Source organism: Acinetobacter sp. AOR43_HL (genome assembly GCF_027854635.1).
Classification (GTDB): domain Bacteria; phylum Pseudomonadota; class Gammaproteobacteria; order Pseudomonadales; family Moraxellaceae; genus Acinetobacter; species Acinetobacter pittii.
In genome coordinates this window covers 1-48673 of record NZ_JAKTHX010000026.1, presented here as the reverse complement: position 1 = coordinate 48673, position 48673 = coordinate 1, and the positions used below count along the sequence as shown (strand labels likewise).

44 protein-coding genes and 1 other RNA gene are annotated in these 48673 nt (G+C 40.1%); 18 read left to right on the top strand and 27 right to left on the bottom strand.

Going from position 1 to position 48673, the window contains the following annotated elements; translation table 11 throughout:
* Window positions 1-75 precede the first annotated feature (75 nt).
* Window positions 76-1284, top strand: a complete 1209-nt coding sequence (locus MKL33_RS10205) for an IS256-like element ISAba26 family transposase (RefSeq protein ID WP_000343018.1) — start codon at window positions 76-78, stop codon at window positions 1282-1284.
* Window positions 1285-1404: 120 nt separating this feature from the next.
* Here MKL33_RS10205 and MKL33_RS10200 read toward each other — a convergent pair whose 3' ends face one another.
* The 6 genes from MKL33_RS10200 to MKL33_RS10175 all read right to left on the bottom strand — a co-directional run bounded on the left by MKL33_RS10200 (window position 1405) and on the right by MKL33_RS10175 (window position 9003).
* Window positions 1405-2571 carry a tyrosine-type recombinase/integrase gene (locus MKL33_RS10200; RefSeq protein WP_270906907.1) on the bottom strand — a complete coding sequence of 389 codons (1167 nt, stop codon included), beginning with the start codon at window positions 2569-2571 and terminating at the stop codon, window positions 1405-1407.
* A 175-nt stretch (window positions 2572-2746) separates the two neighbouring features.
* Window positions 2747-3106, bottom strand: a transfer-messenger RNA (tmRNA) gene (ssrA, locus tag MKL33_RS10195).
* Between the two features lie 161 nt (window positions 3107-3267).
* Window positions 3268-5253 carry a gamma-glutamyltransferase gene (gene ggt, locus MKL33_RS10190; RefSeq protein WP_270906906.1) on the bottom strand — a complete coding sequence of 662 codons (1986 nt, stop codon included), beginning with the start codon at window positions 5251-5253 and terminating at the stop codon, window positions 3268-3270.
* A gap of 303 nt (window positions 5254-5556) precedes the next feature.
* Complete coding sequence (locus MKL33_RS10185; protein ID WP_270906905.1) at window positions 5557-7080, bottom strand: DHA2 family efflux MFS transporter permease subunit; 1524 nt, start codon at window positions 7078-7080, stop codon at window positions 5557-5559.
* A 6-nt stretch (window positions 7081-7086) separates the two neighbouring features.
* The gene (locus MKL33_RS10180; protein ID WP_005070833.1) at window positions 7087-8238 is read right to left on the bottom strand and encodes an EmrA/EmrK family multidrug efflux transporter periplasmic adaptor subunit; all 1152 of its coding nucleotides are present in this window, start codon (window positions 8236-8238) and stop codon (window positions 7087-7089) included.
* A 267-nt stretch (window positions 8239-8505) separates the two neighbouring features.
* On the bottom strand, window positions 8506-9003 hold the full coding sequence (locus tag MKL33_RS10175) for a thioesterase family protein (protein ID WP_002121786.1): 498 nt from the start codon (window positions 9001-9003) through the stop codon (window positions 8506-8508).
* Between the two features lie 142 nt (window positions 9004-9145).
* Here MKL33_RS10175 and hemB point away from each other — a divergent pair, with 142 nt between their 5' ends.
* The gene (gene hemB, locus MKL33_RS10170; RefSeq protein WP_004748084.1) at window positions 9146-10159 is read left to right on the top strand and encodes a porphobilinogen synthase; all 1014 of its coding nucleotides are present in this window, start codon (window positions 9146-9148) and stop codon (window positions 10157-10159) included.
* 25 nt (window positions 10160-10184) lie between these two features.
* Window positions 10185-11300 (top strand): NAD(P)/FAD-dependent oxidoreductase, encoded by a 1116-nt coding sequence (locus MKL33_RS10165; protein WP_119686023.1) that lies wholly within the window; start codon window positions 10185-10187, stop codon window positions 11298-11300.
* Here MKL33_RS10165 and MKL33_RS10160 read toward each other — a convergent pair.
* Together MKL33_RS10160 and MKL33_RS10155 are read right to left on the bottom strand one after the other, a co-directional pair.
* Window positions 11292-12197: a TIGR01777 family oxidoreductase gene (locus MKL33_RS10160; protein ID WP_270906904.1), complete on the bottom strand. Its 906-nt coding sequence runs from the start codon at window positions 12195-12197 to the stop codon at window positions 11292-11294. The genes MKL33_RS10165 and MKL33_RS10160 overlap by 9 nt on opposite strands.
* Window positions 12198-12280: 83 nt before the next feature.
* The gene (locus tag MKL33_RS10155; protein WP_017386708.1) at window positions 12281-12733 is read right to left on the bottom strand and encodes an ABZJ_00895 family protein; all 453 of its coding nucleotides are present in this window, start codon (window positions 12731-12733) and stop codon (window positions 12281-12283) included.
* Between the two features lie 380 nt (window positions 12734-13113).
* On the opposite strand from MKL33_RS10155, the gene MKL33_RS10150 reads away from it, so the two are divergent.
* Window positions 13114-13491 (top strand): VOC family protein, encoded by a 378-nt coding sequence (locus MKL33_RS10150; protein ID WP_270906903.1) that lies wholly within the window; start codon window positions 13114-13116, stop codon window positions 13489-13491.
* Window positions 13492-13567: 76 nt separating this feature from the next.
* Here the strand turns inward: MKL33_RS10150 and MKL33_RS10145 are convergent, their stop codons facing one another.
* Window positions 13568-14014, bottom strand: coding sequence for an OsmC family protein (locus MKL33_RS10145; RefSeq protein WP_270906908.1), 447 nt, complete (start codon window positions 14012-14014; stop codon window positions 13568-13570).
* A gap of 191 nt (window positions 14015-14205) precedes the next feature.
* Here MKL33_RS10145 and MKL33_RS10140 point away from each other — a divergent pair, with 191 nt between their 5' ends.
* Both MKL33_RS10140 and MKL33_RS10135 read left to right on the top strand, forming a co-directional pair.
* Entirely contained in the window at window positions 14206-15474 is a 1269-nt protein-coding gene (locus tag MKL33_RS10140; RefSeq protein WP_270906902.1) for an exonuclease SbcCD subunit D, read from the top strand.
* 9 nt (window positions 15475-15483) lie between these two features.
* Window positions 15484-19080: an AAA family ATPase gene (locus MKL33_RS10135; RefSeq protein ID WP_270906901.1), complete on the top strand. Its 3597-nt coding sequence runs from the start codon at window positions 15484-15486 to the stop codon at window positions 19078-19080.
* 200 nt (window positions 19081-19280) lie between these two features.
* Here the strand turns inward: MKL33_RS10135 and MKL33_RS10130 are convergent, their stop codons facing one another.
* Window positions 19281-19973: a YggS family pyridoxal phosphate-dependent enzyme gene (locus MKL33_RS10130; RefSeq protein ID WP_032057669.1), complete on the bottom strand. Its 693-nt coding sequence runs from the start codon at window positions 19971-19973 to the stop codon at window positions 19281-19283.
* 126 nt (window positions 19974-20099) lie between these two features.
* Here MKL33_RS10130 and MKL33_RS10125 point away from each other — a divergent pair, with 126 nt between their 5' ends.
* The gene (locus MKL33_RS10125; RefSeq protein WP_002121749.1) at window positions 20100-21137 is read left to right on the top strand and encodes a type IV pilus twitching motility protein PilT; all 1038 of its coding nucleotides are present in this window, start codon (window positions 20100-20102) and stop codon (window positions 21135-21137) included.
* A 19-nt stretch (window positions 21138-21156) separates the two neighbouring features.
* The gene (locus MKL33_RS10120) at window positions 21157-22275 is read left to right on the top strand and encodes a PilT/PilU family type 4a pilus ATPase (protein ID WP_057074043.1); all 1119 of its coding nucleotides are present in this window, start codon (window positions 21157-21159) and stop codon (window positions 22273-22275) included.
* 69 nt (window positions 22276-22344) lie between these two features.
* Here MKL33_RS10120 and fur read toward each other — a convergent pair whose 3' ends face one another.
* Window positions 22345-22782: a ferric iron uptake transcriptional regulator gene (gene fur, locus MKL33_RS10115; RefSeq protein WP_002121758.1), complete on the bottom strand. Its 438-nt coding sequence runs from the start codon at window positions 22780-22782 to the stop codon at window positions 22345-22347.
* Between the two features lie 111 nt (window positions 22783-22893).
* On the opposite strand from fur, the gene MKL33_RS10110 reads away from it, so the two are divergent.
* Window positions 22894-23292 (top strand): outer membrane protein assembly factor BamE, encoded by a 399-nt coding sequence (locus MKL33_RS10110; RefSeq protein ID WP_002121740.1) that lies wholly within the window; start codon window positions 22894-22896, stop codon window positions 23290-23292.
* 64 nt (window positions 23293-23356) lie between these two features.
* Here MKL33_RS10110 and MKL33_RS10105 read toward each other — a convergent pair whose 3' ends face one another.
* From MKL33_RS10105 to MKL33_RS10060, 10 genes are all read right to left on the bottom strand, one after another.
* Entirely contained in the window at window positions 23357-23671 is a 315-nt protein-coding gene (locus MKL33_RS10105) for an RnfH family protein (RefSeq protein ID WP_270906900.1), read from the bottom strand.
* The gene (locus tag MKL33_RS10100; RefSeq protein WP_270906899.1) at window positions 23671-24738 is read right to left on the bottom strand and encodes a hypothetical protein; all 1068 of its coding nucleotides are present in this window, start codon (window positions 24736-24738) and stop codon (window positions 23671-23673) included. The genes MKL33_RS10105 and MKL33_RS10100 overlap by 1 nt, the downstream gene beginning before the upstream one ends.
* 153 nt (window positions 24739-24891) lie before the next feature.
* Window positions 24892-25347 carry a bacteriohemerythrin gene (locus MKL33_RS10095; RefSeq protein WP_002121698.1) on the bottom strand — a complete coding sequence of 152 codons (456 nt, stop codon included), beginning with the start codon at window positions 25345-25347 and terminating at the stop codon, window positions 24892-24894.
* A gap of 251 nt (window positions 25348-25598) precedes the next feature.
* Window positions 25599-26447, bottom strand: coding sequence for a class II glutamine amidotransferase (locus MKL33_RS10090; RefSeq protein ID WP_270906898.1), 849 nt, complete (start codon window positions 26445-26447; stop codon window positions 25599-25601).
* A gap of 106 nt (window positions 26448-26553) precedes the next feature.
* Window positions 26554-27336 (bottom strand): GNAT family N-acetyltransferase, encoded by a 783-nt coding sequence (locus tag MKL33_RS10085; RefSeq protein WP_002121744.1) that lies wholly within the window; start codon window positions 27334-27336, stop codon window positions 26554-26556.
* A 122-nt stretch (window positions 27337-27458) separates the two neighbouring features.
* Window positions 27459-28364 carry an acetylglutamate kinase gene (gene argB / locus MKL33_RS10080; protein ID WP_002121716.1) on the bottom strand — a complete coding sequence of 302 codons (906 nt, stop codon included), beginning with the start codon at window positions 28362-28364 and terminating at the stop codon, window positions 27459-27461.
* A gap of 15 nt (window positions 28365-28379) precedes the next feature.
* Window positions 28380-29798: a phosphomannomutase/phosphoglucomutase gene (locus MKL33_RS10075; RefSeq protein WP_270906897.1), complete on the bottom strand. Its 1419-nt coding sequence runs from the start codon at window positions 29796-29798 to the stop codon at window positions 28380-28382.
* A gap of 199 nt (window positions 29799-29997) precedes the next feature.
* On the bottom strand, window positions 29998-30450 hold the full coding sequence (gene dut, locus MKL33_RS10070) for a dUTP diphosphatase (protein ID WP_002121799.1): 453 nt from the start codon (window positions 30448-30450) through the stop codon (window positions 29998-30000).
* A 24-nt stretch (window positions 30451-30474) separates the two neighbouring features.
* Window positions 30475-32514, bottom strand: coding sequence for a UvrD-helicase domain-containing protein (locus MKL33_RS10065; RefSeq protein ID WP_005070868.1), 2040 nt, complete (start codon window positions 32512-32514; stop codon window positions 30475-30477).
* Between the two features lie 193 nt (window positions 32515-32707).
* The gene (locus MKL33_RS10060; RefSeq protein WP_005070886.1) at window positions 32708-33361 is read right to left on the bottom strand and encodes an OmpA family lipoprotein; all 654 of its coding nucleotides are present in this window, start codon (window positions 33359-33361) and stop codon (window positions 32708-32710) included.
* Between the two features lie 246 nt (window positions 33362-33607).
* Between MKL33_RS10060 and MKL33_RS10055 the strand changes: the two genes are divergently transcribed.
* The 6 genes from MKL33_RS10055 (at window position 33608) to MKL33_RS10030 (ending at window position 37971) form a co-directional block, all read left to right on the top strand.
* On the top strand, window positions 33608-34534 hold the full coding sequence (locus tag MKL33_RS10055) for an acyltransferase (RefSeq protein WP_005803140.1): 927 nt from the start codon (window positions 33608-33610) through the stop codon (window positions 34532-34534).
* A gap of 16 nt (window positions 34535-34550) precedes the next feature.
* Window positions 34551-35597, top strand: a complete 1047-nt coding sequence (locus MKL33_RS10050) for a preprotein translocase subunit SecA (protein ID WP_270906896.1) — start codon at window positions 34551-34553, stop codon at window positions 35595-35597.
* Window positions 35598-35717: 120 nt separating this feature from the next.
* Window positions 35718-36446, top strand: a complete 729-nt coding sequence (minC, locus tag MKL33_RS10045) for a septum site-determining protein MinC (RefSeq protein WP_005075304.1) — start codon at window positions 35718-35720, stop codon at window positions 36444-36446.
* 66 nt (window positions 36447-36512) lie between these two features.
* Window positions 36513-37325, top strand: a complete 813-nt coding sequence (minD, locus tag MKL33_RS10040) for a septum site-determining protein MinD (protein WP_002121719.1) — start codon at window positions 36513-36515, stop codon at window positions 37323-37325.
* Between the two features lie 2 nt (window positions 37326-37327).
* On the top strand, window positions 37328-37600 hold the full coding sequence (minE, locus tag MKL33_RS10035) for a cell division topological specificity factor MinE (RefSeq protein ID WP_000896934.1): 273 nt from the start codon (window positions 37328-37330) through the stop codon (window positions 37598-37600).
* Window positions 37601-37683: 83 nt separating this feature from the next.
* Window positions 37684-37971: a PA4642 family protein gene (locus MKL33_RS10030; protein WP_005070896.1), complete on the top strand. Its 288-nt coding sequence runs from the start codon at window positions 37684-37686 to the stop codon at window positions 37969-37971.
* Window positions 37972-38011: 40 nt separating this feature from the next.
* On the opposite strand, the gene rhtC is transcribed toward MKL33_RS10030, so the two are convergent.
* On the bottom strand, window positions 38012-38632 hold the full coding sequence (rhtC, locus tag MKL33_RS10025; RefSeq protein ID WP_031947563.1) for a threonine export protein RhtC: 621 nt from the start codon (window positions 38630-38632) through the stop codon (window positions 38012-38014).
* A gap of 151 nt (window positions 38633-38783) precedes the next feature.
* On the bottom strand, window positions 38784-41837 hold the full coding sequence (locus MKL33_RS10020; protein WP_069035918.1) for a DNA translocase FtsK: 3054 nt from the start codon (window positions 41835-41837) through the stop codon (window positions 38784-38786).
* A gap of 269 nt (window positions 41838-42106) precedes the next feature.
* Here MKL33_RS10020 and trxB point away from each other — a divergent pair, with 269 nt between their 5' ends.
* From trxB to MKL33_RS10005, 3 genes are all read left to right on the top strand, one after another.
* Window positions 42107-43054 carry a thioredoxin-disulfide reductase gene (gene trxB / locus MKL33_RS10015; RefSeq protein WP_002121722.1) on the top strand — a complete coding sequence of 316 codons (948 nt, stop codon included), beginning with the start codon at window positions 42107-42109 and terminating at the stop codon, window positions 43052-43054.
* A 122-nt stretch (window positions 43055-43176) separates the two neighbouring features.
* Complete coding sequence (gene aat / locus MKL33_RS10010) at window positions 43177-43908, top strand: leucyl/phenylalanyl-tRNA--protein transferase (protein ID WP_005070905.1); 732 nt, start codon at window positions 43177-43179, stop codon at window positions 43906-43908.
* An 18-nt stretch (window positions 43909-43926) separates the two neighbouring features.
* Window positions 43927-44742, top strand: a complete 816-nt coding sequence (locus MKL33_RS10005) for an arginyltransferase (protein WP_004703325.1) — start codon at window positions 43927-43929, stop codon at window positions 44740-44742.
* On the opposite strand, the gene rimI is transcribed toward MKL33_RS10005, so the two are convergent.
* From rimI to tuf, 4 genes are all read right to left on the bottom strand, one after another.
* Window positions 44728-45189: a ribosomal protein S18-alanine N-acetyltransferase gene (rimI, locus tag MKL33_RS10000; RefSeq protein ID WP_069035919.1), complete on the bottom strand. Its 462-nt coding sequence runs from the start codon at window positions 45187-45189 to the stop codon at window positions 44728-44730. The two genes, MKL33_RS10005 and rimI, sit on opposite strands and share 15 nt — an antisense overlap.
* Window positions 45190-45297: 108 nt before the next feature.
* On the bottom strand, window positions 45298-46173 hold the full coding sequence (locus MKL33_RS09995; protein ID WP_270906895.1) for a metal-dependent hydrolase: 876 nt from the start codon (window positions 46171-46173) through the stop codon (window positions 45298-45300).
* A 235-nt stretch (window positions 46174-46408) separates the two neighbouring features.
* Entirely contained in the window at window positions 46409-47290 is an 882-nt protein-coding gene (locus tag MKL33_RS09990) for a metal-dependent hydrolase (RefSeq protein ID WP_002121792.1), read from the bottom strand.
* Window positions 47291-47494: 204 nt separating this feature from the next.
* Window positions 47495-48673: elongation factor Tu (gene tuf / locus MKL33_RS09985; RefSeq protein ID WP_017399900.1), on the bottom strand; the 1179-nt coding region annotated here is incomplete at its 5' end.

Sequence of the window (48673 nt, the reverse complement as noted above, 5' to 3'; positions counted from 1 at the left end):
GGGACTGTTCTAAATTTTGTGTAAGTACTTAATTTTCATTTATCCTTCAGAGGATAATTACAAAAGGTACTTCACATGGATGAAGCAACAATCAAAAGTATGGCTGCCGAATTGGCTAAAGGTCTAAAAACACCAGAAGACTTAAACCAAATGACAGCAGTCTTTAAAAAATTCATGATTGAAACTGCACTCAATACTGAACTTTCAGACCATCTCGGTTATGAAAAGCATCAGCCCAAGAAAGGCTCAAATAGCCGTAATGGGTTTAGTTCTAAAACCATTACAACTCAAGATGGACAACTGGCTTTAGATATTCCCCGTGATCGAGAAGGTTCATTTGAGCCACAAATTATCAAAAAGCACCAAACACGCATCACCAGTATGGATGACCAAATCCTCTCACTGTATGCAAAAGGAATGACTAATAGGGAAATTGTAGCCTTCTTCAAAGAAATGTACGATGCCGATGTGTCAGCATCTCTCATCAGCAAAGTTACCGATGCTGTGATTGAGCAAGTGACTGAGTGGCAAAATAGAGCCTTAGATAGCCTTTATCCTGTTGTCTATCTTGACTGTATTGTTGTCAAAGTCCGTCAGCACTCCAATGTGATTAACAAGTCCGTATACCTTGCTTTAGGCATCAATATGGATGGGCAAAAAGAATTACTGGGTATGTGGATTGCTCAGACAGAAGGTGCCAAATTCTGGCTGTCAGTCATGACAGAGCTAAAAAATCGAGGAGTACAGGACATTCTTGTTGCCTGTGTAGATGGATTAAAAGGCTTCCCTGACGCGATAGCCTCTGTTTACCCTCATACTGATATTCAACTGTGTATCGTGCATGTTGTACGCAATAGCCTGAGATTTGTAAGCTGGAAAGACTACAAAGCTGTTACGTCGGGTCTGAAAGCGATTTATCAGGCAAGTACAGAGGAAAATGCTTTAAAATCCCTAGACATCTTCTGTGATCAATGGAATCACCAGTATCCCAAAATTGGAGAATCCTGGCGGGCCAATTGGGAAAATATCCGAACGATCTTTAGCTATCCAGCCGAAATACGTCATGCAATTTATACAACAAATGCGATTGAGTCGTTGAATAGCGTAATACGCCATTCAACGAAGAAAAGGAAAATCTTTTCATCTGATGACTCAGTAAAGAAGGTCATTTACTTAGCAACATCAAATGCTGCGAAGAAATGGACGATGCCAATTCAAAATTGGCGTTTAGCAATGAATTGGTTTACGATTCAGTTCGATGATCGATTAAAAGATCATTTATAAAAAATGGAACTTACACAAAATAATTTACAGGCTCTATTTGGAGGAGTTCCCGCCAGATCGAGAGTCCAAAACTTATAAAGGATGGACTTCTCAATCCGTAGCTAAAATTAAAACTGCAATTCAAGGCGCTAAATAAGCGCCTTTTATCCATCCTTCTACTTCATTTGCATACCAAGTCATAAGCTCTACTCGCTCATCCCAATATTCAGCACGGTTATAAATTTTACTTGTCTTATCTGCTTTTGTAGATTTATTCACATGGGCAATTTGATAATCTATCACCTCACCACGGAATAATTTACTTTCATTTGCGTGAGTCGAAAATAATGAACGGAAACCATGAGTAACCATTTTGTCTTCGTAGCCCATTCTTTTTATCATGGTAAGTACCGACTCAGAGGTCATATACTCATAAGGCTTTCCACGTTTTTTAAATATATAACCATCATCAGTTTTTACGCTTTCGAGTTCCTTAAATAGAGCATAAATCTGCGGTACCAATGGAACCATTAATTCCTTTCTTCTTTTCATGCGATCAGCTGGAATAATCCAAACCTTATTTTCAAAATCTAGTTCGCCAGAATCCCATCTAGCCTTTAATAATTCTGTTATACGCGTTCCTGTATAACAAACTAGAAGCATTGCCATTTTAACTATGGAACTTGAATGGCTCGCATGCATACGTCTAAAGAATTCAGGCATTTCGCTTGCAGGAAGACAAGGATGACTGTCAGATTCATATTCTGGAATTACATCCTCCACCAATGTACATGGATTACGATCTGTATAATCTGAGGCAATAGCAAAATCAAATACCTGCTTGCCAAGTCTTAATGCACGGCTTGCTGTTTCTAAAGTACCCTTTGCAACAATTTCTTTAATTTTCTTCGAGATATGCTTTCTTTCAACTTCATTAATTGGAAGATTTTTAAAGTCTTCGGTTAGATATGCAAGTCGATATTCGACTGTGTCATAGTATTTTTTGCTGGTCCATTGTGATTTCATGATACTTAACCACTCCTCAACAACCTTATGGACTGGTGGAGAATTGGCTACCTTGCCCTGATATTCTAATTTTAATTGTCTTGCTTGTAGACGCGCTTCCTTACATCCCATAACGGGATATTCACCAAGCATCTTTTGATTTTGTTTCCCATTTTGACGATATGACAAAACCCATTTCTTTTTCCCGTTTGGAAATACTGAAATGTTCAATCCTTCCCCATCTGCAACTGAGTATCTAGATTCTTTAGGTTTTAATGACTTTACTTGGGCATCCGAAAGCATAGTGTTATACCGTATAACAATTGTATAACAGCTTATAGTGATAAAGTTTGATTATCAATGATTAAGCTGAATCAAGAATGATTAAATCGAAGGCATTAAAAAAGCCCTAAATCATTAAGATTTAAGGCTTTTTGATCAACTCTAATCATATGTGATTAACTTTGATCTTAGTATTTGGTGGAGATGGCGGGAGTTGAACCCGCGTCCGCCAGCACTACGCTCGAGAATACTACATGCTTAGATATCGTCTATTGTTTTAACACCAAGTGACCCGACGAACAGGGTACAAGGTGCGATCCTCTAAGTTTGGTATAAAGCCCCGAGGCTTGACTCTATACGGACTTGTGTGCGTGCGCTACGGTCGGGTTCCTAAACCACAAGTATTCTAGGAAGCGGACAAACTGCCCTTAGGCAGCTAGAGCGTAAGTTTCGTCGTTTGCGACTATTAAAATGCAAATTTTATTTACGAGAGAAAATGCGCTCTCGGCATGCATCTATGAGTTTCATCACCGGCGTCGAAGCCAATAACATCCCCATGAATGTCTGAACATCATAGCATAACTAAAATAAAATGCTGTGCAATTTATCAACAGTCTGCTACTGATGAACATATTTACATAATGGAGAGCCTTTTGTTTTTTTCAAGGCCCCTCATAAAAAAGCTGCCAAAAATGACAGCTTTTTTTAAAGTTTGATCTATAAGGCACCATTACCTAACACAATACCTTCACGGCGTGGGTCTACCCCACCTGCGTATTTGCTTTGATTATTAATATTTACTTTCATAATCGTTGAAATACCACTAGTTTGTGCAGTGTTAGAGATGCCATGCCCTTTTGCTTTTAAGCCTTCAATCAGGTCAACTAAGGAAAGCTGTACATTCGAGCTATCCACATTGGTGTTTTTGCTATTGGTTGCGCCAAAGTTTACAAGCGAAGTGGCCTGCTGTGCATTTAGGTTCCAATCCAATGCTCCCACCAAAGTTTTAACCACATATTGAATGATCGTACCGCCGCCTGGTGAACCTGTTGCCATATAAAACTCATCTGGCGTGGTGCCTTTAAACACTAAAGTTGGCGCCATAGTACTACGTGGGCGTTTGCCTCCTTCTACACGGTTGGCAACCAGTGCCCCAGTGCTGTCATAAGGGTTTGCGCTAAAGTCAGTTAACTGGTTTGACAGCAAGAAACCATCCACCATATGGAATGAACCCATGCTAGATTCAACAGTCGATGTCATTGAAACCACATTGCCATAGGCATCTACAATCGTGAACTGAGTCGTGCCATGTTCAACAGTGGTGTCCACGCCCGAAGCTGGGTTGAAATTACTTGCTGGTGCAACGCCCATACTTTGGTTCGGGTTAATCAGTGCGGCACGTTGTTTCAGGTAATTTTTATCAATAAAACTTGATATACCCTGTGCTGGTAAAGCGACAAAGTCGGTGTCTGCCACATATTTATCGCGGTCGGCGTAGGCCAAACGCTCTGCTTCAGACACTAAATGCACACCCATAACATCGGGCACACCACCTTCATTTTCAGGGTTTTTAGGTGGATAAAGCGACATATCAAAGTTTTCTAAAATACCTAGCGTCTGTGCAACTGCTATTCCTCCCGAAGATGGAGGTGGCATGGTACATACATAGTAACGGTCACGGTACGTTGTACAAATCGGGTCGCGTTTTTTCACCTGATAGTTTGATAAATCCTGCAAGGTCATTAAACTTGGGGTAATTGGAGTTTTTGCTGGGTCATCACCTACCGTTTGACCTGCTTTTGCCACAATGGCTTGCGCAATCGGCCCAGTGTGTAGTGCATTTGCGCCTTGCGTGGCAAGTGCTTCAAGCGTTTTTGCATAGGCCTTATTGGTCATGGTCTCACCGACTTTACGTGGTGAACCATCTGTATAGAAATAAGTTGCCATTGCATTTGCATCGAGCGCTAAATTGTTTGCATTGCTTGCAATTGCATCTGCCAAACGCCCCGGTATGCGGAAACCATTGTCAGCCAAACCAATCGCTTCACCAAAAAGCTGGTTCCACTTGAGTTTGCCATGCTCTTTTTGTGCTTGTTCAAGCAAACGCATCACACCCGGCACACCAATCGAGCGACCACTACGGCGCGCACTTGGTACTGGTGCTGGTGAATTTGGGTCATCCATATTTTGGCGAATTAAATAATATGGGTTAGCTGCGGCGGGTGCGGTTTCACGACCATCATAAGCCGTGACCTGTTTGGTTTTGGCATCGTAATACATCATAAAACCACTACCAGCAATGGTACTCGACTGTGGCTCGACCAAACCAAGCACTGCTTGTACCGCAACGGCTGCATCGACTGCGCTACCGCCGGCTTTTAAAACATCACAGCCTGCTTTTACCGCAAGTGGTGTGTTGGCCACCACCATATATTTATCTGCGTATTTAACCGTGTTACCGAGTCTATAACCCGAAGCACCCTCTGGTGCGGCTGGGTCACCATTTTGGTTTGAACCGACCACCACGCTTGAACCGTCTTGAGCCAGTTTGCTACAACTGGTCGGGTCATTATCTACAATTAAATTGGGCGGGGTTGTATTTGAATCATCCTTGGGCTGATCTGACGAGGAGTCATCTCCACATCCTTGTAATAAACCGACTGCTAATAAACTACTGAACAAAAATGAATATCTTTTATTCACGTGATAACTCCAATATATACGCCTGCCTATCCATGCAATTGCCATGCAAGCTTCTTTGTTTTCAGGTCTTCAGTTTTTTAATCTTTGATAAAAATAAAGTTTTAATAATATTAAATGATTAAGGGTGTTTATTTTGTGCCCTGTGTGATGTCTCCTTGTTTGTTATCACACTCTTTTATAACTGATTTGCCCAATTCTGGCATGCTTTATTTCTTTAAATACAGGCTAAATCTGCTATTTATAAACTCACTCATTTTGTAGTTGGCCTAAAAAAAGCACCTCCGAAGAGATGCTTTTTTATGTTTAGTGAGAAGGCATGCCACTGACCTGTTTGGGTTTTGGACATAGCCAAATGACCAGCCCTGCAAAGACAAACACCATCGCAAATAGCAAAAACACATGGTTTGCCGACATGGTAATGGCTTCTTTATCGACTAGATTTGAAATAATTCCTAAGGTCGAGTCAGCTGTAAAACCATTTTGCAAAAGTGTGTTTTGTACTTCAGTCGTATGTAGGTTTGAGACCATTTCACTACGGGCAACTTTGGCGTGGTCGTCCCATACCGTCACTGCAATTGAAGCACCAATCGCCCCTGCCATGGTTCTTAAGAAGTTCATGAGGCCCGCAGCAGATGCAATCTCTTGCTGGAGTACCGAACCGAGTGCAATATTCGACAGTGGAATAAAGAAGAATGGTACAGCAAAACCTTGTAAGATTTGCGGCCAAGCCAGTGCCATAAAGTCGGCGTCTGTGGTCCAGAATGCCCGCATTAAGGTCACACCACCCAGCAAAATCAAACCAAAACTCGCCAGCGCGCGTGGATCATATTTAGTGGAGAGCTTTGCCACAATCGGTGACATGGTCAAACTACCAAAGCCCATGGTTGCAGTTAAATAGCCGGCCCATGTCGCGGTATAGGAAAGGTTCATTTGCAACCACTGCGGAATCAGAACAATACTGCCAAAGAATGCTCCAAAGCCAAGCGACAAAGCCAGCACCGATATGGCAAAACCCCTATGCCTGAAGACTTTCACATCCACAACGGGGTGTTTATCGGTGAGTTCCCATATGAGGAATACCACAAAGCCAATGGCGGCAGTTAAAGCTAAAACGATAATGCTGGTGCTGTTAAACCAATCTCGTTCGTGCCCCAAATCGAGCATGAGCTGTAGTGCACCAATCCAGAGAATTAACAGACCTAAACCGACCGTGTCGATTCTTAAAGAAATGGTTTCTGTTTCGGCTGGTTTAAGCAAACGGATTGCCGCTAAAACACAAATAATCCCGACTGGTATGTTAATAAAGAAAATCCAGTGCCAAGACAGGTTGTCACTAATCAGACCACCCAAAATTGGCCCTAAGATTGGTCCAACGACGGTAGTCATGGCCCATAGGCCCATCGCCTGTGCATGCTTTTCTTGAGGGAAAATGCGCATCAGCAAGGTTTGACTGAGTGGCATAAGTGGACCACCGCATAGACCTTGGCCAATACGGAAAAACACCAGCATGCCTAACGAGTTTGCTAGACCGCACAAGAAAGAAAAAATGGTAAAACCAATCAGACCAAAAATAAAAACCCGAACGGTTCCAAAGCGACCCGCAAGCCAACCTGTTAAAGGTACACAAATCGCTTCTGCAACAGCATACGACGTAACAACCCATGTTCCTTGTGTACTTGAAACAGCAAGGTTACCGGTAATGTGCGGTACAGATACGTTGGCAATGGTCGTATCGAGCACGACCATAAAGTTCGACAAGGCAATAACAAACGCTGCCAGTATTAAACGGCCACCGCTTAGTTCGGCAAAAGGTGTTTGCGTTTTCATAAGCGTTTACTTCGCAGATAAGTCGACTTTTGCTTCCATCGACAAGCCAACACGCAGTGGGTGTTCAGCAAGTTCTTTCGGGTCAAGTGCAATACGAACCGGTAAGCGTTGAACCACTTTAATCCAGTTACCTGTTGCGTTTTGAGCCGGAATTAAGGCAAAGGCAGAGCCTGTACCACCAGAGAAGCCCATCACTTTGCCGTGATATTCAACGTCATCGCCATATAAATCTGAAGTAAGCGTGACTTCCTGACCCGGACGGACTTTTTTCAACTGACTTTCTTTAAAGTTTGCATCTACATATAAATCATTGAGCGGCACAATCATCATCATGCTGGTGCCCGGCGCAACACGTTGACCGACTTGAATATTACGACGCGTAACTACTCCATCAACTGGTGCACGAATCACGGTACGTTCCAAATCAAGCTGAGCTTGTTCAACATGTGCTTGTGCAACTTGTACATCAGGTGTCGAAGTTTCGCTTACACCCTGAATTAACGCTTCATTTGCAGCTAAGGTACTTTCAGCAGCTTTACGGCTCGAAGAGGCTTGCGCTAAACCAGCTTTAGCAAGCTCTAGCCCTGCTTTGGCTGTTTCAACTGCACTTTGTGCCTTAGTGAGTTCTTCTTTAGACACTGCACCAGAGGCAGCAAGCTGTGCACGGCGGTTTAACTCTAAAGCAGCTTTGTCATAATCTGCCTGTGCTTGAGCAACCTGTGCTTTGGCACTGTTAATTTCGTCAGCACGCACCACAACTTGAGAGTTTAAAGAACTACTGTTTGCCGCAGTTTGTTTGTATTGGCGTTTTGCTTTGGCAAGTTCTGCCTCAGCTTGGGCCAATGCAATTTTGGCATCACGGTCATCAATACGAACCAGCACGTCACCACGATGTACCGTTTGGGTATCTTTTACGACAACCTGAGCGACCTGTCCGCTCACCATTGAAGTAATTTGCGCGGTTTCTGCACCGACATAGGCATTATCCGTACTCACGGAATTATTTAAAAATAATGCCCAGATTGCATACAAAATAGCGGCGATCAATAAAATCAGCGCAAAAAAACCAAGAAATTTTTTGCGCTTGTTTTGATTGTTTTCATCCGAGGCAGATGTTGTTGGCACTGTTTCTTGTACATTGCTTTGTGCATCAGTCATGGTATGTTCCTAAAGATGAGTTGGCTTTGCCATCAATCTCGCACTACACCTTGTTATAGAGTTTTTATTTTTCTATAAACAAGACATACCGCATTGTCAAAGGAGCTAATTTTAACGCTAAAACCTCATAATATGAGAATAAAAATTTATAACTAATGCGTTCGTTCTAATTAAATTAATGTTTATCTCAAAGTTTTTTTAAAAATTTCTGCTTTTTATACACTAAAAAAAGCGCACTTGGCGCTTTTAAATGATTCAATTCATTACTTAATAGGCATATGAAGCAATACCCGCAGCAATCGCTTTATCTTCATCATTGACCATGGTCATGCGCATGGTGCAGCCCTTACGACCTAGACGTAGTACTTCGGCACGTGCAATAAAATATTTACCACGCCCCGGTGCTAAATAATCTACACGCATATCGACAGTTGCCAAACGTGACACTTGCTTAATGGTTTCAGTTAAAGTTTCGGGAGTTGAACGGCGGTATAGGTGTTCCATTGCTACAATTCCACCAATACTATCGAGCAAAGTTGCAGCAACACCACCATGCAAAATCTGAAATGCCAAATTGCCAATCAGGTTAGGTTGCATCTCGATATAGCCTTCAATGTGCCCGTCCACCACACGCATAATCATTCCACTATGCTTAAAAAAAGGAGAGCTATTAAACGCCTTACATAATTGGTTGAGAACCACAGTTAGGTCAGTTTTTGCACCTAAATGGATGTTCCCAGTCCAATTTTTCTTTTCTTCACTCATATATTGCCTAAATTTAAAAGCATGATAAACACCCATAATTTTGTACAAATCCAGCATTATGGGGCTACAATACAGCAGTCGGTTGACAGTAATGGAATATCCGCCAACCTATCCTAGTGTAATACCGAACATCGAGATTGTTATGACTTATACGTTCAATCGTCCTGCATTTCCAGCCACTCGCATGCGCCGTATCCGTAAAAATGACCAGTTGCGTGCGATGGTCAGCGAAACACAGCTCACTACCAATCACTTGATTTATCCAGTATTTGTATTACCAGGACAAAATCAAACCCAAGATATTCCAAGTATGCCAAACATTCAGCGTTTGTCGGCAGATTTGTTACTGAAAAAAGCTGAAAGACTTCTGGAATTGGGCGTATCAAAACTGGCTCTTTTTCCAGTTACCCCGCAAGAAGATAAAAGCCTCACCGCAGAAGCTGCATGGCGTGAAGATGGTTTAGTACAAACCACCTGCCGTCTGCTTAAAAAAGAATTACCAGAAATGGTGTTAATTACCGATGGTGCCCTCGACCCATACACCACGCATGGTCAAGACGGCATTATTGATGAGACAGGCTATGTGCTAAATGACGAGACTGTAGAATGCTTGATTAAACAAGCCTTAAGTCACGCAGAAGCAGGTGCCGAAGTGATTGCTCCAAGTGACATGATGGATGGCCGTATTGGCGCAATTCGTCAGGCTTTAGAAGCTAATGGTCACATCTACACCAACATCATGGCTTACTCTGCGAAATATGCATCTAGCTTCTATGGTCCGTTCCGTGATGCTGTTGGCTCTGCATCCAACCTCAAAGGTGGTAATAAATATAACTACCAGATGGACTTTGCCAACCGTGCCGAAGCTTTACATGAAATCGCGCTTGATATTCAAGAAGGTGCCGACATGGTAATTGTAAAACCAGGCATGCCATATCTGGATGTGGTACGTGAAGTGAAAGATACCTTTGGTGTTCCTACATTCATTTACCAAGTGAGTGGCGAATATGCAATGTTAGCCGGCGCAATTCAAAATGGCTGGTTATCAGACTCAGTGATTTTAGAATCACTCATGTGCTGCCGCCGCGCTGGTGCAGACGGGATCTGGACTTACTTTGCAGAAACCGCTGCTGAAAAACTCAAGGAAATGAACTAAGTTCGCAGAGAAAGGATAACACTGCATGCATATTGCAATCATTGGCGCGGGCATAAGTGGATTAATGTCTGCGCTGGAGTTGGTTGAACAAGGCTGTACGATCAGCATTTTTGATCAACAACAAGCGGGACAAGCAGCCTCTTGGGCTGGCGGAGGTATTCTCTCTCCGATGTACCCGTGGCGCTATGTGCATGCAGTGAATCAACTTGCTCAATTTGGCAAAGCCTCTTATCAAGCATGGAACCAAAAGCTCTACCCTGTTACAGGTATTGATTTTGAAATTCATGACACAGGCATGCTGATTTTTGATGAAGAAGATTTTGACGTTGGGCTTTCCTACGCCGAGCAGCATCAAGAACCGATGCAGCGCTGTGAATATTTACAGCGAGATGCGTTAGAACAAGTCAATCCGCATATTTCCGAACAGTTCCAAGAAGCGATTTATTTCCCTGAACTGTCTAATATTCGTAATCCACGCGTATTACAGTCCCTCATTAGCTATTTAAAACAACATCCGAATGTTGAGTTTTTTGAACACACTCCTGTTAAAAAACTGATTCAACAAGGTGATGTCATACAAGCGCTCCAAACCGAAGATGGTCGCAAACATACAGCAGACCATTTTGTAATAACTTCGGGCGCATGGAGCCATTACTGGAACTCACAATTGCAACTCGAAATTCCAGTCGAACCTGTTCAAGGTCAAATGCTGTTATTTAAAACCCCTGCTCACTGGCTACCGACCATGTGTATGAATCGAGTCATGTATTTGATTCCACGTATGGACGGTCATATCGTGTGCGGGTCAAGCATGGCACATCGTGGTTTTGACACCTCTACCGATGAAACCACTCAGCACAATATTTTAGAAGCGTGTTTAGAAATGGTGCCTGAACTGGCCGATTTCCCGATTGTACAGCGCTGGGCAGGACTCAGACCAAGTTCACCAAATGGCGTTCCCTACATTGGCAAAATGCCCGAAATGGACAACCTATGGGCAAACTTTGGTCACTTTAGAAATGGTTTGTGTATGGGCGCAGGTTCTGCGCAATTGCTCCGTCAGCTTATGCTAGGTCAACCAACCTTAGTTGATGCCAAAGCATATTCACCAGAGCGCTTGCAAAATAAAATCTTAGCCTGACGCGAGTATATTTTCTAAAGCTGCTTTTAACTTGGGATAAGCAAACTCAAAGCCTTCTGCTTGTAAGGCAGCGGGTTTGACGTACTGACCATTTAAGATCAATTGCGACTGTTCGCCCAACAAACAGCGGAAAACCGTGCTTGGTGCTGACAACAGTGGTTTCTTATTTAAAACCTCAGCAGCTTGTTCAATAAAAGCTTTTTGAGCCACGTTTTCTGGCGCTACTATATTGTGAATTTGAGCAGATTGAGGATGCTGAAATATAAACTCTATTGCATTTAATACATCTTCAATGTGTACCCAAACTACAGGCTGACGACCGTGACCAATTTGACCGACTAAATTGAGTCGAATAGGAAGCAACATTTTAGGCAAAATGCCACCGCCCTGCCCAAACACTACACCTAAACGAATAATTTTAGTATTTTGCTGAGCGTCTGCTAACGCTACGCGTTCCCACTCTTGGCAAAGCTGAGACATGAAAATGGGCTGTGGCGAGCTTTGTTCTGTGCACACTTCTGTCCACTTTTCTTGATCATCTATTCCGTAATAACCAATTGCGGAGCCAGAGACAATCACTTCGGGAAAAATTTCAGACTGCTTGAGCCATGCATACAGTTTTTGGGTCGTATTTACTCGGCTTTCAATGAGTTGTTTTTTACGTGACTCGGTCCAGCGTTTCTCGCCAATATTTGCGCCTGCCAAATTCACCACATAGTCAATTTGACGTGTCGAAATATCTTCAAACTTTTGCACCCATTGCAAGGCAGGATGGTCAGATTCCTTTCCAGCCTGCCGTGTCACCGCAATCACGTTATAATTTTTCTGTAAGAGGAATTTAATTAAATGCGTTCCGATAAAACCACTTGCACCTGTAATTAATACATTCTTATTCATATTTCCTCCTAAGCTGAGGATTCAAGTTTTATTTAATTGTATAAGACTCATTTATATTTAAACGTAGCTGTTTATGTAGTGATCTATTGCACATTAAACATTTTGTCAGCCATTCGCTGTGCTTGTTTGCCATAAAACCAGTAGGTAATTAAATAAAGCGGGATAGCTAACATTAAAAGCATAATCACCATAATGCTCAAGAACTGAGGCTGTTTGAGGTAAAGCATAAAGTTCTGCAAAATCTCAGGGTCTTTTCTTGCAAATAAAAACAGACCAAATAAAACACCACACAAGTTATAGCCCCAAAAAATCAGGGTAAAACCCAAAGTAAATTTCTTTTTTTCTGGTACAGTCGGGGCACGGCGTTCTTTCTTTAAAAATTTAAATAAGACAAAAATCATTGCGCCTAAATATGGAACGGCTGTTAAAATACCACCTACACTCGCTGGTAATAGTGCTGCAACAACACCTACAATTAAGGTGAGCACAATGCATAAACCAAAAAACCAGAGAAAGTAAGAACGTAATTTGGTCATATTTTTGCCTAATTTATGGGTTCAAAAAATAATTATAAATTTTTTTCGATTTTTTTTCATTTTTCTGTCAACCAATCCTGATCTCTTGACGTTATATAGGGTAACAAGGTCGCAGCAACCGAATACTTCCTTTGCACGGCATCCGCAAAATTGTTTCGGTGACCTTTCATTACGACTCTTTCCTTCCTTCGGATTAGGTTTTGTTAGCAGCCGAAACCCTTGATGAAGTTTTTGACCGACGATTCTCTCATCACTCGAATCGTCGGTTTTTATTTTCTAGCACTTTCATTTATTTTACGCTCACCATACACAATAGTGCTTTCGTGGCTATAAAGGCTATGCGTATACTTTTTGCACCATAAAAATATGATTTAAATAATATGAACACTATTGCCTATTTTGAAATCCAGTCTTCAAACCCTGCCCGCGATGCGCAGTTTTATCAAGCTGTGTTTGGTTGGCAATTTAAATTAGATCCAAACTTACCGATTGAATATTATCACATAGAGACACCTTCGATTATGGGTGGACTATTAAAACGCCCCGCTCAAACCCCGCCAATGGAATATGGCACCAACGCATTTACCTGTTCGGTTCAGGTCGAAAACTTCGATGAAGTGGCTGCAAAAATTTTAGAGCAAGGTGGCATTATCGCGATGGATAAATTCGCTATTCCGGGCCGCGCTTGGCATGGCTATTTTGTCGATTTAGACCACAACGTTTTTGGTATTTTTCAAGTCGATGAAAATGCAGCTTAAAGATCTTATTTAACGACTCTATTTATTTTTTTAATGTATAGGCACCGCCTTTTTAACGGTGGCTATTTCATATTAATTATTCGGCAAAGCTAAAGCTTGCTTCACATGTAATTGGGAAATTCATCGAATTGGCAATCATGCATTCATGATGCGCTTCTTCATGTAGTTTTGCAGCAAGTTCTTGATCGGCACCTTTTTCCAAAACAATCTCTGGTCTTAAAATAATTTGGGTAAAGTGACCACGTTTAACTGGATCTGCATCCTCCATAAAGCCAAGTGCTTTGTCGACATAACTCAGCACATGAATATGATTGACTGCACACAGATGTAAATACCAAAGCTTATGACAAGCTGAAGCTGATGCAACCAATAAATCTTCTGGGTTCCATCTAGTCACATCGCCTAAATAGGCAGGGTCTGATGAACCTTGAATCGTGGCCTTTTGTGGATGTTGAATACTAAAATCTCGTTTATATGAACAATAAGAAGAAGTGCCTGTACCCGTATTGCCTTCCCACTGTATTTTTACTTCTTATTCGTGAATGGTCATTTTATTCTCAAAGTTCATGGTTTGCCCTGATAGTAACAAAGCAGGGTTTAAAGTGAAAAATTTAATTCAAGTTTTACTATGGGCTTAAATAACGAGCACTTTAAAATGTCTTGATAAAATCTCTTGCCAATTTATGCTAACGTATCTGTGTTTATTTTGACTTGATGTCTGTTTCTATGTCCGTACATTTTCTACATACTTCTGACTGGCATTTGGGGCAGTTTTTTTATAATCACTCACGACACTACGAACACCAACAATTTTTAAGCTGGTTACTCACTCAAATTCAAGAAAAACAGCCGCATGCTCTACTCATCGCCGGCGATATTTTTGATGTCATTAACCCGGGTTCTCAAGCACAAAAACAACTCTACCAATTTTTAGCAGATGCACACCGTATTGCACCACACATGCAAACGCTCATGATTGCGGGTAATCATGACTCAGGTTACCGTATTGAACAGGTCGAACCACTTTTAGAAAAATACAATGCAAAAACCGTGGGCTTGGTTCGCTGGAATGAAGATAAAACCCTAGATCTCGATCGACTACTTTTACCTATTTATAATCAAAATCAAGAGATTGTAGCATGGTGCCTTGCCCTACCTTTTTTACGCTCGGCCGAAATTACGGGCTTTAATGAACATACCACTAACAGCAAAAATGCGATTGCCTATTTGCACCAGCAACTCATTGCTGAAGCCAAACGTCGCAAGACACCAGACCAAGCGCTTATTTTGATGTCACATGCGCATATGCAAGGTGGGGAAACATCTGACTCTGAGCGCCCAATCATTATTGGTAACGAAGAGGCACTTTCAACGACTTTATTTGAAGATGCTGTCGACTATGTCGCTTTAGGGCATTTGCATAAACCACAAAAAGTAGGTCAGCCACACATTCGTTATAGCGGTTCACCCATTCCGCTTTCTTTTAGTGAAATTAATTACAAGCACCAAGTAGTTGAAGTCAAAGTTGATCCGACTCAAGACACAGACAACCGTTTGCAATTTGACGCTGTCGAAATTCCACGTTGTATACAGTTGCACCGCATTCGTGGTGAGTTAAATGAGGTGCTACAACAACTCAAAGCCTTGCCAAACGGCGTAATTGAGAATATTGACCACCGTGAATATGTGGATATTGAATATTATAGCTTAACGCCGCCACAGCCTAATCTACGTCAGCAGTTTGAAGCGGCCCTACCACCTGACCGCTATCGTTTAGTACGTATTTCACGTCAATATGTGAATAAAGACTCGACTGACTCAAACACTACTCAGCAAATCGCACTTGAACCACCAACACCAGAAAAACTCTTTCAAAATATCTGGGAAAAACAAGGTTACAGCGCCGATGATGCAGTATTAAAAGATTTTCTAAGCCTAGTACAAGAAGCACAAAAACATCTTGAAAATGATGCAACCCCTTAAGGATATGTCATGAAAATTTTATCCATTCGAATAAAAAATCTGGCATCTCTTTCTGATGAACACTTTATTGATTTCGAAAGCGCACCTCTCGCCCATGCTGGTCTTATTGCAATTGTGGGGAAAACTGGCGCAGGTAAGTCAACTATTTTAGATGCAATGTGTCTGGCTTTGTTTAATCGGGTTCCTCGCCTTAAAGACAGCGACGGTAAATTAAAAGATGTCGATGGTTCAGAGTTACTCACTAACTCACCTTTGACTGTATTACGCCGTGGTACAGGACATGGTTTTGCTGAGCTTTGCTTTATTGCACAAGATCAAAAACGCTATTTGGCTCGTTGGGAAATTAAGCGGGCACGTGAAAACCCAAATGGTAAATTACAAAGCGTACAGCGCCACTTAAAATGCTTAACCGATGGTGTCGTGCTTGCCGACAAAGCCAAAGCGGTTGATGAAAAAGTTAAACAAATTACCCAGCTTTCTTTTGAACAGTTTACTCGTGCTGTACTACTTGCTCAGTCAGAAGTGACTGCGTTTTTAAAAGCACGAGACAGCGAACGTGGAGAGTTACTCGAGTACCTGACCAACTCCAGCATTTTCGCCAAAATCGGTGAACTGGCTTTTCGCAAAACGGCAGATATAGCAAAGCAGCGTAAACAGCTGGAAGAGTTCTTAGGCCACATTGAAATTTTGTCTGATGAAGAGATTGCTGCATTTACCGAGCAATATCAGCAAGCCGAGCAAAACCATCAAAAGTTAGAACAACAAAAAAATGTCTTAGACAAACAGCAACAATGGTTTGAGCGTAAGGCGAAACTTGAGCAAGAAGTTCAAGCTAAAGAGCAACAGTTTCAAGCACAGCAAAATCATCATCAACAATTGGCTGGTGAGCGTGAGCAATTAAAACGACTCGAAGTTTTCTCTGAAATACGTCCACAAGTTTTTCAGCAAGCTCAAAATTTACAAGCCCTACAACAACTTGAGCCGCAAATTCAGCAAGCGCAAACCAAGTTTAATGATTTAGTACAAATTTTTGAAACCGGACAAAAACAGTATCAACTCGCAGAACAAGAACTCAAACAGACGCTTGATTTTGAGCAACAGCATCAACAAGCTTTAAATCAAGTTCGACAGTCCATTCAAGAACGTGCTTTTATTGCCGATGAATATAAAAAGTGCAAAGAAAAGAAAAATGTACTTGAGCAGAAACTCAGTCCAGTGCAACAACAGCAATACACTGTGCAACAGCAGATTGTACAACTTGAGCAGAACAAAATTCACCTACAACAGCAGCTTACTCAGACTCAGCAATATGCTGTATTGGACAAAGGCCTTTCAGCGCATCTGCATCAGCTCGGACAATTTATTCAAAATTACCAAGCAATCGAACAACAGCTCGGAAACCCTACCCTTGCCCGCCAAAAGCTAGCGGAAGCTAAAAGTGAACTCGAACAACTGACAGCTTCACTCGGCACAGTTGAACAGATTGAGTTAAAACTTGAACAACAGCATAAAGACAAAGATCAGAAGCTTGCTCAAATCACTCAGTTAGATCTGATTCAACAGAAAATAAAAATTTATTATGAGCTATATGCTGAGCTTCAGCAATTCACCGAAAAACAGAAACAGACCTCAGCCCAAGAGCAGCAGCTTAAAACCGTTTGCCAGTTTGCCGAGCAAGAGTACCAAACAGCAAAAAATGAACATGAAAAGTTACAGCACATCCTGCAACAGCAGCGTTTATTACACACCGAAAATATTGAGCAGCTACGGGCCAATCTTAAAGACGGTGAAGCTTGCTTAGTGTGTGGAAGCACACATCACCCCTATCGTGTTGATGACAGTGCAATCTCTAAAGCTTTATTCGACTTGCAGCAACAACAAGAGCAACAGGCAGTAGCACTAGAGCAAACCAAATTTAACGCATGGCAAACCCAACAACAAACACTGACCCAGTGTAGCGCCGAGCTTGAGCAAGTTCAGAAATACCTAACTCAACTTAAAGCCAAACAATCAAGCTTGCAGCAAGAACTTGAGCAGCAGTTTAGCCTCAATCAATTGCAAATTGAGCTTAATCAAGCTCCTGAACAAATCTTGCTAACGCTGAACGAACTCAGACAAGCCGCGCAAACTGCCATAAGTTCATTTGACTCAGAAAACTTGCGTTTAACCCAAGCGATTAAACAAAACAATCAGCTTGTTCAAACGATTCAGCGCAATGAAAGCTTGCTCAATACGGCACAGCAATGGCAACAACAAGTTCAACATATTGTTGAGTGTCTATCTGAAGCCGAACAGCACGCATGGCAGCAATCGAGTAGCCAAACAGCTAAGCAGACTTGGTCAATTTTAGACGTACGTGCTAAGCAACTTGAGCAACAAGAACAGCTTTCACAGCGTTTTGAACAGCAACAACAAGAACTTAAAATGTTAGCTGCCAACCTTGAGCAAATGACCAAGCAAATTGATGAGGTCGATCAAAATCTCAAAGAAATTACGCTTAAAGGCCAACAAAATAATGAAAAAGCGGTATCGCTCATTCAGCAAATGACAGGCCGTACCGATATTAAACCACATGAATGGTTAATTGAGCATGACGCCAAACGTCAGCAACAACAAACGGCGTATCATGAGGCTAAACAGCGTTTCGAACAAACCAGACAACACTTTGAACAACAAAAACAGGCGCTCGATCAACTTAAACATCAGTATCAACACACCGCACAACATCAACAGCAAGTTGATGAGCAAATTCAAAACTGGTTAAAAGCCCATACTGATTTTCAAGCATCTGATCTTACGGCACTCATACAAATTAATTCAGCCCAAGAGCAAGACATTCGTAACCGTCTTAATTATGCAGAGCGTTTATTAAGTGAAGCCTCTTCTGCTCTCAAAACTATGCAAGAGCAATTGAACGAGCACTTACAAAATCAGCCAGATATTGAATATGAAAAGCTTGTTAGCCTTATTCAAAACAATATTGTAGAACTCAAAGCACAGCTTGACGTACGTGATCGTCTTAAGCTTAAGCTTGAAGTCCATCAGCAAAATCTGGCTAAACAGCAACAATACGCCGAGCAAATTCAAAATATTCAGCAAGAAGAACATCGCTGGAGCAAAATTTCAGGCTTGATTGGTGATGCAAAAGGTAAAGAGTTCCGCGACTATGCCCAGCAATATCACCTAGATATTTTAGTGGAACATGCTAACCAGCAACTGGCGATGCTATCTCAGCGCTATACGCTTAAACGCCTAGATCAGTCTTTAAGTCTTGCGATTATTGACCACGATATGGATGGAGAAACCCGCTCTGTTGCCTCTTTATCTGGCGGTGAATCATTCTTAACAGCGCTTGCCTTGTCTTTAGCCATTGCCAATATGGCCTCGGGTTCAATGAAAATTGAATCTCTGTTTATTGATGAAGGGTTTGGTACTTTGGATGCTTCTTCTTTGCACATGGTCATGAATGCTTTAGATCAATTGCAAAATCAGGGACGCCAAGTCATTCTCATCTCACACATTCAAGAAATGCATGAACGTATTCCTGTACAAATTCAGGTAAAACCACTCGGCGCGGGTGCAAGTACCATTGAAGTAGTAGGTTAAAACTAAAAAGCCCCGACATCCTGTCGGGGCTTTTTTAGATTCTGCGTTGGTATAACTCCTGTCGTACCTGTATGCATCCATTCATCACTGTTTATTGTTATTCTTAGAAACATCCTGTTTCCTGATGAGTTCATAGTACGAAAAAAACGTTGTCTGCCATAGCCGCAAAAGGCCGCAGTTTCTGTAAGATAAAGCTTACATCAGCCTTTTTGCGAATAGTCTCTAGCACCAAATAAGGCTGTTCCTACACGAACCATGGTTGAACCAGCAGCAATTGCAGCCTCTAAATCACTCGACATTCCCATACTTAAAGTATCCCAATCTTGTGGGTGGGCATGTTGGTCTTTCACAGCATCAAACAAGGCTTTAGCATCTGCAAATGCAGCAGTATTGTCAGGTGCTGGAATGACCATTAAACCGCGTAACTTGATTTTTGGTAATTGACTGATTTGAGCAACCAGCTCGGCAACTTCATCTGGTGCACAACCATCTTTACTGTCTTGCCCATCAATATTGACTTGCAAACAAATATTAAGTGCAGATTGATCATCGCCACGTTGGTTAGATAATCGCTCAGCAATAATTAAACGATCTACACCATGTACCCAATCAAATTTCTCGGCCAAATGCTTCGTCTTGTTGCGTTGAACATGACCAATAAAATGCCATTCAATATCTAAATCGTGTAAAGCTTCGATTTTTTCCAAAGCTTCTTGCAAATAGTTTTCGCCAAATGCTCTTTGTCCTGCTGCATACATTTCACGCAAACTTTCACTTGGATGTGTTTTCGATACGGCTAAAAGTTGCACAGTTTCAGGCGCACGTTGAGCATGTTCACAAGCAGTTTGGATTTGCTGTAATACGTGCTGACGCGCATCTTGCAGGTAATTCATTGACAAGGTTCTCATTTTCAAAAAACTTTTTTGCTTTTCACCTAAAGCGAGGTGTTGGTAAGCCTCGGTGAAAGCCGTATATTATTCTACAAAATAATGACATATTTTGATTTACTTGGGGAAATTATGGATATTACAGAGCTACTCGCCTTCTCTGTGAAAAATGGCGCGTCCGATTTACACCTATCTGCTGGCATGCCACCAATGATTCGCGTGGATGGTGAAGTCCGTCGCATTAACTTACCTGCTCTAGATCATAAAGATGTTCATCGTTTGGTCTACGACATCATGAATGATAAACAGCGTCGTGACTACGAAGAAAAACTCGAAACCGACTTTTCTTTTGAAGTGCCCAACGTTGCTCGTTTCCGTGTAAACGCATTTAACCAAAACCGTGGTGCGGGTGCAGTGTTTCGTACCATTCCGTCCAAAGTACTCACCATGGAAGATTTAGGCTTAGGACAAATCTTTAAAGACATTTGTGACTATCCTCGCGGGATTGTACTGGTGACAGGTCCAACAGGTTCAGGTAAATCAACGACGCTTGCAGCGATGATGGACTACATCAACGAAAATCGTTATGACCACATTCTAACGGTTGAAGACCCTATCGAATTTGTACATCAGTCTAAGAAATGCCTGATTAACCAACGTGAAGTGCATCGTGATACACACGGCTTTAATGAGGCACTACGTTCAGCACTGCGTGAAGACCCAGATATTATTTTGGTCGGTGAGATGCGTGACCTCGAGACTATTCGTTTAGCGCTTACTGCTGCCGAAACAGGTCATTTGGTGTTTGGTACGCTGCATACCACTTCTGCTGCGAAAACCATTGACCGTGTGATTGACGTATTCCCTGCCGAAGAAAAAGATATGGTTCGTGCCATGCTGTCTGAATCATTGCAGGCTGTAATTTCACAAACCCTGCTTAAAAAGAATGGCGGCGGTCGTGTCGCAGCTCATGAAATCATGATTGGTATTCCTGCCATTCGTAACTTAATTCGTGAAAACAAAGTCGCGCAAATGTATTCAGCTATTCAGACTGGCGCAAATCATGGCATGACCACCCTCGACCAAAGCTTAAAAAATTTGGTGTCTCGCGGTGTGATCAGCCCACAAACCGCACGTACTGCTGCTAAACAGCCTGAATCATTCCTATAAAAATAATTAGAGAATAAATATGGATTTTAATGACCTGCTCAACCTGATGGTTGAAAAAAAATCATCCGACCTCTTTATTACAGATGGCGTTGCACCATCGATGAAGATTAACGGACAAATTGTTCCCATTTCAAAAAATAGTCTTTCAGGCGAAATTATTGGACAACTATTACATTCCATCATGAGTGAAAAACAACGCAAAGAATTTGCTGAGACTCGTGAATGTAACTTTGCCATTATGAACCGTGATAAAACTGCCCGCTTTCGTGTGAGTGCTTTTCAGCAACGCGACATGCCAGGCATGGTGTTACGTCGAATTGAAACTAAAATTCCTTCAATTGATGACTTACAATTACCGCCAGTGCTTAAAGATTTATCGATGACCAAACGCGGCATCATTATTTTTGTAGGGGCAACAGGTACAGGTAAATCGACATCATTGGCTTCAATGATTAGCTATCGGAACCATAACTCTAAAGGTCATATCATTACCATTGAAGACCCTATCGAGTTTATTCATGAACACGCTGGCTGCATCATTACCCAACGTGAAGTAGGCATCGACACAGACTCATTTGAAATTGCCTTAAAGAATACTTTGCGACAAGCACCCGATGTGATTTTGATTGGTGAGATTCGTACGCGTGAAGTGATGGACTACGCGATTGGCTTTGCTGAAACAGGTCACCTTGTATTAGCAACGATGCATGCAAACAACGCCAACCAAGCGCTCGACCGTATTATTCACTTCTTTGAAAGTGACCGTCATAGCCAGCTCTACATGGACTTATCGCTTAACTTAAAGGCCATGATTGCACAGCAACTTATTCCGACTCCAGATGGTAATTCGCGCCGTGCAGCGATTGAGATTCTCATTAACTCACCATTAATTTCAGACTATATTCGTAAAGGCGAAATTCATGAAATTAAAGATTTAATGAAACGCTCACGTGAACTCGGTATGCAAACTTTTGACCAAGCACTGTTTGATCTTTATAAGTCAGGCCAAATTACCTACAAAGATGCATTAAAACATGCCGACTCACCAAACGATTTGCGTTTAACAATTAAGCTTGCCGAAGAAGGTCCAGATCAAATTGCAGGCACAAATCAGCATTTAACCTTCGACCGACAGTAATTTCTTCATAAAAAAAGGAAGGTTAAACGTAACCTTCCTTTTTTATTTGTTTTCTTTGTGTGAAAACGATTATTTCTTGCGCAGAACTTCCTGACATTCAGGTTCGTTACAGTAACCGTAGAGGTTTAATGAGTGACCCGTTAAGGTAAACCCATGTTGCTCAGCTACAGCATGCTGTTCTTTCTCGATAACATCATTAGTAAATTCAATAACTTTGTTGCAATTATGACAAACCAAATGATCGTGGTGATCTTCTTGCATAATTTCGAAAACAGAATGATTATTTTCGAAATGGTGGCGCTGAATGATACCTGCAGCTTCAAATTGTGTTAACACACGGTAAACTGTCGCAAGGCCGACATCTTCCCCTTGTTCTAACAAAGTCTTGTAAATATCTTCAGCGCTAAGATGATGTTGTTTTGAATTTTCTAATAATTCCAAAATCTTAATTCGAGGAAGGGTAACTTTAAGTCCAGCTTTGCGCAAATCTTGATTGGAAATAGGCATGAAAAAAGGTCTCTCAACAAATCTCAAGTTGGAATAGGCAATAGAATTTAGATGAAGTATGATCTATCCTTTGATCAAATGCATCATAATTTATTGGGATAGTGTAGCAAAATGCAAAAACTCGTGCTGACGTTATTAGTCACTTCACTCCTTGCTGGTTGTTCAATCTTTGGTGTATATAAGGTTGATATTCCTCAAGGGACTCCATTGACCAAAGCTCAAGCCTCTCAAGTACAAGTCGGCATGAATTTCCAGCAAGTGCGTTTTTTGCTTGGTAGTCCAACTGTGACTGATCCCCTCAATCCTCTACGTTGGGACTACATTTACAACTATATCCCGGGAACTTATGCTAAAAAAGCAAAAATCCCCGCAGCACATGGTCAGCATTTAAAAATTTACTTTGATGGCACTGGCACAGTAACTAAAATTGAAGGTTTAGAAACTATTCCAGAATCGCAACCAGGTTTACCTGCTTCTAAAGAAGCGATTTTAACTGCACCACCACTATAATCGTTTTTTCTAATAAAAATAAACCCCTCAAGTGAAATACTTTGAGGGGTTTTGTTTATGGGGCTTATTGCTTAAAGCGATTACTTTTAATATATCGCCCCACAGGGTTTTTCTCAGCGCGTTTACGACGTATATCTTTAGGATTAATGGTTAAAGGTCGATAAACCTCAACTCGATCACCAGCTTGCAAAATCGCATGTGCTTCAACTTTTGCACCAAAGATGCCAAGTTGTAATGACTCAGGCAAACTGACCTGTGTCTGCAAGCCACTCGCCTCAACTGCTTGTAATGCAGTCATACCAGCTTGAAATGGAATAGCAACTAAAAACTGTTGCTCTGGGGCTGCATAAGCAACCCACACTTGCTGAGCTTTTTCCATCAGATCATTTGTCCAATCACAGCAATCATGGCAATGACAATTGAAAGCGGCAATACAATACGTACTGCAATACGCCATAAGTTATAAAACAACTCATTGCTAAAATTCATAGATTTACGCAAATGGCTAATTTTCATAATCCAGCCAGCAAAAATGGCATAGATCAAGCAAATGAGTAATCCCCAAAGCATCAAAATCAGCGTAAAGATGTTATGAAGCTCAGGTACAGCCCAAACAACAATCGCTACAACAATAATCACCCACTGTAAAATAGGCATAAGCTGACGCTGAGCAAGCTGCTCTCTAGCCAATTGCACAAATAACGCTGTTGTCATTACTGCGGTAAAGATCCAAGTAAAAACAGGAAGCTGTGCTTGTAAAGAAAAGAAACCAAAGGCAATCACAGCAATTAACTGAGCTAACCAAATTGGAAGAACAGTTTTCGTTGCACCTTCTTGCGACTGAACAGCACCTACACTATTTTGCCAGTAAAGCCCTAAACCTAGCCCACTCGCAACAAGTGCAAGTACAGTTGCATTACCCCACTCTTTAAACTCAACATTGGTCCAATGCCAAGGCTGTAAAGTCGTTCCCATCGTGTTAGCTAAAACAAGAGAAGCAATTACACCAACCGTCATCAGTAAGATTAAAATCTGACGTGGAATAAAGGATAAAATGAGGGCCACAACAGCAAGACCAGCAAAAACAAGTTGCCCTGAAACACTATTATTAAGTTGTGTAGTCAGTAAATTGCCAGCTGTACTTAATACATTACCAGCTAAAAATGGAATAAAAATAACTGCAAGCCAGCCAACCAAACGCCATTTTGGGGAACTATCTGCTTCACGAGTTAAACTTGATAAAGCATTTAAGGCTGTAGTCTTCGACCGTTTTGCTAAAGCAATTTCCAAATAACAAACTGGTAGTGCCAATAACAACATTGTGCCTAACCACAATAACCAGAAATCGAGTTGACGATCAATCTGGATTCCCATTGTGGGTGCCAATGTCGCCATAATGATGAAAGATAAGCAAAACGCCATCAGGGGCGATAACCATCGTGACATAGGTATGTCCTGCATTATGCATTCCTTGAAAAAGACTAGAGATATTTTGCCCGTGTCATGCTTGAAAATCAAAGTTTGCTCAATAAAAAAAGCAAACTACCGAATAGATAGTTTGCCGCGCTAACTGAAATTATGAGTTATTTTTATTTCAGGTTATGAGAAAAACCGAGCAAACCAGTTTTTCCCTTTTTTCTTTTCTTTTTCTCTAATAATTCCCATCATATTTTCTTTTACTGCTCCTACATAATCGGCATCATCATGTTGAATATGGTTAATTAACCATTTAGCCAAAATTTCTTGTAATTCTGCTTCAATCGTGTGTCCCATTTCAAAACGTTCACGATATAGCTCTATTTTTTTAATAAATAAATCATGTACACGTTTATGAGGTACACGATATTTATAATCAGCTTCCTCTTGCAAACTTTCTTCGAAAGTAAAATGTGATTGCGTATAATCGATAATATTGTCTAGAACATCTTTAATTCGACGTCTGTCTTCTTCATCTTTTACATCATCAATTTCATTAATATAATCAAGTATTCGTTTATGTTGCTCATCAATAACATCAATACCCGTATTATATTCTGAAGCCCATTTCATTTTCATACATCTCCCCAATGATGCTTAATGATCGTTGCATAAACTCCATGATATATTTAAAGAATATAAATAAAAACAAACCTATTTTGTCGGCTTTAACATATAAAAATTACATTCAACTCAAGTTATTGTTTTTAAAATATTTAATTAAAATTAACCAACTAAAATAATAAAGTATTTTTTAAACAAACTATTTAATTATTAAATGATGAAAATATATAAATATCCTTATTCATATATTTTAAATGTATTTTATATTAATACTGATCTGCACGCGTAATACGTTTAAGTTTAGGATTTTCCTGTTCGCGCTTTAATCTTTCTACAAAGGTAATAGCCTTTTTAATTGGTTTACCATATTGAAATAAAATCATTTCACCAGGTTGGTATGCTGTCCAATTTTCATTATGTGTTAAAGGTTCAGTTGTTATTACTGCCACACGGTCTTCTGGAGTGGTTACCTGGCTAAAATCGACTTCGACATCTAAATCAATTAAATGAGCATAATTAAATGGATATTCACGAACGAGCCAATGTAATTTAGTAATGGCATAACTAAATAATGCTTTGCCATTAGATAGGCAATAATTAAATGTGCCGTATTCTGCAATTTGTGGAGAAATCTTTTCTAACACTTCAAATATCTGTTCAAGACTTGGTTCTTCATAACCAAAAGCTTCAACGAGTTGATCGAGCAAATAACAAAATGCACGCTCACTATCGGTATTACCTACTGGTGTGAAACGTCCACTTAACGGCGGATTAAAGTCATGTAAATCACCATTATGGGCAAAGATCCAGTGTCGCCCCCACAACTCTCGAATAAACGGATGAGAGTTTTCTAAAGTGATTTTACCTTGAGTAGCTTTGCGGATATGTGCAATCACGTTGCGTGATTTAATAGGATAATTACGAACGAGATCAGCAATTGGAGACTCAACTGCCGATTGGTTATCAACGAATAAACGGCACGCCTTATCTTCGAAAAATGCAATGCCAAACCCATCACTATGATCTGAGGTAATTCCTGCACGCTGTGAAAAACCACGGAAGGAAAAAGTGATATCCGTTGGTGTTGCACAATTCATTCCTAATAGCTGGCACATATCGCTTTAAACTACTTCTAATTACCCCATCTGCTCTATTGTGCATGAGAGTAAAAGTGCTTGCAAATCTCAATATGTGCTGGCTATTACAAAATAGGAAATATGATTAACGCTGCACCATTTTATTCATGACAAACGAGGTCGCGACTTTATTCACCTCAAGAAATACAAAATAATCCAAACAGTTAAACTCTTCATCAAAAAAAGCCTGTTTCGATAGTTTTGACTGCATGCTCAGATACATTTGGAATAGCTTGGGCATACGTTCATCTTGTGGGAAGCTAAATTCAGGATATTCAGGTTCATAGATTTTTTTCGAACGGATATCAATCGTTTTACTTTCTGGTAACTGCTGAATCTGGCGATGCGTGTAGTACGCTCTAGCCAAATTATCTTGTAAATGAATGCTGACACAGCCCATTAAATATTTAGCACGCATTGACCATAGCACTTTCGGTGCAAGGTTTAACCACAGCATAGATAACGCTTTACCATTACGAAAGCGAGGATGTACACAGGTACGGCCTATTTCTAACACATTTGGAAGATGCGATAACTGAGGAACTATATCAAACTCATGTGCGCTATAACTCTGTGCTATTTCATGGCCTTGAAATAGTTTTAAACGCGTATACGCTACAATTTCTCCAGTCCACTTTTCACGCAAGACCGCATGTTCACAACCAAAATCGTAAATATCTTGGTCTAAGTTATCTTCAAACTTGATTCCGAATTGTTGACTAAATTGTTGTGCACGAAACCGTTGTACATCTTGTAATTCTTTTAAATTATCAACCCACTCAAAACGAAATTGCGTCTGATTTATTGCTTTATGACGATTTAAAGGTAAAGTCCAGGTTTGGCGATATTGATTAAATTTTTCCAGCATAATGAACGCTCCTAGTGACACCACCTACACTAGTCAAAGCTCATGACAAAAAAATGACCAAATCAAGATGGTATAAAAAAAGACCACCTAGGGTGATCTTTTTATTGAGAGTAACGGATTTCTTAAGCTGTTTTAGTGCGGTTAGAAATCAGCGTTCCAACACCATGATCAGTGAAGATTTCAAGTAATGTTGCATGTGGCACGCGACCGTCAACAATATGCGCACTCACAACGCCGCCTTTAACAGCATCAAGCGCACAGCCTACCTTAGGAATCATACCGCCATAGATCACACCTGTTTCAATGAGGCGATCAACTTCTTGTGTCGTAAGGCCAGTTAACAGATTTTTATTTTCATCAAGCACACCGCTAATATTGGTGAGCAAAATTAATTTTTCAGCGCCTAATGCTTCTGCAACCTTACCTGCAACTAAATCAGCGTTAATATTATAAGTATTGCCTTCTTCATCTACACCTAATGGCGCAATAACTGGAATAAAGTCACTTTGGGTGAACATTTCCAATACATCTGTTTTAACGCCTGTCACTTCACCAACCATACCCAAGTCGATATGTTTGATAGAGCCATCTTCTTCCTGCTTTTCCATAAGCAATTTGCGGGCACGAAGTAAATTACCGTCTTTACCCGTTAAACCAATCGCACGTCCACCGTGTTTATTAATCAGGTTAACGATTGATTTATTTACACTGCCGCCCAACACCATTTCAACCACTTCCATGGTTGCAGCATCAGTTACGCGCATACCGTCAATGCGGTCAGATTCACGGCCTAACTGCTTTAAGAATGAGTCTACTTGTGGTCCACCACCGTGAACAACAATCGGATTTAATCCTACAGTTTTAAGTAAAACGATGTCTCGGGCAAATGAACTTTCAAGCTCTGGATCAGTCATTGCGTTGCCACCGTATTTCACCACCAGCGTTTTACCAGTAAAGCGTTGAATATACGGCAAAGCTTCAATCAAGATTTTTGCTTTGTCGACACCGATATGCTGATGTTGTGGCATTACGCCTCTCCTTACTTAGGCCTCTGAAAGTTCTTGTGCAATTTGCGGATAGTGTTCTTGCAACATATCCACAAATTTTTGCTGGATTTCCTTTAATCGTAAAGGATTATCTGCATCAAATCGTACTGTAAAGTATTCACCAGTATTTGATGCTCGAATAATGCCAAAACCATCATCAAAATCAAGACGTACGCCATCAATTTTACTAATACGTGCCCCTAAGCGATGACTTAAAATCTCAATATCTTGTAATACATACTTTGGATCAGACTGATAAGTACCAATATAGGTATCTTCTGTACAACATCTTTCTGGATATGGAGCAAATAATTCAGAAATTGTAGCGGCATCAGATTGGGTAAAATACTCCATTACTCGTAATGCAGCATATAAACCATCGTCGTAGCCAAAACCACGGCCATCATTAAACACATAATGACCTGCATATTCTCCACCAAAAATGGCACATCCATTCGATTGAGATAAATAAGCCCTTAGGAAACTACTTCCCGTGCGGATCATTTTTGCTTTTCCACCGAGTTTCTCGACGGTCTCTTGAACCATACGTGAACATTTCACATCAAAAACAATTTCTTGCTCTGGATGCTGCTCAAGGCACATTTGCGCAAAAAGCGACAATAAGCGGTCTGCTGTTAATATCTGTGCTTTTTCATCGACTAAAACAACACGGTCTCCATCGCCATCAAGAGCAATACCAATATCAGCCTGCTGCTCGACCACGGCTTTTCGCAAGCTAATTAAATGAGCTGCATGTGATGGATCTGGTGCGTGATCTGGAAACTCTCCATTTGGATTAGTGCGTAAAGCAATGACTTCACAACCCATTTTTTCTAAGATTAGTTTTGAACAATGCCCAGCTGAACCATGCAAACCATCTAAAACAACTTTTAAAGGACGTTTTAACTGAATATCTTTAAAAATGGCTTGTTGGTATTGCTGGCAAAATTCAGCTTTAAATTGCGGTAAGGTTAACTCAAGTACAGAAATTGAATGGCTTGGTACATAAGTTTGGGCTTCTTCACCCACCTGTTGAATCATTTCCGGAGACGGCGGTTCGCCTTTTAAAATCCACTTAATACCATTATCAGATTTTGGGTTATGACTTGCTGTCACCATGATGCCATTACCACCAAAATCTCGTGCAATGTAGTACATCATTGGTGATGAACAGCAACCAACATTGATAACGTTTAAACCTTGTTCTATTAAAATTTCTTCAATTAAGTGTGCATAGGCTGGGCTTGTGAGACGGGCATCATAGCCAATCACTAATTGAGTTTGTTTTGCTTGTTTGTATTGTTGTGCCAATCCGTAGGCAATTGAACGGACAACGTCCGTGGTTAAGTAAGAAAGTTTGCCTCTAATATCGTAAGCACGAAAAATACTTTTTGGAAATGAGTGTCTTACATTCATAGCGTATCTTCTATTTAAAGATCAATTCGATCTATCGCAAAAACATAGATTATTCAAAATTTTTGAAAGGTTTGTTTGCTAAAAAAGTTAAAAGAATATGAGTAAAGCGTGTTGTAATATAATCCATTGTAACATTCAAGAGATAAAAAGAAACGCCTGTTCAACAGGCGTTTGATTTTCGTTAATATTTTAGAAAAACTTACTGTTTACCTGTATGACCAAAGCCACCAGCGCCACGTAAAGTTTCTTCAAATTCTTCTACTTGCTCAAATTCAGCTTGTACGACTGGCACTAAAACGTACTGTGCCAAGCGCTCACCTGGTTCTAAACGGAATGTAGTTTGACCACGGTTCCAAACTGAAACCATCAATTCACCTTGATAATCCGAATCAATCAAACCAACTAAGTTGCCAAGCACGATACCGTGTTTATGACCTAAACCTGAACGCGGTAAAATTAAACCAGCAAAATTTACATCATGAATATAAATTGCCATACCTGTTTTAACTAAAACAGTTTGTCCTGGTTCAATATCAATTGCTTCATCTAAACAGGCACGTAAATCTAAACCCGCTGAACCTGCTGTTGCATATGAAGGTAAAGGCCATTCTTTACCTAAACGCGGATCGAGCAATTTCACTTGAACTTTCATGGGATTTCCTAAAAATTAAAAAAATTAACGCTTTAATAAAGCTTTTAAATTTGCCAGATATTGTTGAGCCTGTTCTTTAGGGTCAACATTAGCCGCAATTTTCTTTTTACGCCCTAACCACTCAAGCTCATCTTGCGGAAGCTCATCAAGGAAACGGCTAGGCGTCATTTGTTTCATCTGTCCACCATTTTTACGCTGTTCCGCTAGAGTTAAAGTTAAACCTTGGCGTGCACGTGTAATTCCCACGTACATGAGACGGCGCTCTTCCTCAATGGTTTCTGCTGCAATCGAGTTCTTGTGAGGCAATAGTTCTTCTTCAAGTCCCATAATGTACACATATGGGAATTCCAGACCTTTTGCTGCATGCAAAGTAAGAAGGTTAACTTTGTCTGTATCTTCTTCTTCCTGCTGCTGTTCTAACAGATCGAGCAAAACTAGTTTTCGAATGACACTTTCAATATTCTTTTCATCAACATCTTCAGCACGATTAATCAAATTTTGAATGCTGGTAAATAAGTTCTCGATATTATCGAGCTTACTTTTCTCTTGTGCAGGTGTTGCTGACTGTTCTCGAACATAATCCATATAACCCGCTTCATTCATCATTTGACGAACTTTAGGCACTGGCTCATCATCTTCCAACAATTCACGAGTAAATGTCGCGATAAAATCGGCAAATTCATGAAGCTGTGTTTCCGCCTTTTTAGGCAGCACCATACTTAAACGCTGGTCAGCAGAAGCACCGAGTAAAGACAAATTGTTTTCTTGTGAAAATAAACCTAACTTCTCTAGAGTAACAGGGCCAATCGCACGTTTAGGTGTATTAATAATACGTAAGAAAGCACTGTCATCTTCTGGGTTAATAATAAGACGCAAATAACTCATTACATCTTTAATTTCTGCACGCGCGAAGAACGATGTACCACCAGAGAGTTTATACGGAATTTGCATTTGGCGAAGCTGGGTTTCTAATACACGTGCCTGAAAGTTCCCGCGATACAAAACGGCATAATCTTTCCAGTTCTTACCGTTCATTAGCTTATGAGTCAGTAAGTCTTTTACCACGCGCTCTGCTTCATCGTCATCATTACGACATGTAATGATTCGGATGACTTCCCCATGTCCTTTATCACTCCACAATTTCTTGTCAAAAATATGTGGATTATTTTGAATCACACAGTTCGCTGCTTTTAAAATACGGCTGGTCGAACGGTAATTTTGCTCAAGTTTAATAATATGTAGATTTGGGAAATCTTGTTTAAGCAATGCCATATTTTCAGGCTTAGCACCACGCCATGCGTAAATCGACTGGTCATCATCACCTACCGCGGTGAACTGCCCCATTACCCCAACTAACAGTTTGACCAAAATATATTGGGCCGTATTGGTATCTTGATATTCATCGACCAGTAAGTAACGGACACGATTTTGCCATTTGTCACGTACTTCTGCATTTTCTTGCAATAAGCGTGTTGGCATAACAATGAGGTCATCAAAATCGACGGCATTGTAGGCACGTAAATTACGTTCATAAAGTTGATAGAGATGTGCAAACTGGACATCTTCCGGTGTTTCACAAGTCGAATGTGCTTGTTCTGGCAAAATCAGATCGTTTTTCCAATCTGAAATTTTCTTCATTGCTTTAGCAATTAATTCTTTACTCTCTGCACCCGACAAATTGTCGCGATGCATAAGATCCATCAAAATACGTTTACAGTCATCTGCATCTAAAATCGAAAAATTAGCTTTTAAAGGTAAATTTTTAAGTTCTAAACGTAAAAGGTTTAAACCAAAAGTATGGAAAGTAGAGACGGATAAACCTTTTGCTTCTTCACGTGACAAAAGCTTGGTCACACGCTCTTTCATTTCACGGGCAGCTTTGTTTGTGAAGGTCATCGCGGTTATACGATGTGCAGGAATACGGCAATGTTGCACCAAATAGGCAATTTTACGCGTAATTACCGATGTTTTACCTGAACCAGCGCCAGCAAGCACCAATAAAGGGCCCTGAGTATATTTCATGGCTTCTTCTTGCTTGTTGTTCAATTGACTGGCAGATGACATCGTGTATTACCTCTTAATTTTTCGAGCATGATTATAGTCATCTCTTTTTTAGAATCCCAATAGTAAATCTACGGATATGTATAAATGATGTCTAATAATGCAATTTATGCGCCGCAGAATGTCGTGATTATTTATTGTACTGCACCCATAAAAAAACCACCCGAAGGTGGTTTTTGAAACAATAGACTAGATCTTATTGTTTAGCATAAATACTGATTTCTACACGACGGTTTTGTTCACGGCCAGATGCAGTAGAGTTATCTGCGATCGGGTTAGATGAACCATAACCTTGCGCGTCGATACGGCTAGCAGATACGCCTTGGCTAGCTAAATAACTACGTACTGATTGAGCGCGTGCTTGTGATAATGGAATGTTGATAGAGTCATTACCAGTGTTATCAGTATAACCAGTTACAAGAATTGCACTCTTGTTATCTTCAGCCAAAGTTTGAGCCACTTTGTTCAAAGTTGCGTAGAAGTTTGGCTTGATGTTTGATTTGTTTGTATCAAAAGTAATGCTACCAGGCATGATCAATTGAACAGAACCATCTGGGTTACGGCCAACGTCTACACCAGTACCCGCCATTTGTTGACGTAATTTTTTCTCTTTCTGGTCAAGGTATACACCACCAGCAGCACCAAGAACTGCACCAATTGCCGCAGCACGGTTGTTTTGACGGCTAGAGTTTGCATTTGATTTAGAAATACCATAACCAGCTGCTGCACCAATTAAAGTACCTAATGCGGCTTTATCGTATTCAACGCCACCAAGATTATTACCAGTTGTTTGACAACCAGAAAGAACTACTGCTGCCCCTACCACTGTTGAAATAACTAATGCACGCATTGCATGCCTCCTCACTTTGTGTGTTTTGTTGTCTGAATGAATAATGAAACAAAAAGGAAGTATAAAACATTGATATTTTGTTAATAATAAACAGTTTAGTTATGTTTTTGTAATATTTTGATGCACTTTAAGATGCTAGCTCATCACAATTTCTTCATTGTTGTCTAAGATAACGTTGTATTTCATATTATGACAGTTATAGTTGAACAACTTTTCTATGGATTTGAGACATTCGGGGTCTTTTATATGTCAACTGCACCCAATAAACAATCTGCGCTAAAAAAAATTACACGTGGACTCACTGTAGGTACAGTCATTACAGGAAGTACTTTTTTTCATGGTCCTCCTGTTCTTGCATTAGGTCTGACCAAGCTTTTAAAAAAATCATCAAAAATAGATGAAACTAATATTCAAATTACAAATAGCTGGTTAGGGGTAAATAACTGGTTAATTGACCATGTTCTACCCAATCTAAAATGGGACATTACCATTGATGAAGGGCTTGATCTGAATATGCAAGGTCGTTATTTAATGACCTGTAATCATCAAAGTTGGGTTGACACGACTGTAAATCAATATTTTGGTTTAACCCGTATGCCCCTTACCCGTTTCTTTACTAAATGGGAACTCATCTTTATTCCTTTTGTTGGGCAAGCATTTAAAATTTTAGGCTTCCCAATGATGAAGCGTCACACTAAAGAACAGATCGCTAAGAATCCTGAACTTAAAGACCGTGACATGATGGAAGCACGTAAAGCTTGTGAGCAGCTTTTAAGTCAGCCCTTCACTCTATTAAATTATTTGGAAGGTACTCGTTTTACTCAAGAAAAACATGACCAGCAAAAATCCCCTTATAAGCATTTGCTAAAACCCAAAGCAGGTGGCTTGGCGCTTGCATTAAACATCTTGGGTGACAAAATCGATGCCCTAGTTGATATGACCATCGTCTATCCTGATGGCGTACCGGGATATAGCGATTTCTGGCTTGGGGATGTTTCTAAAATTGCGGTTAACTTACGTAAAATTGAAATTCCAGACTGGGTACTTGGCGGCAACTATGAAGATGACGCGGCTTATCGTGAACGTTTTCAGCAATGGGTTCATGACATTTGGACCGAAAAAGATCAACTTATTGAGCAAATGAAATCTCAATATACCACTGCAAATATTTAAGAAAGCACCCGTTATTATGCAAAACAGTTCTGGGAAAAAAACGAAATACCATCATGTAGACCCAAACAGCCTTTCATTTAAGCTGTTTTTGGTCTACGACATCTTTATGGTGTTTATTATCATTTTTAACTTGTTCTGTCTTGCGACTAATTTCTTTTTAATGAGCAGTATTGGGGCATGGTTCTTTGAACATATTCACTTGCCCCAAGTACTCAGCTTTTATCGTACTTCACTACATCCTTGGGTGATTACGTCAGAAGCTTGGTTTATTGGTTTTTTAATTATTGAGCTGGTTGTACGCTGGGCTATTGCCATTATCAATAAGCACCATAAGCGTTGGTTCTTTTTCCCGTTTATTCACTGGTATGAAATTTTAGCTATTATTCCTCAGCTCCGTTTTTTACGTTTATTCCGCGCTGGGATTATTGCTTACCGTTTACATGAGTTGGGTTATCCAGTTGTTCCGGAAAGCTGGCGGAAAACTGGGCTATTTTATTATCGCGTCGTAATGGAAGAGTTATCTGACCGCGTTGTAATTACCGTGATTGATGGCATTAGATATGAACTTGAAACCAGTTCTAGTCATAAACAGATTATTCATGACTTGGTTAATCATCATCGTGAGCAATTTACTGTCGCTCTAACCGCATTATTACAAGAATCTTTAGCCACCGTTTTAAAAGAACAAAAGCCTGCCATTACAAAAAGTGTGGGCAAAATTGTAGATCAAGCCATTATTGATACGCCTGAGCTAACTCAATTATTACGCTTAATTCCTTTAGTCGGTGGCCGCATTGAACAGCAAATTCAAAGCATTGGTCAAAGATTAGGTGAAAATATTAGTGCAGGTTTAATTGAACCTTTAATTGAGGGATCTCAAGATGCTCCAAATCCTACTTATCAATTAATTTCTCAAAGAGTAAGTGAAATCAATATTAATAATCGTCAGCTTGAGCAATTGGTTGAATCTGTCGTGTTCGAGACACTGGAGTCTGTACGTAAACAAGTCAAGGTCAAACAATGGCAACAAACCCTTGCGGAGTATGATCGAATCAAAGAATAAGCATTTATTTAATTTTTTATGAATCACGCTAGAGAATTGGCACGAATTGTTCTAGCATTTGCCCTATTTACAATAAACTTAACGATATTACAGCTCGTTTAACGCCTTGAAGGAAGACTTATGGCTGATATACGGATTACCGGCAGAATGGTTAACTTTAGCAGGATAACCTTCGATACCAATGATCATGATGTGATCCGCCAGCAATTATCAAATATTTTAAATGAAGGTTCCTATCAAGGAACTTTAGTGATTATTGACAGTACAGTTGAGCAAGAGTTAATTGCATTGATTCAACTTCTGGTGAGCTTGGGTTTACAACCAATGGCGGTAATCGACGGTATTTTAGGAGATGAGGCTCGCGCTATTCAATTCCCTGTTTTACCGGCAGATCAACCATTACAACGCATTAAAGCGACAGCTGAACAAGTGGCTATTGTGGAAAAACCTGCTACAGCTCCTGCCTCGTCTTCAGCAGAAACAAAAAAACCACTAAACAAGATAGCGGTCGCTCATATTACCTCTTATCATGATGAAATTTTGCGTACAGGCCAATCCCTTGTACAAGATAACGGCGATATTATTTTAAAGGCTGGCATGAATAGTGGTTCCGAGGTGATCGCTTCAGGAAATATACATATTTATGGCACAGTTCGTGGTAGAGTCATTGCTGGTGCGGGCGGGCACGCAGCTGCACGCATTTTTTGCCAATCTTTAGAGGCTGAGCTCGTTTCCATTGCCGGAACGTATTGTGTCGCAGATGATATCCCTAAACATGTGGTAAAAAAACCAGTACATATTTATTTAAATGAAAAGCAAGAGCTTGAATTTGAAGCTCTAGAACTTTAATTTATTAAGCAAATCACCAAAAAACAGCCCTTTTAAGGGTGTATGACCATAATAGGAGTGGATTCGGTGGCCAAAATTGTTGTCGTAACATCAGGCAAAGGTGGTGTAGGTAAAACTACAACGAGCGCATCTTTTGCAACAGGTTTAGCCCTTCGTGGTCATAAAACTGTTGTGATTGATTTTGATGTAGGCTTACGTAACCTTGATTTGATTATGGGTTGTGAGCGTCGTGTTGTTTACGATTTTGTTAATGTTATTAATAACGAAGCACGTCTGCAGCAAGCCCTTATTCGCGATAAAGATATCGAAAACCTTTATATTTTACCGGCTTCACAAACACGTGATAAAGATGCGTTGAGCGACGAAGGTGTTGCTCGAGTTATTGATGAGTTATCTCAAGAGTTTGATTACATCATTTGTGACTCACCTGCAGGGATCGAGCGTGGCGCGATTTTAGCCATGTATCATGCAGATGAAGCAATCATTGTAACAAACCCTGAAATCTCTTCAGTACGTGACTCTGACCGTATTATTGGTATGTTAGATAGCAAAACCAAGAAAGTTGAACACAACGAAGGGCGTATACGTAAACATTTATGTATTACACGTTTTAACCCGGAACGTGCTGACCGTCAGGAAATGCTGACAATTGATGATATTTCTAAAGATATTTTACGCGTACCGACATTAGGTGTTATTCCAGAATGTCCAAGTGTATTACAAGCATCAAACGAAGGTAAGCCAGTTATTCTGTATTCAGAAACTAAAGCTGGTCAGGGGTATGATGATTTGGTTGCACGCTTCCTTGGCGAAGACCGTCCTTATCGACACATCACAGCTCAACCTAAAGGCTGGTTAGCACGACTATTTGGAGCGTAGATATGGCAGGATTCTGGAGTAAATTATTTAGCAGCGAAGAAAAACCATCAAGTGCTCAAACTGCCAAAGATCGTTTGAAAGTTATTGTTGCTTCTGAACAAGGTTTAGGCCGCCGTTTAAGCCAAGACAAAATTGATCAGATGAAAAAAGAAATCATGCAAGTGGTTAGCCGTTATGTTAGCGGTGTAGGTGAACAGCATATCCAAATGCAAGTTCGCTCTGAAGCTAATATCGAAATGTTAGAAATGAATATCAATTTACCTGAAGAACGATAATTCTATTTCTGACTATTCAATAAATCAGAATCAAGGCAAAATAACGCAAGTTATTTTGCCTTTTTTAAAATGAGGAGATTGTCATGGCATTATCACAGCCAGCAACTTTCAATGAAGAATGGTCCGATGAGCGTGTTTTTGCCTACCTCAACCAACTTCCTCCAAGTGGTGTGAATGCAGATTTTCATGTGCTCTACCATGCATTCAAACATATGCGCCCAACAGACTATGAGCGTCTTTTAAAGCAATTTATTGCGGACGGACGCGATATTAATGCCAAAGACCCTGAAGGCCAACGCATCCATGATGTAATTGCTAAGTTTCCGCGTCAATCAGCACCATTTTTAGAAGTTCTAGCAAAGTTTGCTTAAAATAAAAAGCCTCTTAAAGAGGCTTTTTTCTTATCTAAACTTATCGATTACCAATCAGGAAAATACCAAATACGGTAAAAATACCACCCGAAATACCATCAATCCATTTTGAAAAATTACGATAAGCTGCTCTAAAACTTGGTAACGAGAAAATAAAAGTCACAAAGCAGAACCATAAAATTGTCTCGACTGTGACAATAATAAAGAGTAGCCAGTGAACTTGATCAAGTTGAGGATTAGCTAAAAATAAAGAGAAAACACTACCAAAATAAATAACAGCTTTCGGATTTGATAAATTGGTTATCAAACCTTTAATAAAAAATAAGTAAGGTGCTTTGGGAAGTTCAACAGCAACATTGCCCTCTTGCTGATTTTTTGAAAAAGCTGAACGTAGCATCTGATAGCCCAACCAACATAGATATAAGCCACCAGCAATGAGCAAACCTTGCTTTAACCAAGCCATTTTTTCAAAGATAAGATTTAGCCCCATCAGTGCCAAGCACGCCCAAAACATAACACCTGCCGTTATACCAGCAACGACCAGCATAGCGTCTTTACGAGATCGACTAATGGCGGTTTGAGATACAAGAAAAAAATCAGGCCCAGGAGTGATAAGTGCACAAAAGTGAATAAAGGCTAACGTAATCAGAGCTAATAACATGTCTTTCTCCTGATTTAATTCATTGTTATTTATTTAGGGAAAATACATTAGCACTTTTTACTAAACGATAAAATCTTTAAGTCACTTATAAATAGGTTCACTTTTATTTAAGTTATAAAAAAGCCTCCGAAGAGGCTTAAATTGTATTGTCTTAAACTAGAATATCCCGTTTACCATTAGGACCCATTGAGCTCACAATGCCGTTCTCTTCCATTTGATCAATAATACGAGCAGCACGGTTATAACCAAGGCTAAATTTACGCTGTAGCGAAGATGTAGACGCTTTTCGAGTTTCTAATACGAATGACACACATTGATCATAAAGTGCATCTCGGTCAGAACCGCCTTCACCCTCTTCAAAGCCACGTGACGCTGGCTCTTCATCAAATGGTGTCAAGATTTCATCAATATAATCTGGTTCGCCACGCTCACGCCAAGCATCACAAATACGGTTTACTTCATCATCACTAATGAAAGCACCATGTACACGTTCTGGCTCAATTTTACCTGGTCCTAAGAACAGCATATCACCGTGACCTAACAAGTCTTCTGCACCACCTGCATCCAAAATAGTACGCGAGTCAATTTTACTGTTTACACGTAGTGCTACACGCGTTGGAATATTGGCTTTAATCAAACCAGTAATAACATCAACAGAGGGACGTTGAGTCGCAAGCAATAGGTGAATACCAGCAGCACGAGATTTTTGCGCCAAACGGGTAATCATTTCTTCTGCTTTTTTACCCACCTGCATAATCATGTCGGCGAACTCATCCGCAACAATCACAATAGATGGTAATGGCGTTAAACGAGGTGCACGTTCTTGTGTCGCCGAGTCGCTTGGCTTCCAAGTCGGATCAATTAAGTCTTCACCATTCGCAATCGCTTCTTCAACTTTACGGTTGTAGTCACTTAATTTACGAATTTTTAAGAACGACATAAGCTTATAACGACGTTCCATTTCATTCACACACCAGTTCAACGCACTTACCGCATCTTTCATGTCAGTAACAACGGGAGTTAATAAATGTGGAATATCATTATAGTTTGCAAGTTCCAACTGCTTTGGATCGATTAGAATTAAACGTAATTGGTCAGGTGTATATTTAAGCAACATCGATAAAATCATCGAGTTGACCGCAACCGATTTACCAGAACCTGTCGTACCAGCAACCAACATATGTGGTGCTTTCGCTAAATCAGTGAGTACAGGATTACCTGAAATATCTTTACCCATCGCCATACTAATTAATGCACTTGGGTCGCGATATGTTGGCGTTTCCAATAACTCAATCAAACGTACCATTTCACGGGCACTGTTTGGCACTTCAATACCAATGTATGGTTTACCAGGAATAACTTCGACCACACGTACAGATGCCATCGACATTGAACGTGCCAAGTCACGTGAGATATTCGTTACCTTAGAAGCTTTAACACCCGGCGCCAAATCTAACTCAAAGCGAGTTACAACTGGTCCTGGTTGAGCCTCTACCACCTGTGCTTTAACGTTAAATTCTTGCAATTTAATTTCAAGCAATTCAGACAAACGTGAAAGTTGCTCTTCAGTAAAGTTGACTTTCTTATTTGGATCAACCTTATCAAGTAGGTCAAGGCCCGGTAAAGTTGGTAAATCCAAACGCTTCTTAGCAACTTGCATTGCACGAGACATTGGGCGGCCTGATGCATCTGTTAACGGTGCATCAAAATCGAAATCGTCCTCATCAAAATCAGCATTTTCCTGCGGTTTTCCAGCAGTCTCCTGCCAAGCTTCAATAAACTCTTCTTTTGAAAGTTTGTCGGCCTGAATAGTCGTTTGGATAGGAGCTTTTACAAATGCTGAAGATTGCGCATAACTACTTGCTCTCACAGGTTCAGTTGGGGCAATGTCTTCATCTATTAATAAATCATCAAAATCTTCAAAGACTTGTTCGTTTGCTAAATTTTTAGGTGATTGATTTAAATTTGAAATATTTGAAGATGTTTCATTCGCAATATTAACAGATTGCGAAGTTGGTTCCGCCTCTACATGATGATCTTGAACAAACGGTGTATGCACATCTGTTGCAGTTTTACTGTTCGGAACCGCGGCAAGCAACTCATCAAAAATCTCATCATCATTCCAATCAAGACCATGTAAGTCTTGTTTTGATGAGGGTTGATTTTGATTTACTTGAGAAATTGTTTGTTGGAATTGTTCATGAGCAGGAACTTGCTCTATCTCTGTCGAATCATCAGCAGCTCTTAAAAGCGCATCAATTTCTTGCTTATGACTCGCATCATCACGCTGTAAAGCACGCCATACTTCGCCAGTCGCAACTAAACGTTGACTATCTCGTTCAAGTTTATGGGCCTGTTCAAGCGTATGCTCAAAGTTCTGAGTATTTGCAACTGGTGTATCTGCAACAGGTTCAGGTCGGCTCTGCTCTTTCGCTAGCACATCTGCAAATAAGCGCTCAGCAACGGCATCATGTCGTGTTGTCGTAGATTGCGGTTGAGCTGTTTCAGATTGAGATGGTGTTTCTTTCTCATCTGAAGCATTAGCATTCGTCTCTGCATTATCAGCAACTTTAACTGCGGCTGCTTTGTTGGCAGGTTGAGTGGTTAAGTCATAATCCGATTCATTCGGAGATACGTTCTTATAAAATAAATCTTGTAAATAACTTGGTGTAGCTTTGAGCGTAACCCATGTTTTACTCCATTGCACCCCAAATGCAAGAGTAAACAACACTACTCCGAAAACCAGTAAAAATAAGGTTGCACCGTAAATTGTTAACAATTGAGATAGGCTTTGACCTAACTCATAACCAATAATTCCCCCAGCTGCATTATCTAAAGTATCTGCCGGCACATTCCAGTGTAAATAAAGTAAGCTAGATACAACTAAAATTAAGAAGAATTGTGCAGCATAACGAAATGGGCGGTTTAGGAAACTACGTGGCCACCAAACCTGAATTGCTTCAATGAAAAGGAAAATTGGAATAAGCAAACTTGCCCATCCTAAAAAACCAAACAGCAAATCTGCAATCCATGCGCCAGCAATACCACTTGCATTGGATACTTGCTGAGTATCACTGGAAATATGCATCCAGCCCGGATCAAATGGTGTATATGTTACTGTTGCCAGAAACATATAAATACCAAAAGAAACCAAGAATAATGTCATCAATAAGCGCTGTGCATAAACACTTGACACCGCAGTCATATACTGTCCTGTAACCCATTTAATTATTGGTTTAGAGATGTGAAGAACTACATTTTAGATCTTCAACGAATGAACTTTATATTATGCACCTGTTCTTACAAAAAAGGTGCATGATTCTTTACAGTTGTTGTTAACATAAGGCACTTCTATATTGTTATATAACTTAATTCGATTGACCTGATCAATATTATCCACATTGATTTAACGCTATTGATCGGCAAATTCACGTATAATTTTCAAAATTCTCGAAATAAATAAGGATACCCTCAATGAGTGCTCGTCATTCTCGGTTAATTATTCTCGGTTCTGGCCCTGCGGGCTATAGTGCAGCAGTATATGCAGCGCGTGCAAACCTTAAACCTACTTTAATTGCAGGTTTACAACTAGGTGGGCAACTTACAACAACAACCGAAGTTGACAACTGGCCGGGCGATCCTGAAGGTTTAACAGGTCCTGCATTAATGGATCGTATGCAAGCACATGCTGAACGCTTTGGTACAGAACTCGTCTATGACCATATTAACGAAGTGGACTTAAATGTACGTCCTTTTGTTTTAAAAGGTGACATGGAAGAGTACACATGTGACGCTTTGATTATTGCAACTGGTGCTACAGCTCAATATCTTGGCCTAGAGTCTGAACAAAACTTTATGGGACAAGGCGTAAGCGCATGTGCAACATGTGATGGTTTCTTCTACAAAAACCAAAAAGTAATGGTTGTTGGTGGTGGTAACACTGCTGTTGAAGAAGCACTTTATTTATCAAATATTGCTTCACATGTAACGTTAGTACATCGCCGTGATACTTTACGTTCTGAAAAGATTTTGCAAGATCATTTATTTGCCAAAGAAAAAGAAGGCAAAATCAGCATTATTTGGAATCACGAAGTTGAAGAAGTATTGGGTGACAATACTGGCGTAACCAGTGTTCGCCTTAAATCAACTCAAGATGATTCTAAGCAAGACGTAGAGGTTCATGGTCTGTTCGTAGCAATTGGTCACAAGCCAAACACTGGAATGTTTGAAGGCCAGTTAAACCTACGTGATGGCTACATCCAAGTGCAAAGCGGTACCTCTGGTAATGCAACAGCGACTTCTGTAGCTGGTGTTTTTGCTGCTGGTGATGTCGCTGACAGCATTTATCGCCAAGCGATTACTTCTGCTGGGTCTGGCTGTATGGCGGCTCTAGATGCTGAAAAATATCTAGATAATCTTTAATTAATAGATTTCTAGAGTTTTAAAACAGCCGTTCTTATAACGGCTGTTTTTTTAGAATAATGACTAGCTGACATATATTAATTTTTATAGCATAACCTTAAAGCTCATCTTATTTTATTTTTATGAATACACTTCCACTTTCCCAATTCATTTTTCCTGATCCCATTGAAGCCGATCCAGATGGGCATGGTTTAATTTGTATCGGAGCGGACCTCTCCCCTTCTACCCTATATGAAGCATACACCCATGGTCTTTTTCCTTGGTTTAATGAAGATGAGCCTATTTGTTGGTGGAGCCCAGAACCTCGTTGCGTGATCTACCCTCAAAACTACAAGCCCAGCAAGTCATTACTGAGAAATATGAAAAAACATGACTATGCAATTACGGTTAATCATGCCTTTGAACAAGTTATTCGCTCTTGCTCTTTGCCAAGAAGTTATGCAGACGAAACCTGGATTAGTGAAGATATTATTCAAGGCTATTGTGAGATGTTTAATGCTGGTTATGGTTATAGCATTGAAGTATGGCAACAAGAGGAGCTTGTAGGAGGTTTATACGGTGTTACGATTGGCAAAGGGTGTTTTGGTGAGTCAATGTTTAGCAACGAAACCGATGTTTCAAAAATGGCTTTTTATACATTAATGCTCATAGGACAAGAAAATCAGCTACCATGGATAGACTGCCAACTCGTAAACAGTCACTTAATTAGTCTGGGAGCCAGTACACTTTCTCGTCAAGACTACTTAAAATCGTTACAAGATGTAATTATTCACCCCTCTATCAATTGGAAAAAGTATCAAGAACGTGTATTTTCAAGTAAAACAATAGCATTAGATGCAAAATTAATGGAATGATAACAGGAGGGACCAATCATGAAATCATATCACCCGAAGTCCCTTTTAAATGATCTGCAGTATTATATTACTCCACCTCATGATTGTAGCTATCTAGAAAATAAATCAGCACGCATGGTGTTTTTAGATCCCATCCATCGAATTGATGTGGTCACTCTTTCAGAACTTTCTCGTTTAGGCTTTCGCCGTAGTGGCGACTTTGTTTATCGCCCTGAATGTCACTTATGTAGACAATGTCTGTCTTGTCGTGTTCCAGTTGCCGATTTTCAAATGAACAGCATGCAAAAAAAAGCATGGAAACGAAATCAAGATCTCACCATGACTGTTCTGCCTACGCGACAAGCAGCTCAAATTCATTATGATTTATACGAACGCTATATTAATGAACGCCATGCAGATGGTGATATGTTTCCACCAAGTCTAGATCAGTTTGAAAAGTTTTTAGTACATAGCTGCACAGATAGTTTTTTTCTTGAGCTTTGGAAAGACAATCGGCTCATTAGCGTTTCTACTTGTGATTTAATGGATGATGGACTATCGGCTGTCTATACATTCTTTGATCCCGATGAGCATCGTAGATCACTTGGTGTTTACTCTATTCTTAACCAAATTGAATATGTGAAATCGCTCGGTTTAGAATATCTCTACTTAGGCTATTGGGTGCCTCATTCAGCCAAAATGAACTATAAATCGCAATATACCCCTTTAGAACTTCTGCTCGATGGGCAATGGCGCCGTTTAAACAGGTCATTATCACCAGAAGAAATTCAACAGCTAGGTACATCTCTTATGACTACGTTACCTTCTGAATGGAATAATTTAATCATTAAATAAAGATGCGAAATTATCTGTACAGGTTTTTACCATAATGACCGCATGTTCCCGCCCACCATCTTGGGTAGGATAATAATTGCGACGCAGATCAATTTGGTGAAAGCCTGTTTTTTCATATAAACCAATAGCGGCTTTATTACTTTCACGAACTTCTAAAAAGATTTGTACTGGCTGATTTTCCAATTTTTCAATTGATGCACTTAATAACTCATATCCTAAACCCTGCCCTTGCATTTTAGGATCAACTGCCATGAGTAATAAATTAGCTTCATCTAAAACAGGCTGTAAAATACAAAACCCAACCACTCTGTTTTGTGACTCAATCACTGTACATTGATAAGAGTTCAAAGATTCAATAAATTGCTGTCTTGACCACGGATGGGTCTGAACTGATTTTTCAATTTGAACGACAATATCCACATCAGTGTTTTGCATAATACGAATCATGAGTTTCAACGCAATGAAGATTCTAAAGTAGTGCGTATTATAAAAACTTCCCAAGAAAAAACGAGTAAAAAAAAAAGGACAATTGAATTGTCCTTTTTTCAGTATTTTTTAAAGACCTAATTTTTCACGCCAAGTTGCTAGCAATGCTGTGGTATCCGAATCATTTGGATGAAATTTTGGTCTTAAAAAATCAAGTAACTCTGGAATTTGACGAGTCATAAAACCTTTACGACCATACATGAACTTAAGCATGTACTTCGTATCCTTCCAAGTTAATTTTTCGTCAGTTTTAAGTAACTTAGCAGTAAAATAAGACTGAGTTGCGAAGATTAATGCCATTGCAATAATCAAGGCTGTTGAACGCATAAAATAAGCTCTCGGACCTTGTCCGTACATACTTGTATACACATCAAATGCCACAGCTTTATGTTCATTTTCTTCAACTGCGTGCCACATCCACAAATGATACATAGTGTCGTCTTGGAACATGGCCTGAATTTCAGGGTTTTGTAAAAGTTCAGCTGCAATGGTCGATGTGAAATGCTCTAGAGCACAGGTTCCAGTCAAATCAATCATTTCTTTGGTATAGCCAAAAGGTTTCATTAATTTGGTTACAACAGCTGTACCCATCTTAATGACTTTTCCTGTTTGCTTTTCCATATGACGCACATCATAACCATAAGCCTGTGCTGAAGCATTAAATGCTAAATGCTCTTTGGAGTGCATCGCTTCTTGACCAATAAAAGCACTAATTTCTTTTTGAAGATCTGGATCAGCAAGCTTTGGATCATTTCGAACAGCACGCGTACTATTTACAAAGAACTGCTCACCTTCTGGAAAAAGGGCCGATAATGCTGTCATAAAATGTGTTAATGCTGCATCATAATTTGCCCAATAACGTGGGACCTGAGCAAATTCAAAATCCATACGACGCACAGGGAAACTAGCGCCAGCACGATTGGAAATATTTACCTTAGCATTCATCTCAAACTCCTTTTAAGTGAATAGCTAATTCACATATAACTTTATTTATTTTCTTAATATTTATAATCATACGTCTTTCGATGTACCAATTAAGTGCAGATGAGGACAGAGAAATATCAGATGAGGTCATTCATAGACACATAAAGGTGCAATATCTGCTCCACGATCTCTTTAATATAGTTATAGAAAAATAAAAAAGGGCCACTATCGGCCCTTTATAAATCATGAATTAAATCTATAAACCTAATTTTGCTTTCCATGTTTTCAATAGACCAACGGTATCTAGATCATTTGGATGAAAGCCAGGTTTAAAGTAAGCTAACATTTCTTTAGCCATACCACTAATAATACCTTTAGATGGGCTATATCCGTATTTATAAATTACTGATAGTTCATCTAAATTCAACTTGTTGTCTTGCTTTAATAAACGAAGCACAAAGGATGACTGGATTAAAAAGATTAAAGTCATAGCAAATACCAAAGAACTGGTTCGTAACGCATAAGCTTTTATGCCTTTACCAAACACACCTTCGTATACGTCATAAGCTACGGCTTTATGCTCATTTTCTTCAATCGCATGCCAATACCACATTGTTGACATTGTCTCATCTGTCATAAGCTCTTGAATGTGCTTATTGACCAATAATTGCGACGCAATAGTAGCGGTAAAATGCTCAAGAGCCGTTGTAGCAGTCAAGTCAACCATTTCTTTTGTCATACCGAAAGGTTTGACAATTTTTACAAAAGTTTTAATGGCTGTTTGAATTGCCGTATCGGTAAATTTCTCTAACGTTTCTACATCATGACCAAACTTTTGAGCAGAAGCATTGAAGTTTACATGCTCTTGAGTATGCATTGCTTCTTGCCCAATGAAAGCACTAATTTCTTTTTGGAGCGCTTCATCATCTTTAATAGCTGGGTGATAACGTACTGCTCTTACACTATCTATAAAGAATTTCTCACCAGCGGGAAACAGTGCTGACAATGCAGTCATAAAGTGTGTGAGTCCAGCAGAACCATTCATCCAATATTCTGGTACATCATTAAAGTCAAAATTCATACGACGTACTGGAAAGCTTGCACCTGCACGATTCGTAATATTCACTTTAGCATTCATACCCAAAGCTCCTTAGTAAGTAACCCTAGTTACTCAAACTTTATTGTTCGTTTTCTTGATTCTTATCATACAAATTTAATAAAAAGGATTAAGGGGAAATAAGGACATTGAAATATCAGTTAGGGCCAGCCTTTATAGTGATTGTTAGACAATTAAGTATAAAAAAAGCGCTCTAAAAAGAGCGCTTTTTTTCACTGAAAGTGATTATGCAGTTACTTTCGCAACAACACCAGCACCTACAGTACGACCACCTTCACGGATCGCAAAACGTAGACCTGGGTCCATTGCGATTGGGTGGATTAATTCTACTGACATTTCAACGTTGTCGCCTGGCATAACCATTTCAACGCCGTCTTGTAATTGGATTGCACCAGTTACGTCAGTTGTACGGAAGTAGAACTGTGGACGGTAACCATTTAAGAATGGAGTGTGACGACCACCTTCTTCTTTAGAAAGTACGTATACTTCTGCGTCGAATTTAGTGTGCGGCTTGATTGTACCTGGTTTAGCAAGTACTTGACCACGTTGTACGTCTTCACGCTTAGTACCACGAAGTAAGATACCACAGTTCTCACCTGCACGGCCTTCGTCAAGAAGTTTACGGAACATTTCTACGCCAGTTACAGTTGTTTTAACTGTATCTTTAATACCAACGATCTCTACTTCTTCACCAACTTTAACGATACCAGCTTCTACACGGCCTGTTACTACAGTACCACGACCAGAAATTGAGAATACGTCTTCGATTGGCATTAAGAATGCTTTGTCGATAGCACGTTCTGGTTCTGGAATGTAAGAGTCAAGCGCTTCAACAAGAGCAAGAACTGAAGACTCACCATATTGACCAGCATCGCCTTCCAACGCTTTAAGCGCAGAACCACGGATAACTGGAGTGTCATCACCAGGGAAGTCATAAGTAGAAAGAAGTTCACGAACTTCCATTTCTACTAATTCAAGTAATTCTTCATCATCAACAAGGTCACACTTGTTCAAGAATACGATGATGTAAGGTACACCAACCTGACGAGAAAGAAGGATGTGTTCACGAGTTTGTGGCATTGGACCGTCAGTCGCAGCACACACAAGGATCGCGCCGTCCATCTGAGCAGCACCAGTAATCATGTTTTTAACGTAATCGGCGTGGCCCGGGCAGTCAACGTGCGCGTAGTGACGAATTGGAGAATCGTATTCTACGTGTGAAGTATTAATTGTAATACCACGTGCTTTTTCTTCAGGTGCTGAGTCGATTTGTGAGTAATCTTTCGCTTCACCGCCGTAAGTTTTTGCACAAATTGTTGCAATCGCAGCAGTTAAAGTTGTTTTACCATGGTCAACGTGACCGATTGTGCCCACGTTTACGTGTGGCTTATTACGTTCAAACTT

Coding starts and splice junctions, on each gene's coding strand:
- MKL33_RS10030 (WP_005070896.1), top strand. CDS start 37,684: ATGGCATTATCACAGCCAGCAACTTTCAATGAAGAATGGTCCGATGAG.
- MKL33_RS10105 (WP_270906900.1), bottom strand. CDS start 23,671: ATGGAAAAAGCTCAGCAAGTGTGGGTTGCTTATGCAGCCCCAGAGCAA.
- MKL33_RS10090 (WP_270906898.1), bottom strand. CDS start 26,447: ATGTGCCAGCTATTAGGAATGAATTGTGCAACACCAACGGATATCACT.
- MKL33_RS10085 (WP_002121744.1), bottom strand. CDS start 27,336: ATGCTGGAAAAATTTAATCAATATCGCCAAACCTGGACTTTACCTTTA.
- MKL33_RS10140 (WP_270906902.1), top strand. CDS start 14,206: ATGTCTGTTTCTATGTCCGTACATTTTCTACATACTTCTGACTGGCAT.
- MKL33_RS10165 (WP_119686023.1), top strand. CDS start 10,185: ATGCATATTGCAATCATTGGCGCGGGCATAAGTGGATTAATGTCTGCG.
- MKL33_RS10130 (WP_032057669.1), bottom strand. CDS start 19,973: ATGAATTACCTGCAAGATGCGCGTCAGCACGTATTACAGCAAATCCAA.
- MKL33_RS10185 (WP_270906905.1), bottom strand. CDS start 7,080: ATGAAAACGCAAACACCTTTTGCCGAACTAAGCGGTGGCCGTTTAATA.
- rimI (WP_069035919.1), bottom strand. CDS start 45,189: ATGATTCGTATTATGCAAAACACTGATGTGGATATTGTCGTTCAAATT.
- MKL33_RS10065 (WP_005070868.1), bottom strand. CDS start 32,514: ATGTCATCTGCCAGTCAATTGAACAACAAGCAAGAAGAAGCCATGAAA.
- trxB (WP_002121722.1), top strand. CDS start 42,107: ATGAGTGCTCGTCATTCTCGGTTAATTATTCTCGGTTCTGGCCCTGCG.
- argB (WP_002121716.1), bottom strand. CDS start 28,364: ATGCCACAACATCAGCATATCGGTGTCGACAAAGCAAAAATCTTGATT.
- MKL33_RS10020 (WP_069035918.1), bottom strand. CDS start 41,837: ATGACTGCGGTGTCAAGTGTTTATGCACAGCGCTTATTGATGACATTA.
- MKL33_RS10055 (WP_005803140.1), top strand. CDS start 33,608: ATGTCAACTGCACCCAATAAACAATCTGCGCTAAAAAAAATTACACGT.
- MKL33_RS10150 (WP_270906903.1), top strand. CDS start 13,114: ATGAACACTATTGCCTATTTTGAAATCCAGTCTTCAAACCCTGCCCGC.
- minC (WP_005075304.1), top strand. CDS start 35,718: ATGGCTGATATACGGATTACCGGCAGAATGGTTAACTTTAGCAGGATA.
- MKL33_RS10095 (WP_002121698.1), bottom strand. CDS start 25,347: ATGAAAATGAAATGGGCTTCAGAATATAATACGGGTATTGATGTTATT.
- MKL33_RS10060 (WP_005070886.1), bottom strand. CDS start 33,361: ATGCGTGCATTAGTTATTTCAACAGTGGTAGGGGCAGCAGTAGTTCTT.
- MKL33_RS10125 (WP_002121749.1), top strand. CDS start 20,100: ATGGATATTACAGAGCTACTCGCCTTCTCTGTGAAAAATGGCGCGTCC.
- MKL33_RS10155 (WP_017386708.1), bottom strand. CDS start 12,733: ATGACCAAATTACGTTCTTACTTTCTCTGGTTTTTTGGTTTATGCATT.
- MKL33_RS10160 (WP_270906904.1), bottom strand. CDS start 12,197: ATGAATAAGAATGTATTAATTACAGGTGCAAGTGGTTTTATCGGAACG.
- dut (WP_002121799.1), bottom strand. CDS start 30,450: ATGAAAGTTCAAGTGAAATTGCTCGATCCGCGTTTAGGTAAAGAATGG.
- hemB (WP_004748084.1), top strand. CDS start 9,146: ATGACTTATACGTTCAATCGTCCTGCATTTCCAGCCACTCGCATGCGC.
- MKL33_RS10100 (WP_270906899.1), bottom strand. CDS start 24,738: ATGTCACGATGGTTATCGCCCCTGATGGCGTTTTGCTTATCTTTCATC.
- MKL33_RS10205 (WP_000343018.1), top strand. CDS start 76: ATGGATGAAGCAACAATCAAAAGTATGGCTGCCGAATTGGCTAAAGGT.
- MKL33_RS10135 (WP_270906901.1), top strand. CDS start 15,484: ATGAAAATTTTATCCATTCGAATAAAAAATCTGGCATCTCTTTCTGAT.
- MKL33_RS09990 (WP_002121792.1), bottom strand. CDS start 47,290: ATGAATGCTAAAGTGAATATTACGAATCGTGCAGGTGCAAGCTTTCCA.
- rhtC (WP_031947563.1), bottom strand. CDS start 38,632: ATGTTATTAGCTCTGATTACGTTAGCCTTTATTCACTTTTGTGCACTT.
- MKL33_RS10180 (WP_005070833.1), bottom strand. CDS start 8,238: ATGACTGATGCACAAAGCAATGTACAAGAAACAGTGCCAACAACATCT.
- MKL33_RS10075 (WP_270906897.1), bottom strand. CDS start 29,798: ATGAATGTAAGACACTCATTTCCAAAAAGTATTTTTCGTGCTTACGAT.
- minE (WP_000896934.1), top strand. CDS start 37,328: ATGGCAGGATTCTGGAGTAAATTATTTAGCAGCGAAGAAAAACCATCA.
- fur (WP_002121758.1), bottom strand. CDS start 22,782: ATGCCTATTTCCAATCAAGATTTGCGCAAAGCTGGACTTAAAGTTACC.
- MKL33_RS10120 (WP_057074043.1), top strand. CDS start 21,157: ATGGATTTTAATGACCTGCTCAACCTGATGGTTGAAAAAAAATCATCC.
- MKL33_RS10110 (WP_002121740.1), top strand. CDS start 22,894: ATGCAAAAACTCGTGCTGACGTTATTAGTCACTTCACTCCTTGCTGGT.
- aat (WP_005070905.1), top strand. CDS start 43,177: ATGAATACACTTCCACTTTCCCAATTCATTTTTCCTGATCCCATTGAA.
- MKL33_RS10200 (WP_270906907.1), bottom strand. CDS start 2,571: ATGCTTTCGGATGCCCAAGTAAAGTCATTAAAACCTAAAGAATCTAGA.
- MKL33_RS10175 (WP_002121786.1), bottom strand. CDS start 9,003: ATGAGTGAAGAAAAGAAAAATTGGACTGGGAACATCCATTTAGGTGCA.
- MKL33_RS10005 (WP_004703325.1), top strand. CDS start 43,927: ATGAAATCATATCACCCGAAGTCCCTTTTAAATGATCTGCAGTATTAT.
- MKL33_RS10050 (WP_270906896.1), top strand. CDS start 34,551: ATGCAAAACAGTTCTGGGAAAAAAACGAAATACCATCATGTAGACCCA.
- MKL33_RS09995 (WP_270906895.1), bottom strand. CDS start 46,173: ATGAATGCTAAGGTAAATATTTCCAATCGTGCTGGCGCTAGTTTCCCT.